The organism is Oceanobacillus rekensis (assembly GCF_002153375.1).
GTDB lineage: Bacteria > Bacillota > Bacilli > Bacillales > Amphibacillaceae > Oceanobacillus > Oceanobacillus rekensis.
On sequence record NZ_MTBQ01000006.1, the window covers coordinates 1 to 57,671 of the forward strand.

A 57,671-nucleotide genomic window follows, 5' to 3' on the forward strand; every position below is an offset into this window, starting at 1 on the left:
GATAAGTGCTGAAAGCATCTAAGCATGAAGCCCCCCTCAAGATGAGACTTCCCATCACTTCGAGTGAGTAAGATCCCTCAGAGACGATGAGGTTGATAGGTCCGAGGTGGAAGCGTGGTGACACGTGCAGCTGACGGATACTAATAGATCGAGGACTTAACTAAACTTCTTTATTGATGTGTTGATTTACTCTTATTTAGTTTTGAAGGTATAAACTAAAAAATACCTTGCATTTTCATATGGAAATGTATATAATAAAACTTGTCCTTATTTTTAAGGAAGGTCTGGTAGCAATAGCGAAGAGGTCACACCTGTTCCCATCTCGAACACAGAAGTTAAGCTCTTCAGCGTCGATGGTAGTTGGGGCTTTGCCCCTGCAAGAGTAGAACGCCGCCAGGCTACTTTTTTAATATAAATTTCTATTAAATACATATATTTATGAATATTATATTTGATTTTATGGCATTATAAGTTATAAAGTTAATTTACATTATTCCACAGTAGCTCAGTGGTAGAGCAATCGGCTGTTAACCGATCGGTCGTAGGTTCGAATCCTACCTGTGGAGCCATTTTTGTTTTCAGGAATAAATACGCTTCCATAGCTCAGCAGGTAGAGCACTTCCATGGTAAGGAAGGGGTCGTCCGTTCAAATCGGATTGGAAGCTCTTTGTGAAACGCTTGTCTCGTAAGGGGATGAGCGTTTCTTTGTGTATGTAATTTTATGGAAGTTTTATTTTGGTTCCGATTATTGCCCAATCCAAATTACTGAAATACTAGATGAAGAGTCAAAAATAGGGTTACTAAATTGGAGAAATAGGTACTTTCTGAAGGGTTCGATGGCTTTAGATGTGAATGACGATGACCTTAATGTTGAAGAAGTTGGGTTTATTAACTGCATGAATGAATTAAATCGATTAAAAAAATGGGGTGCATTTCTAAATGAAGTGCCCCCAAAATAGAACAAGATGGTTTAGCCTTTTATCACCTATAATATCCTGGATAATAAGGATGGTAATAAACATATGGAGGATATTGTGGATAAGGAGGGTAAGGTGGGTAATATGCTCCCTGTTGCGGATATAAAAGTGCACCAGCCAACAATCCTCCTGCAATTCCTCCAACAAATGGTACTAATGGGAATCGGTAATCCTCATGAAGATATCCTTGTTCATGGTTGCCTTCCATAGGGTATCCTGTATATGGATATAACTTATTGGAATATCCTTGCAATTGATTATTCTGATCTGTAGTCATAAACCAACCCTCACTTCAAAAGTTACTTCCTTTATTAACCTATGCAGTTGCCTACTAATGTTATTGGGCTAGTGTCATATGAAGGGAGAAATATAAAATTAAATTTCTTATTTGTTGCATAACTATTTCAGTAAATAATCTTTAATCTATATATTTTCTGAGGTTGGGAGCTATTTTGTATCTAGAAGATTTACCCTATCTTCAAATAATCATTCATTCTGTATAAGTATTGAAATGCATGTACACCAACGCTTATTCAAATACAATCGAAAATAACATTTCTATAGAAATAATAAAGAAGGATTCATTAATTCGATTCACCTCGGAAGCTTTTAGCGTAAAAATAACCACTGGTACTAATATGTGCTTAATAAAAAAACCGCTTCGCTATAAATAAGCAAAACGGTTTTCAAATTTGCAATTAGCCACCAATAATATGATAGCCTGAATCAACATGTAAAACTTCTCCTGTAACGCCTCGGGAAAGTTCACTTATAAAGAATAATGTTGCATCACCAACCTGATCCTGATCAACATTACGTCGAAGTGGTGCTTTTTCAGTAATTATATTTGCTTTATCGTTAAAGCCAGATACACCTTTGGCAGATAATGTACGGATAGGGCCTGCAGATATTGCGTTGACGCGGATGTCATATTTACCTACGTCCTCGGCTAAGTATCTTACACTTGCTTCAAGAGAGGCCTTGGCAACCCCCATCACATTATAGTTTGGAATAACACGTTCAGAACCCAAATAGGTTTGTGTAACAATGCTACCGCCATCAGTCATCACTTCTTTAGCTGCTTTTGTAACAGCAACAAGTGAGTATGCGCTAATTTCCTGCGCTATTAAGAAACCTTCTCGTGATGTGTCTGCATATTCACCCTTAAGTTCTTCGCGATTGGCAAAGGCAACAGAATGAACGAGACCGTGAATCGTTCCTATTTTCTCCTTTATTTCACCAAAAGCTTGCCCGATACTTTCATCACTTGCAACATCGCAGGATACAATTAGTTTTGCATCTATTTCATGTTTCTCTAATAATTTCACTAACTTCTGATATGATCTTTCCTGTCTATTTGTAAAAATTAAGTTTGCCCCTGCGTTGTGTAACGACTTTGTGATTCCCCATGCAATACTTCTTTCATTTGCTACACCCATTATTACTACATTTTTTCCTTGCAATAGACCAGACATAATAAACCTCCACAATTTAATTCTTTAGTTTATTATAACCTATTAGAACCAGGCAATGAAACGATAACTTCTAAATTAGTATTTTGGCAACAATTTGCCCTGGGGATACAATCCGGTTTTTTCAAAATATTAGAATAAACCTGTCTTTGTATGATGTTTTTATGGTTTTTTAAAATAAATTAATAAAAATATCATTTTCCTCTTTACAAAGTTAACGATACTCGATATAATAAAATTCGTCAGTCTGCGACAGATTGTTACAACTGATGATAATAAATGTATATATGTCATATATTGGCCCGTTGGTCAAGCGGTTAAGACACCGCCCTTTCACGGCGGTATCACGGGTTCGAATCCCGTACGGGTCACCAATATGGAGGATTAGCTCAGCTGGGAGAGCACCTGCCTTACAAGCAGGGGGTCGCAGGTTCGAGCCCTGCATCCTCCACCATTTTTAGCCGGCCTAGCTCAATTGGTAGAGCAACTGACTTGTAATCAGTAGGTTGGGGGTTCAAGTCCTCTGGCCGGCACCATCCTTTTTGTATAATTTAACTATTATAGTTAACAATATTTACGGAGGGGTAGCGAAGTGGCTAAACGCGGCGGACTGTAAATCCGCTCCCTCAGGGTTCGGCAGTTCGAATCTGCCCCCCTCCACCATGTTTGTATTGTTGGGCTATAGCCAAGCGGTAAGGCATCGGGTTTTGATCCCGTGTATCCTAGGTTCGAATCCTAGTAGCCCAGCCATTTTATTTATGAAGGATCTTTGAGAATTCTTGTTAAATAAAAGTATATTTATGAGCCATTAGCTCAGTTGGTAGAGCATTTGACTTTTAATCAAAGGGTCGAAGGTTCGAATCCTTCATGGCTCATCAGTTTAAATCTGTATAAGTAACAGCAATAAACAAGGTCGTTATGGTAGCATACATACAACCTTGTTTATTTGTATTTGATGAATGAATTTATCTCAAAAGGAAACATCGGTCTTTTGACGAGCTAACACAAAGTAGCTTCTAATGAAAAATATAAGGAATTCGTGTTATAATTTATTTAGTTTACAATCGTTGCGTATGAAAGAATATTATATAATTTCTATATTAAAGGATGATCCAGGATGAAATCTTCCAGAATTCCCGGTTTTTATAATATGACTGTTGAACAACGGCGGGACCTACTGAGAATGGCGCTAGAATTTTCTTCAGAAGAAATGAATGATCTATATATAAATGAGCCTTTACCTATTGAAACAGCGGATAAAATGATCGAGAATGTTATAGGTACATTCCAGCTTCCATTAGGTTTAGGATTGAATTTCCTTATAAACGGGAAAGACTATGTTATACCAATGGCGATTGAAGAAGCGTCAGTTATTGCTTCTGCCAGCCATATAGCTAAAATTGTTAGAGATGCTGGGGGATTTCAAACCGAAGCAACGGAAAGAATAATGATTGGACAAATCCAAGTGGTAGGCTGTCCGGATTATAAAAAAGCAAAGCAGGATTTATTAGACCAAAAAGAATCATTGATAAAAGCTGCAAATGCCGCTTATCCGAGCATTGTAAGCCGTGGAGGCGGGACAGAGGATTTAGATGTTCGTATTCTTAATGAAGAAAGTGACTCGAAATATGGGCAGATGCTTGTCCTCCATATATATGTTGATACACGTGATGCAATGGGTGCGAATATCATTAATACAATGGTTGAATCGATTGCACCAATTGTCGAAGAGTTAACAAAGGGTAACGTTTATTTAAGAATTTTGTCAAACTTTGCTGATAAATGCTTGGCTAGGGCGAGATGTGTGATTCCTCCTGAAATGCTTGCTACTGGAGATTATTCGGGAGGGGAAGTGCGCGATGGAGTAATCCATGCATATGAATTTGCGGCATCGGATCCATATCGTGCAGTTACACATAATAAAGGAATTATGAATGGGATTGATCCTGTTGTCATTGCAACAGGGAATGATTGGCGTGCGGTGGAGGCTGGTGCACATGCATATGCTTCCCGACATGGCAGTTATGGTTCCATGACCAAATGGTATAAAGACGAAACAGGAAATCTTATTGGGGAAATTGAATTACCAATGTCGGTGGGAACTGTTGGTGGAGCAACAAGGGTCCATCCATTGGCAAAGCTTTCCCTTTCTATGATGGATATAAAATCTGCCAAGGAACTTGCACAAGTAATTGTAGCAGTTGGATTGGCACAAAATCTCGGAGCTTTGAAGGCATTGGCGACAGATGGTATTCAAAAAGGGCATATGGCTCTACATTCTCGCTCTGTTGCAATTGCAGCAGGAGCTTCAGGGGAGATGATTGATATCATTGCAGAAAAACTAATCGAGCAAAAACAAATCCGTGTCGGAAAAGCTAAAGAATTGGTGGAGCAGTATAAAAAATGAGTGCAGAAAAAGTAACAACTTCAGAAAAAACAGCTATAGGTATAGCTCATAGTAAGCTAATTTTAATCGGAGAGCATGCAGTTGTACACGGGCAACCAGCGATTGCGATCCCCTTTCCATTAATTGGCGTTGAAACAGTTATTGAATATGTACCGGGTGCCATTAAAATGGACAGTACCTTTTATCATGGACCACTGCATTTGGCTCCTGAATCGTTACATGGAATTGTTCGTTGCATCAATAAGACACTTGATTACCTGGATATTCCTTGTGAAGACTTATTGATACGGATTAATTCCTCGATACCGCCTGGAAAAGGTTTGGGTTCCAGTGCGTCTGTCGCTATTTCTATCATCAGATCCTTGTTTGATTTTGCGGATAGAGTGTGTACCGAGTCCGAATTACTCATGCTTGCAAATGTCGCAGAAACGTATGCACATGGAGCACCAAGTGGGATTGATACATTGACGATAACTTCAAAAACACCGGTTTGGTATGAAAAGGAGCATCCGATTGATTATATTGATCTCGGTGAGGATTTTCATTTTATTGTTGCAGATTCGGGTAGAGTTGGGGACACAAGGACCTCGGTCGAATCGGTAGCACGTTTATTAAAGTCGGCACCAAAGCGAATACAAAGGAAAATTGATCGGATTGGTGAATTAACACATCATGCGAAGGATGCTTTGGAAAAGGCTAGTAAACAATTCTTAGGACAACTTCTGAATGAAGCACAGAAAGAATTGGAAGCTTTGGGGGTAAGTGATGCAGGCTTAAACAGGCTAATTTATTTTGCTCGTAAAGAAGGTGCCCTTGGAGCGAAATTGACTGGTGGTGGTAATGGTGGTTGTGTTATCGCTCTTGCCCAAAATGAAGTACATTCCAAACAACTTGCGGAAAAGTTAAGGAAATATGGGGCGACATCCGTATGGCCATTCGTTTTAAAAAAGCAAAATTAAAGAAATGGGAGATAGATGATGAAAGCTACAGCCAAAGCGCATACGAATATTGCTTTAATAAAATATTGGGGAAAGCGTAATGAAGCGCTGATTCTACCTACGAACAACAGTCTTTCCTTAACATTGGATGGTTTTTTTACAACAACAACTGTAGACTTTCAGGAAAACTTGACCCAAGACCAATTTATGCTTGATAACAAGCCAGTGAAAGGTGATTCACACCAACGCGTAACCAAATTTCTTGATTTAATTCGCGGGTTGGCAGGGAAAGAAAACCTATACGCAACTGTTCATTCTAAAAATGATGTTCCTACTGCAGCAGGCTTTGCTTCATCTGCTTCCGGCTTTGCGGCGCTGGCTGCAGCAGGAACAAAAGCGATTGGCTTGGAATTGGATAACCCGGAATTATCACGGCTCACTCGTCAAGGGTCTGGCTCAGCAAGCCGTTCTATTTACGGTGGATTTGCAGAGTGGGAAATGGGAAATAAAGAAGACGGTTCAGATTCATTTGCTGTTCCAATCGCACCTGCTGGACATTGGGATGTTCGAGTAGCTGCTGTTGTTCTTTCGTCAACAATGAAAAAGGTGTCGAGTCGTGAGGGAATGAAAAGAACAGTGGAAACATCTGCTTTTTATTCGGGGTGGATTGACAGCATACCTAAGGATTTAGTTGAAATAAAGGATGCTATCAAGACAAAGGACTTTGAAAAGACAGGCAGTATTGCGGAAGCCAACTGTTTAAAGATGCATGCAACAACATTGGCTGCAAATCCGCCCTTTACATATTGGCATGATGCAACAATGCGTGTGATGCAAACCGTTCAGCATATGAGAGAGAAAGGAATACCTGCATATTTTACAATTGATGCAGGGCCAAATGTTAAAGTTCTCTACTTACCCGAGGATGAAGAAACGGTGCAACAAACACTTCGGAATATTCCCGGTGTAACCGATGTGATTTTAAGTAAACCAGGTCAGGGAATAAGCTACCTATAGGGGTTGAATAATTTGCTAAGTAAATCAATGACCATAAAAGTTCCAGGTAAATTAATGATCGCCGGGGAGTTTGCTGTTCTTGAACCCCATCATCATTTAGCGGTTATGGCCGTAAACAGGTTCGTATATGCAACGATTGAGAGAACGACTGCAAACGGGCTTACTTTGCATGACTTAAATTTGCAGGATCTGGAGTGGGGATACGCGAATAATGAAATAACAATTCTTACAGATGATGATAGGGTTCGCTTTGTTCGTGATGCTATGACCATTAGTTATACCTACTTGAGAGAACAGAATATAACGATAAATCCATTCCATCTATCCATTCGTAGTGAGCTTGATGATGAAACAGGGATAAAGTATGGATTAGGATCGAGTGCTGCGGTTGTCACTTCGGTTGTGAAAGCTATTTTAAAAGAGTTTCTTATTGAAGAACCAATGCCTGAACTTGTGTTTAAACTTGCAGCAATTTCCCATGTAAAAACACAAGGAAATGGATCTGGTGCAGATGTGGCAGCATCATCCTATGGTGGGTTATTGCAATATACCTCTTTCCAGGCGGATTGGCTCAAGGGTGCTTATTACCATCGTAATTCCGTAACCGAATTAGTTGAACAGGATTGGGTTTATTATTCGTCAAGAACAATTATAATGCCAAGAAATGTTCACTTTTGTGTGGGGTGGACTGGTAAACCGGCATCAACTGCGAAACTTGTTGACGAAATATTACAGTTAAAAATTGATAAACCGGCAGCATTTGAATCTTTCCTAAAAAAAAGTGATGAAGCAGTAGCAGATTTTTTAACTGGTGTGAATGAGGGAAATATTGACCTTCTTCTAAAAGGCGTAAAAGAGAATAGGGAAGCATTGGCTACAGTTGGAAGGCATGCGAACATATCGATTGAAACACCGCTGTTAAGTAAACTATGTGACTTGGCTGAATCACTTGGTGGTGCTGGAAAGCCTTCAGGTGCTGGTGGAGGCGATTGTGGTATTGCGTTTATGCCAACCAAGGAAAAAGCAGATGAATTGATGGAGGCTTGGGAAAAGGCTGGAATCAAAGCTCTGAACCTCAGGCCATCGAATGCGGAATAGAAAACACTTTTTACTAAATGAAGCAATAAAAAAAGACATTATTTTCAAGTTTTCATAAGAAAATGGATGTCTTTTTTTTTTTTATTATGACACATATTTTTGGTACTCATTTATAAGATGATCCAGCTTAACACTTGAGGAAATGACTGCTTCAGATGTTAGGTCATGTGTGTAGGAAAGTTGAATCATCTCTTCACGGCACTCTTCAATTTTTTCGATTAAATTAATTTTAGTCACAAAACTTTCCTCCAATCTAGTATACTATAATAGAAAAGTACCCAATTTTGTTTAACTTTAAACATATATATATGAATATTTTGTGACAGGTAAAATAAATGCGTTAAGTACAAAATAAGATTGAAACCTTTTGTAGTACATATTCGTATAACAAGTACCGCATAGTAAGCGGAGGTAACCATATGGATCAATTTATAAAAGAAAAAATTAAAGAAGTAAAAAAAGGTGATCAGGCTGCATTTGGTGATGTAGTCTCATTTTATCAAAGTAAAATTTACCAGCATTGTTTTCGAATGCTTGGTAATGCACATGAGGCGGAGGATATGGCTCAAGAGGCTTTTATCCGCGCATATGTTAATATTCATTCCTTCGACGACCGCAGAAAGTTTTCCACTTGGCTATATCGTATTGCTACAAATTTAACGATAGACCGAATCAGAAAACGGAAACCTGATTATTTTCTGGATGCAGAAATAAAAGGAGCTGAAGGTTTAAATATGTATTCTCAATTGGCGAGCGAGGAACGTCTCCCTGGAGAAGAAGTGGAAGGTTTGGAATTACAACGTTATATTCATCATGAAATCTCACAACTTCCACCAAAGTATCGAAGCATTATTATGTTGCGTTATTTGGAGGAGTTTTCCCTTCAAGAAATAAGTGAAATCCTTGATATTCCATTAGGAACGGTGAAAACCCGAATACATCGAGGAAGGGAAGCATTAAGAAAACGGCTTCGTCATGTGTAAAGGAGTGTGTTCTACATGGATTGTAATAGAGAATCAATTGAATTAATGCATAAATATTTGGATGGGGATCTCACGAAACCGGAGGAATGTGGGTTGCGCACACATTTAGAAACATGTGCGGACTGCCAACATCACTTCCATGAATTAAAGCGTACCATTACATTGATTAAGAGTGCGGAACACTTTTCAGCACCAGAAGACTTTACGCAGAAGGTCATGAAGAATCTGCCGACTGAAAAGAAGCGTGTAACTTATAAGCGTTGGTTCAAAGTGCATCCGATACTAACAGCAGCAGCTCTATTCTTTATCTTGATGATGGGCGGGATATTCTCTTCTTGGAGTCAGGATACTCAATTAGTAGTGTCTAAGCAGGATGAGCTGATTATCGAAGGAGATACTGTAATCGTACCTGAGGGAGTAACGGTTCCAGGTGATGTTCTAGTCAAAAATGGCAACTTAATCATAAATGGTACGATTGATGGTAATGTAACATTGGTGAATGGTGAACTGATTGAAGAGAACCCATTAGAAGGTGAAAATCTGATGGCCTCTGCTGGGGGGGTAAATGGAGAATTTGAATCCGTTGATCGAGTATTTGAGTGGATGTGGTACAAGGTCAAAGATATATTTAAAAGTGTCTTTTCCTTCTAAGGGCATGTTCAAAAAGTCCGGTGAAAATAATACGAGCTTTCTCGGTCAATTTGAATACTCATTTTTGTGAAATATATTGTATGTAAGAAACACGGATAAGGTAATTAACTTATCTGTGTTTTTTATAGATTGGGCCGAGGTTATGGGAATATGTTTCAGGGAAAATATGTTATAATAATTACCGTGACTAATTATATATATTATAGGGAACTTCCAAAAGATAAGTAGGCTTTTAAAATTCGAACAACAATGAAGTGAATTTATACTGTTAAGGGATGTGTGTGCATGCTTGATGGGGGTTTTGATGTATTAGATCTGCTAAGAATAGGCGTAGATATAGCTCTCGTCTGGTATGTATTATATAAATTAATGATGTTGATCAGGGGAACAAAAGCAATCCAACTATTAAAAGGGATTGCGGTCGTTCTTTTCGTTTGGGCAATGAGTATTATACTAAATCTCCAAACGATGCAATGGCTGACAAGTGAAGCCATTTCCTGGGGGTTAATTGTAATTATTATTTTATTTCAGCCAGAACTTAGAAGAGCACTTGAACAACTTGGTAGGGGAAATATTTTTTCCCGGAGTGCCAAATCAGAAGAAGAACTTCTGCAAGAAGAGATTGAAGCAATTGTTCAGTCATGCAGTTATATGGCGAAAAGAAGAATTGGTGCATTAATATCAATTGAACGGGAAACGGGAATCGGAGAATATGCTGAAACAGGGATTTCTATAAATGGAAAATTGACACATCAGCTATTGACAAATATCTTTACACCGAACACACCACTCCATGATGGTGCTGTTATTATTAAGGAAGGTGAAATAACGGCAGCTGCATGTTATCTACCGTTATCGGAAAGTCCGTTTATATCGAAGGAACTAGGGACAAGGCATCGTGCTGCTATGGGTATCAGTGAAGCTACAGACGCATTAACGATTATTGTTTCCGAGGAAACGGGTGCCATTTCCTATACGAAGAATGGGGAGCTGCATAGGGACGTGGATCAGGACGATCTTCGTAATATAATGCGTACACATTTACCTTTAACTCCAAAATCCGCGGAAAAAAAGACATGGAAACGGAGGAATAAGAATGGATAACTGGTTTAAAAGCAAATGGTTTGTACGAATCATTTCATTAATCTTTGCAGTGTTCATTTATACCTTTGTAAATGTATCCGAGAATTCATCCCAATCCGATTCTACATTTTCCGGTACAGATCAATCACATATGTTAGACGAAGTTCCAGTTGAAATTAAAATCGACGATGAAAACTATGTTGTCAGTGGGGTACCTGAATACGTTACGGTTAACCTTCAAGGTTCATCTGGCAAGGTAATGCCGTTGATTTCACAGCGTAATTTTGATGTATTTGTAAATTTACATGGTCTGGAAGAAGGGGAGCACACGGTTGAATTACAGCATACTATATCGAAGGATATAGAGACTTTTATCGAACCGAAATCAATTCCAGTTACGATTGAGGAAAGGGCCAGTGAAGAATTCAGTGTCGTTGCGGACTTTATTAATAGTGATAAGATGGCTGAAGGATATGAATTGGTTAGTCATGAGGTGGAGCCTAAGTCAGTAACAATAACGAGTTCAAGGTCGGTAATTGAGCAAATTGGTGCAGTTAAAGTATATGTTAATTTAGAGGGATTGGAAGGATCGATTAACAATCGAGAAGTTCCAGTAAATGTCTATGATACACAGGGTAACGAGTTAAATGTTAGAATTGAACCTGAAAGTGTACAAGTATCTGCAGAACTAGATAATCCGAGTAAATCAGTACCTATAACAGTGGAGACTACCGGTGAAATGCCTGAAGGGTATTCCCTAAATTCAATTTCAGCTAATTTAGAAGAAGTTGAAGTATACGCAACAAGTGATATATTGGGAGATATTACAGAAGTCTCGACGGAAGCAATTGATTTATCTAAATTAACCGAATCAGGCACTGTTGAAGCAGAACTAACATTACCAGAGGGTGTAAATGCTCCAGATTTGGAAACAATTGAGGTAACGATTGATGTAGAAGAGGCGCAGGCTGAAGAAGCAGAAGACGAAGCAGAAGTAGCAGAAGACGAAGCAATTACAGAAGATACCCAAGTTGCAGAAGACGAACCAATTATAGAGGATACCCAAGTAATAGAAGACGAACCAATTATAGAAGAGGAACTGGAAGAAGGTCTTACCGTAACTTACAGGGAACCTGAAACTGCCATGACTGATATAATGGTGACAGGTAGTCAAGAACAGGTCAGTGAGTTGTCTGTGGATGATTTCCAAGCATCAATTAATCTATTTGGCTTGGAACCCGGGGAACATCGAGTACCGATTATAATTGAAGGACCAGAAAATGAGGGTATGACATTTACTGCTGATATAGAAGAAGTATTGGTTCAAATTAACGAAAGTGATTAGTTGAAAAAAGTTGAATGGCATGCAGTTAAAGGAGAGGTACAGATGGGAAAATATTTTGGAACAGATGGTGTTAGAGGGGTTGCTAATGAGGGATTGACACCTGAATTGGCATATAAGCTCGGACGCTGTGGTGGTTACGTACTCATAAAGGAACACGAAAAACCTAGAGTCCTTATTGGCCGTGATACACGGATCTCAGGTCATATGCTTGAAGGAGCCTTATTAGCGGGTCTGTTATCAATAGGTGCGGAAGTGATGCGTCTTGGAGTTATATCCACTCCTGGTGTAGCATATTTGACAAAAGCTACTAGTGCACAAGCGGGTGTAATGATTTCCGCTTCCCATAATCCAGTTGAAGATAATGGAATTAAATTCTTTGGGCCAGATGGCTTTAAACTAACAGATGCACAGGAAAATGAAATTGAGAGTTTAATGGAAGCAGAAGATAATTTGCCACGACCAACAGGTGGAGGTATTGGGATTGTCAATGATTACTTTGAAGGTGGCCAAAAATATCTATCCCATCTAAAAGATACCATTGATAATGACTTTGAAGGATTCCAAATTGCAATTGATTGTGCACATGGTGCGACATCGAGCCTTGCAACACATTTATTTGCTGATCTTGAAGCGGATGTCTTTTCCATTGGTTCTAAGCCGGATGGGCTAAATATTAATGCGGATGTGGGATCGACACATCCTGAGACATTACAAGCATTTGTTAAAGAAAAAGCTGCCGATCTCGGATTGGCATTTGATGGAGATGGAGATCGTCTTATTGCCGTTGATGAGAAAGGTAATATTGTTGACGGCGATCAAATTATGTTTATTTGCGCGAAACATTTAAATGAAAAAGGCTTACTCAAACAAAACACGGTTGTATCTACTGTAATGAGTAATATTGGTTTTTACAAGGCAATAGAAGAAAATGGGATGCGCAGTGATAAAACGTCCGTAGGTGACCGCTATGTGATGGAAGAAATGCGAAAAGGTGGTTACAACCTTGGCGGGGAGCAATCCGGCCATATTATCTTCCTTGATTACATTACAACTGGTGATGGCATGTTATCTGCCATACAACTTATTAATGTTATGAAGGAAACGGGGAAACCTTTATCAGAACTTGCTGGTGAGATGAAAATATTCCCACAAGTATTAATAAATGTAAAGGTAATAGATAAAAATGAGGTATTGAGCAATCCTGCTATTTTGGATGAAATTGCATTAGTAGAAAGTGAACTGGGTAATCAAGGACGCGTTTTAGTCAGACCATCAGGAACAGAACCACTTGTTCGAGTCATGGTTGAAGCACCAACTAAAGAAGAATGTGAGCGTTATGCAGACCGAGTAGTGAAAGTAATCCAAACGTTGCCTGGAATCTAAATATAGTAGAACATCAAAGAGCTGTTTTCCGTAAGGGGAGCAGCTCTTTGTATGTATATGAGTGTAAGTTATTTATTATTCTTTATATAGCAAAAATACTTTATTAGTAATGCTAGGTACACTAGCATCGGGGGTAAATGAAAGAAGTGCCTTAAGGGTAAGGAAGAGTTTATCACCAATATTTTTCAACCTTTAGAGAAGAAGCGCAAGGATGTGATTAAAATATCCTTGCGCTTCTTCTGTTCTGGAAGTCAAGAAAGCATAAATACTTTCTTACTGCATAAGTGCAACTAAGGTTATCGCTTAAAAGCTTGTGAACCTTACTTTTCTAACATATTTAAAAAATAATTGATTACTATGTTGCATCGTGATATAGTCACATCATGATATAACATGATGCATAGTAAATAGAATAGGGTGAGGACAATAAAACTAGAAAAAATATTGAAGTCTTACATACCAATGACAGAAACGGCTTTTTATATTCTTTTATCCTTATCAGCTCCACGTCATGGCTACGGAATTATCAAGCATGTAGAGGTTATTACAAAAAGTCGGATTCACTTAGGTTCTGGTACAGTTTACGGTACGCTCAATAAAATGCAACGGGATGGGATTATAACGGTTTTTGCTGATGAAAAGCGGAAAAAGATTTATGAAATTACGGACATGGGTAAGCAATTAATCAAAGCGGAGACAGCAAGACTAAAAGAACTTCATGAAAATGCGTTAAAGTATGAGGAGGAATTTTTATGATAAAAAAAGTCTTTCGGCCATTTTGGAGTCATGATATAGAAAAAATAGAGACATGGCTTTCTACAATGGCGAGGCAGGGGTATCATGTTGTGAAGATCAATAGGATGACAAACTATTTTTTCTTTGAAAAGGGTGCATCAAAGGCAGTAAATTATCATATTGGGTATGATAAAATGTTTGATACATTACCAGAAACCTTAATAAATGATGGCTGGGAACAGCTTTTTAAACAAGGTAATTGGTACGTCATTGCAAATCAAAAGCCATCTGATGAAATTAAAACAACTCTCGTTCGTGATGGGGTAATCAAGCACAATTGGATTGTGATGTTTGTTGTTGGTGGAGTCTCACTCTATATCACGTTTCCATTTTTGATATTTTTAGTGACCATTAGTATCCGTTTTATGTTACCAGGCAATGTGCATGTGGAATCGAGTCCTTTTTGGGTGTTTACTGTATTATTCTGGATGATAGGAATACTGGGGATTTATTCTACAGTAAAACGATATAAAGCCAACAAAAGAATGTCAGGAATGACGATGAAACAAAGGGATAAGACAATTCCCAGTCGAATGGAAGAAAAACATTTGAAAAAAGCTGGTGAAATCATTATAAAAAGAAAAGTAGCCTGGCAATATTCACCTGACAAACTTGAAAATTGGCTTAAGAAGATGGAAAACCAAGGCTACCATCTCTACCGAGTAAGCAAATGGGGGATTAAGTTTTATTTTGCCAAAGGTGAGCCGAGGAAGGTTAGCTATTGTTTGGATTACCAAAACAACCTAAATCAAAATTATTTTGATATGCATAAAGAAGCCGGGTGGAAACTTAATTATACCAACAATTCGTTTCTTTCAAAATGGTCAATTTGGTCACGTGTTTATGAGGACGGTGAGGTCGAACCACAGTTGTACAGTGATGATACACATATGATAAAGCATGCTAAACGTGTCATGATTACGTATTTATCTATGTTTGTTCCTGTTACGGTTTTGTATTTAATGGTAATCATATTAAATATTAATCTCTTACAAAGAAATGGCATGGATACGTTAAGGTGGAGCACCTTGATTTTATATGGAATTGTTATACTCGAGTTTGGAACATTTGCAGTAAAATCATTATTATATTATAGAAGAGTAAAAAATAAGGTGAATTACAGTTAGATTCATACGGCTTTAAAAATGTACCATAATACGCTTCAGTAAACGCTTGCATGGATGTTTACTGGAGCTGTGCAACACCATAATAAACATTATTTTAATTTGAGGCATATGATATTCAAGGCCATTTTTTAAAAAAAGATTGACCTGTTACCACTTTCACAGGTACAATAGACTGGCCTCTTTATTAATGTTTATTTTTTACTGAAAAGAGGAAGGTATAAAGAGTAATGATTTTTATTCAAGAATGGAAAGGAGATTCGGGGTTACAAATCAATTAAAGCGCCAGGACTATTTTTCGAACGGTAAAGAAAAATAGTTGACGAGGTGGAGGTTATCGAGAATTTCGGCGGATGCCTCCCGGCTGGATATCTCAGTCGTTGCTTTATCCCTAAAACAGTAAGGTGACTTATTGGACAAAAGGATAATGAAAGATGTTCATTCAAAAAAACACGAGAGAGGGGCAGTTAAGCGCCCCCTAAAAATTCTAGAAGGATCGTTTGTCTGCCCCTTATCTTATAGGAGGACATCGATATGTGTGGAATTGTCGGCTATATCGGAGAAAACGATACAAAGGAAATTTTATTAAATGGACTTGAAAAACTGGAATATAGAGGATATGACTCTGCAGGGATTGCTACCCTGAATGATGAAGGAGTCTGCTTGACGAAAGTAAAAGGTCGTATTGCAGCACTGCGTGAAAGTGTTGATAGCTCTGTTCAATCAACAATGGGAATTGGCCATACCCGCTGGGCGACACATGGTGTTCCAGGTATTATAAATGCACACCCACATCAAAGCGCGTCTGGAAGGTTCACACTTGTTCACAACGGTGTTATCGAAAATTTTAATAAACTAAAGAAAGAATATTTGAGCGATTTTGATTTTGTAAGTGATACAGATACAGAAGTCATCGTACAGCTTATTGAAAAACTTTATCAAAAACATCAAAATACAGTTACAGCATTCCGTGAAGCGATGCGTCTTTTGAAAGGTTCTTATGCGATAGGGATGATTGACGCTGAAGATCACGAGACACTTTATGTATCAAAAAATAAGAGCCCACTACTTGTAGGAATTGGTGATGGATTCAATTTGGTTGCAAGTGATGCAATGGCAACTTTAAAAGAAACGGACCAGTATGTAGAAATCCATGACAAGGAAATTGTACTTGTATGCCGTAATTTTGTTGAAGTTCAGACAATTGAAGGAGCTGTTGTAGATCGTAAACCATACACCGCTCAAATTGATGCAAGTGATACAGAAAAAGGTACGTATTCACATTTCATGCTCAAAGAAATTGACGAACAGCCAATTGTAATGCGTAAAATTATCAATGAATATCAAAATGAGGATAATGAACTGAAGCTTGATGCAGATATCCGTAATGCCATGAAAGCAGCGGACCGTATTTATATCATTGCTGCTGGAACAAGTTATCATGCCGGGCTTGTAGGTAAAGAGTTCCTTGAAAAATTAGCAAAAATCCCAGTAGAAGTCCATGTTGCAAGTGAATTTTCATATAATATGCCATTACTGTCTGAAAAACCACTGTTTATATTTATCTCACAAAGTGGAGAAACTGCTGACAGTAGGTCTGTATTGGTGAAAATTAAGGAAAAAGGATATCCAGCACTTACAATTACAAATGTGACAGGATCCACCCTTTCTCGTGAAGCAAATTATACCCTGCACTTATATGCAGGACCAGAAATTGCAGTAGCATCAACAAAAGCATATACTGCACAAATTGCTGTTTTGGCGATTCTTGCAGTAGATACTGCAAGTGCAAAAGGCTTCCATTTGGACTTTGATCCAATGCAAGAACTTGCGATTGTTGCTAATGCAATGGAAGTTCTAACAGACCAAAAAGAAGAATTGGAACAATTGGCAAGAGATTATTTTGCAACAACACGCAATGCCTTCTTTATTGGAAGAAGCAGCGATTATAATGTTTCCCTTGAAGCGGCATTGAAGCTAAAAGAGATTTCCTATATTCAGGCAGAAGGTTTTGCCGGAGGAGAATTGAAACATGGAACCATTGCCTTAATTGAAGAAGGAACGCCTGTCATTGCTCTTGCAACCCAGGAAAATGTGAACTACTCCATCCGTGGGAATGTTCAGGAAGTAGTTGCCCGTGGTGCAAATGCAATGATTATCAGTCTTAAAGGATTGGAAGAAGATGATGATGCGTTTGTATTGCCACATGTGCATGAATTACTGACACCACTTGTAAGTGTTATTCCAATGCAATTACTTGCATATTATGCTGCATTGCATCGTAATTGTGATGTTGATAAACCGAGAAATTTAGCTAAGTCCGTTACTGTGGAGTAGGGCTTTTGAATTGCAACAAAATCGAACTGTTTAAAACAAATTAATTTCACAGTCTTCCCCCTTTAGACATAATTGTCTTAAAGGGGTATTTTTATGTCAGAAAGGAAACTTAAAGTTGATAACTTGATTAAAGAAGGTCGTGGGACTGGAATTGGAGTAGAATACCAGTCGTGCTGAAAAGACAAGATGTTTTTCCACAAGGTAAAATAATGCCTATAAATATTACTAAATGCAAGCGCCCCCTGGGTTAAAGGTCTTTAATCTTTGGCTGTTCTCCTCATTTGAAATTAATAATTTTTTTCGGCCACTCGTAACATGCTCTTGGTTTATTCTTAGAATACTATATCTAAACTAGACTCTTTTAATAATAATCGTGATTCAAAATGACTTATGGATGTATTATTGTTAAAATAATAGAATAGATAATAATATAGAGATATCGTTCCTTGTTTCTTTTTGACTGTAGTCATAAGAAGAAGCTAGTAATCTATAAGAATGGAACCGATATAAGGAGGATGTATGGACTTTAAAGGGAACATAAACCGTAATCAAATGAAAAAGTTTCAAAAGCTCGGCAGTTGGTCTGGGGTTATTATTGGGATTCTGTTGCTTCTTTTCATTTTAGGTGCCGTCGCTTTCCAGTGGATCACAGAATATATTTGGATGGATTCAGTTGCTTTTGGTAACGTTTTCAAGACGGTTTTGGGCAGTAAACTTATGCTTGGTGCTGCTGGTTTTGTCATCTTTGGTTTAGTAACCTGGGTGACCGTATTTTGGGTGAGAAGATCGTATTTAAGCCATTTCGACCCGAATCAGCTTCCGGCATTTTTCTACCAGAAGAAAATGGCCATGAATGGAATTATAATCGCAATTGCTGTTTTCGCAGGACTTCTCGGCAGTGTGATTGTACAGGGCGTAGGCTGGGAACCACTTTTAAAAATCATAAACTATGAAACATTTGGGGAAAGCGATCCTATTTTCAACAGAGATATTTCTTTCTACATGTTTGTTTTACCGTTTTTAGAAATGATTATTAATATTTTACTAGGACTCGGTTTCTTCATGTTAGTAGTTGTGGTTGCTGCGTATTCCGTTTTTAATATATACCGGATGAACCGCTCGGCACAAATTCACTTAGGACTGACGATAGCAATTATCGGTGTGTTGTTAGCTGGCACTCATTTACTGTCACCATTTCAAACGCTGCTTTCCAATCAAGTAAATATTTTCCAGGAGAGTGTGGTGCACGGCCTAAGTTACACAGATCGCATCATTAATATTCCTGTTTCCTATATTTTAGCAGCAGTAGCTATTATCGGTGCCGTTTGGGTCATTCTTGCACTAAGAAAAGGAAAATTCAATTCGATGTTGATTCCGATTGTTGCTTATATTGCCGTCATAATTCTTGGGCAAGGAGCGTCCGTACTGGTGCAAAACTATCTCGTCGAGCCAAATGAATTTCAGCGTGAGCAGCCATATTTACAGCATAATCTGGATTACACAAGGCAAGCCTACGAGCTCGAAAATATTGATGTATCAGAACATCCGGGAAACCAGGCTTCACTGGATGAAGATATGATTGAGAATAATGAGTTAACAATTAATAATGTGCGAATTAATGATGCACGACCATTGCTTGATATATACAACCAATTGCAGACGTTCCGTACATATTATCAATTTAATGATATCGATGTTGATCGGTATGAAATTGACGGAGAGTATCAGCAAGTGTTTCTTGGTGCAAGGGAATTAAACACAGCTGACCTGCCTGAACAAGCCCAAACCTGGGTAAACCGGACATTGCGTTATACGCATGGATACGGGATTGCGATGAGTCAAGTTAATGAGATTACTTCCCAAGGACAGCCAGAATATATTGTAAAGAATCTCCCGCCCGAAGGAGAAGTTGACGTTGATCGTCCACAAGTTTATTTTGGTGAAATGAATTATCCAAATGTCATCGTAAATTCGGATGTCGATGAATTTGACTATCCGTCAGGTGATGAAAATATGACTAATCGCTACGAAGCAGATAAGGGGATTTCGCTTAGTGGTTGGAATCGTTTATTATTTTCTATTAATGAAGGGTCATTCCGTATGCTCGTATCAGATCAGCTCTCCAATGACAGTCAGTTGCTCGATACCCGGAATATTGTAGATCGCATCAACCGAATTGCACCATTTTTCGAATATGATGATGATCCATATATTATTGTACGTGATGATGGTACATTAGCCTGGATTATTGACGCTTATCTAGTAGAACAAGGCTATCCATATGCGGAAAATTACCAAGACAATAGAAACTATATTAAAAACGCAGCAAAAGTGATGGTTGATGCGTACACCGGGGAAGTTAATTTCTTTGTTAGCGAACCGGATGATCCGCTACTGCAAACATATCAAAATATATTCCCTGATTTGTTTACAACAGAAATTCCGGAAGATGTGGAAAGCCACTTTCGCTATCCAGAAGGATTGTTTAAGATTCAAGCCAACAAATATGGTACATACCATATGACCAATCTGGAAATTTTCTATAATCGGGAAGACCGCTGGGAATTCCCAACAGAGCATTATTTTAATGAAGATATTGAAATGGAACCTTATTATGTAACGATGAAACTTCCAGAATATGAGGAAGAAGAATTCATTTTAATGATGCCATATACACCTAGAAATCGGCAGAATATGATTGGTTGGATTGGTGTACGTAATGACGGGGAACATTATGGCGAAAAATTTGTCTACCGTTTTCCAAAACAGGAAAATGTCTATGGTCCGCAGCAAATTGAAAATCGGATTAATCAGGACAGCGTTATTTCTCAAGAGTTAAATCTCTGGTCACAAGGTGGTTCTCAAGTCATTCGTGGAAACCTATTGTCCATCCCGATTAACGATACAATGCTGTATGTGGAACCAATCTATATTGAGTCTTCCAATGAAACATCATTGCCGGAAGTAAAACAAGTTGTCGTTGCTTATCAAGATTATATCGTCATGGAAGCAACATTTGATGAAGCATTAGATCGTATACTTGAATTAGCTGGTGGCGAAATCGATGAGAGTGATTTACAGCCTGAAGGAGGACCATCAACGGAAGATATCGATGGAGACCCTGAAGTGCCGGCAGAATCTGAAGAAGAGGAAACACCTGCACAAGTACCATCTGGAGATTCAAGTCAATTATTACAGGAATTCTCTGAGCTGTTTGGTGACTATCAGAATGCCCTTTCAAATGGAAGCTGGGAAGAAGCAGCCGAAATTATGTCGGAAATCGAGGCACGACTGGAACAAGTAAATCCATAAGTTTTTAAGTAAGAGATGAGCACTGTATATCGCAGATGCTCATCTTTTTAATCAACAGATATAGTTTTTATCGCAAAGTTTGCAGAATATTACTATTAATAATATAATTCTAACTGAAACAACTATTTAATTCGGAGGGGATTTCTTGGTAAAAGTGAACTTGGATTTAGCAAAGGAATTAATCGCTGGAGCGGAGAAAGAAGCAGAAAAGATTGGCGTCTCTATGGTGATCAGTGTTTTAGACGAGGGCGGGAATTTAATCGCCGTTCACCGGATGGACGATGCCTGGCTTGCCAGTATTGACATTGCACAAAACAAAGCATGGACTTCCGTAGCTTTGAAAATGCCAACATCCAATCTGGAAGAGGCAACCGTACCGAATGCTGAATTGTATGGACTGAATACAACGAATCAGGGACGGATTGTTTTATTCGGTGGGGGTATCCCACTGGAAAGTGAAGGAAAAGTAGTGGGAGCTGTCGGTGTAAGTGGTAGTGCGGTTGCTCATGATGTTCAGGTAGCTCAAGCGGCGGTGGACGTATTTAATAAAAAATAAAGTACTTTTGGATAAAAGAATCAGAGAGGAGAAATCTCTGGTTCTTTTTTGCTGTCTCGTGGGCGTTTGCCTTCTACCCCCTCCCCCCTCCTTCATTATGGCATGGCGTTCCTAAAGAAATGGTGGAAGCCGGCTTATCCTTTGGTTCTACCAATTTGCAGTTATTAAAAAAGGTGCAGTTACCCCAGGCATTGCCTACCATCATGGTTGGTGTTAACCAAACAACTATGATGGCACTTGCGATGGTTGTTGTTGCCTCCATGGTCGGTGTGGAAGGTCTTGGCCTGGAAGTATTGACAGCTTTAAATCAAATTGATGTTGCAAAGGGATTTGAAGCGGATATCAGTATTGTCATCAATATCTGTTGGAAGAATTTCTTCTGTTCCCCTTGGAAATATAATTACCTCCGCTATAACTTAAAGCTATAGCAAATGATAGAATTTACGTGTTACTCCATACTGACTTTTCTATGCTATACTTAATTCAAATCAAATATGAAAACGCTAGTTACATAATTAATCCTTTTCATGTTTATGGGAAGAGTTTTTTTAATATGAAAGAAAGAAGGAGATCATTGATGTCAGAGAAAATAGTTAAAGCACCATTTAGGGCCGATCATGTAGGTAGTTTTCTGAGAACGGAACCAATTAAAGAAGCAAGAAAGGCTTATGCGAATGCGGAAATTAAAAAAGATGGCTTAAAGGCTATAGAGGATAAAGAGATAGAGAAACTTGTACAAAAACAAATTCAAGTGGGGCTTAAATCAATAACTGATGGTGAGTTTAGACGCTCTTGGTGGCACCTAGATTTCTTATCAGGTTTACATGGGATCGAATTGTTTGAAACGGAATATGTAAGTAACTTCAAAGGTGCTAAAACGAGAAATAATGCTATTAAAGTAGTCGATAAAGTAGATTTTGATAATCACAATATGGTAGAACATTTTAAGTTCTTAAAAGAGGCAGTAGACAAATATGGTAATGGAAGTCAAGTTGCTAAGTTCGCCATTCCAAGCCCGAATATGTTATTCACTAGAATACAGGGTGATGAGTATTATAACGGGAACAAAGAGCAGTTCTATAATGACACAGTAACAGCGTATCAAAAAGCCATTCAAGCTTTCTATGATGCAGGCTGTCGCTATTTACAATTAGATGATACTTCTTGGATTGATTTTGTTTCGGAAGAACGCATAAAAGCAGTCGTTGAAAGACTTAATATGGACGTACAAGACATCATCGAAGCTAGAGTAAGTTGTCTAAATGATGCTATTTCTAAGAAACCTGATGATATGGTTATCACGATGCATATTTGTCGTGGAAACTTTAAGTCTACCTATATTACAAGTGGTGGATACGATACGATATCTGATGCGATATTTGCTAACTTAAATGTAGATGGACTCTTCCTAGAATATGATGATAAACGTTCAGGTGATTTTGGACCGTTAAAAAGCTTTAAACGTGATGATCAAACAGTCGTACTAGGATTGATTACATCTAAATTCCCAGAACTAGAAGAATCAGAAAATATCAAAGACAGAATAAGAGAAGCAAGTAACTATATTCCTTTAGATAACTTAGCATTAAGTCCTCAATGTGGATTCTCGAGCACGGAGGAAGGGAACATATTAACAGAAGAAGAACAATGGAATAAAATAAGTCACATGATTAAAATTGCTGAGAGTGTATGGGCAAATAACTAAAGGTGATTTGAATCAATGATAGAATTGTAGAAACTCTCTCCCCTAATACTAGATGGGGTGGGGGTTTTTAATCGTTGCCGTGAATTTTCAACCGGATAATTTTATAATCAATAATTTATTTTGTAGGGTCGGACTCCAATAATAATCTCTATGTGATCGCTTAAAGTCAATTCAGCATTCGATAAATTGTATTCAGATATTTCCTATAGTAGATTATAAGTAAGTCAAAATAAATCATAAAAGACAGGAGTGAATCTAAATGGACAAATATTTAATTACAGAGGCACAGCAATTTGATGAAAAGCGGTTTACAAAGATAAATATCATCCACAACAAACGAAGTGTTGCCTTTCTTCTAAACTTCTTACCAGACCAGCATATGAAATCACATAATCATCCCGACCGTGAATTATATTTACATGTGATCCAGGGAAGCGGTCAATTTTTAATTAATGGCGAAGAATTGGAAGTCGGAAAAGGAGACGTCATTTATTGTGGGGAAGAGGAACAAATTGGTTTCACTAATACTGGTGAGGAAAATGTTTCCATTTTTGCTACGATGACAAAACTCAGTGACTAATGTCCTCGAGATAAATGAATAGGAAATAAGTATTTGATTAAATTATTGAAAAAAACACCGAATACAAAGGACTGAATTATTGTTCACATACTGTGGTCAATAATTCAGTCCTTTTCGTTGCAGCAGATTAAAGGTTTAAGGATATTTCCCTTGAAATAAATAAATAATTGACATCGGTTAAATAAAATGTGATAATGTACTTAATTAAATATATATTAATTAAATATAACTGAATTTATACAAAGAACTTTATGCCATTGATAAGTTGATAATGTTTATTTAATACGAACAGGTATGACAATAAATTTAATTGAAGGAGAGAATTTAAATGAAAACAGCAGGCATTCACCACATTACTGCAATTGTCGGACACCCACAGGAAAACGTGGATTTCTATGCAAGTGTTTTAGGATTACGCTTAGTTAAAAAGACGATCAACTTTGATGATCCTGGTACGTATCATCTTTACTTCGGTAATGATGGAGGTAAACCAGGGACAATCATTACCTTCTTCCCATGGGCTAACGCATATCAGGGAAAGATTGGTGGTGGCCAAGTAGGTGTTACCACATATATCATTCCAACAGGGTCCATGAATTTCTGGGAAAATAGATTAGTGAAATTTAATATTGAATTCAATAAAACAAAGCGATTTGGAGAAACTTATTTGGAGTTCGGGGATCCCCACGGATTGCAATTGGAACTTGTCGAACGGGAAGAAGGAGAAAAAAATAACTGGACACTAGGTGATGTTACTCCTGAAGTAGCGATTAAAGGATTCGGTGGAGCGATATTATTATCAACCAATCCAGAAAAAACTGGGGAAACATTGCAAGATGTAATGGGTCTGGAAAAAGTCGGTGAAGAAGCTGATTTGACCCGTTTCAAGTCCTTTGGTGATATTGGGAATACGATTGATGTCAAACGAACTCCGATTGGAAGCGGACAAATGGGGGTAGGTACCGTTCACCATATAGCGTGGCGTGCAAAAGATGACGAAGACCAATTAAATTGGCAAAAAGAAGTGAGTGATCATGGCTATAGAGTAACGCCCGTCAAAGACAGAAACTACTTTAATGCTATTTACTTTAAAGAACATGGTGAAATTCTGTTTGAAATCGCAACGGATCCCCCAGGTTTCGCACATGATGAGTCTTATGAAACAATGGGGGAAGGATTGAAGTTGCCATCCCAATATGAACAATACCGTGAACAACTAAATGATGCATTGATACCAATTGAAATAAAAAATTTTGATAAATAAGGAGGAAAAACATGCTTTCCTTTAACCCTAAGAGCATTACAGAACGGGAAAATTATAAACTGCTAATCGGTAGTATTGTTCCAAGGCCAATAGCATTTGTAACAAGTGTTGCAGAAGATGGAACGGTAAACGGTGCACCATTCAGCTATTTCAATATCGTTTCATCCAATCCGCCGATGTTATCGGTCTCTACGCAGCGTAAAGCTGGAATTCAGAAGGATACTGCACGAAACATTATCGGAAATAAAGAATTTGTTGTCCATATCGTTGATAAGGAAAATGTGGAGAAGATTAATATCACCGCAGCATCTTTACCATCGGATGAAAGTGAAATTAAAAAAGCTGGCTTAACCCTTGCAGATAGCGAGAAAGTTTCCGTACCTGGCATAAAAGAAGCCAAAGTTCGATTTGAATGCATCTTGGAGCAATCGATTGAACTAGGTGAAAACAATACAGTTGGAACTGACCTCTTAATTGGAAAGGTTGTTAGGTTCCATATCGATGAAGCTATCTATGAAGCCGGCAGAATAGATCATGATAAGCTTGGTGCGGTTAGCAGATTAGCAGGTTCCAATTATGCTGGCATTGGGGATGTATTTTCTATTGAGAGGCCAAAATAGAATCTAGAAAAGTTCTGGTGGAAAACATCCGGTTTCAATTAAAAATTTAGAGCAAGTTAAGGAATAACCTTACGCAAACATGAAAAGTGGGAGGAATAAACAACATGAACGAATTAAAAGGTATGCATCACGTAACAGCTATTACAAGTAGTGCTGAAAAGAACTATGCATTTTTCACAAATATTTTGGGTATGCGTTTAGTGAAGAAGACGGTTAACCAAGATGATATTCAAACATATCACTTATTCTTCGCAGATGATAAAGGATCTGCAGGTACAGATATGACATTCTTTGACTTTCCTGGAATACCAAAAGGTGTGCATGGCACCAATGAAATTTCAAAAACATCTTTCCGTGTGCCAAGTGATAAGGCTTTAGACTATTGGGTGAAACGTTTTGATAGGCTTGAAGTTAAACATACAGGAATAAAAGAGCAATTTGGTAAAAAAACTCTTTCCTTTGTTGATTTTGATGACCAACAATACCAATTGATTTCTGATGAAAACAATACAGGTGTTGCTGCTGGTACACCGTGGCAAAAGGGACCAATCCCATTAGAATATGCAATTACAGGATTGGGGCCAATTCTTGTGCGTGTAAATAACTATGATTACTTTAAGGAAGTGTTGGAAAAGGTTTTCTTATTCAAAGAAATTGAGAAAGAAGGAGATCATCATTTGTTTGAAATGGGTGAAGGAGGAAATGGTGCACAAGTAATTGTGGAATATAATGCTATTCTTCCCCAAGCACGACAAGGATATGGAACGGTTCACCATGCAGCATTCCGCGTAGAAGACCGTACAGAATTGGATGAGTGGACGAAACGACTGCAGGCATATCGTTTGCCGAATTCAGGTTTCGTGGAACGTTTTTATTTTGGCTCGTTATACACGAATGTTTTTCCACAAATATTATTTGAAATAGCTACAGATGGTCCTGGATTTATGGAAGATGAAGATTATGAAACACTTGGTGAAAAACTAGCGCTGCCTCCAGCCTTTGAAGCGAAGCGGGGAGAAGTTGAAAAATTAGTGCGTCCGATTGATACAGTAAGAAGCACCAAAGAGTTTGTTAAGGAATATGAGAACTAGAATATCAGTCTAAAACTGAGATAAAGCTATAGAAAAGAGGAATAAATAATGAAACATATCTTTCAAAAAGGAAATGATCCATCAAAACCGACGTTACTATTATTGCATGGTACAGGTGGAACAGAGCAAGATCTTATGCCTCTAGCAGATAAAATTGATCCAGATGCAAATGTTTTAAGTGTAAGAGGGAATGTTCTGGAGAGTGGAATGCCACGATTTTTTAGAAGATTAGCTGAAGGTGTATTTGATGAAGAAGATTTGGTTTTCCGTACAAAAGAATTAAATGAATTTTTGGATGAAGCGGCTGAAAAGTATGAGTTTGACCGTAACAATATTCTGGCTGTAGGCTATTCAAATGGTGCAAATATTGCAGCAAGCCTTCTCTTCCATTACCAGGACGCTTTAAAGGGAGCTATTCTACACCACCCGATGGTTCCAAGAAGAGGGATTGATTTACCGGATTTATCAGGTAAACATGTATTTATTGCTGCAGGTACGAATGATCCGATCTGTCCTGCGCAAGAGTCAGAGGAATTGACAGCTTTATTGAAAGCTGCAGGTGCAAATGTGGAACTTCATTGGGAAAATAATGGCCATCAGTTAACATATGGAGAAGTAGAAGCAGCAGGAAACTGGTATAAACTTATTTAATATGAAATTATAATCACTTGGTGACTGGCTAATAAAGACAAGTTCTTTAAGAATAAAATCAGTGAAATAATTTAACGGTATTATAAGCACTTTAGGCATAGAGGAAAAGGAAATAATGATTGAGCAAATAAAGAAATTGGAACTGTTTGCCAAGGAATATTCATTATGAAGCTGTATGGAAGGGTTACCTTTCATACAGCTTTCTTTATGCTAAAAAAGGGACCCGAGTGTCTCTTTAAAAAGAAGTGTAGGTAGTGGACAAGTAGGGTATACAAGTAGAGGATAATCCTTTAACTGTAGATACTCGTTTTAATGAAATCTATATTCAATTTAATGATCCAGATGGATTGCCAATTGAGATGGTAGAACGCTGTGGCAATAGAAAATAGTTGGAGTACTGATAAAAAACAAAAAATAAACATACAATTAGGATTTGGTGGTGTATCTTTATATTTAGTACAGCCAAATCAAACGGTGGACGTATTAGAGAATATATTAGGTATGCTCCCGGGTCGATAGGGAATATGATTGATGTTAAGTTGTCCCCATCTGTTCGAGGTCTGGGAGGAGCTGGCACGGTTCATCATATCGCATGGAGGGCGAAGGATGAAGAGGAACTTCGAGAATGGCATAAGCTCGTGGAATCGAAAGGGTTTAAACCAATGGAACTTAAAGACCGCAATTATTTCAAAGCACTCTACTTTAAAGAAGTAGGTGGCATTCTTTTCGAAATAGCTACAGAACCACCAGAGTTTGCGGTTGACGAAGCACGAGAAGAACTTGGAACTAAGCTTATGTTGCCAAGTTGGTTTGAATCAAAAAGAGAAGAATTTGAGGAATCGTTGACTCCAATAGAAATTAAATAGAGAAAAGGGGGGAGGAAATGCAAGAAGTTACAGTTTCTGTAGTATATAAAGGGAAAAACTATCTAACAAATGTCATTGCCAATAAAGGTGCTACAGGCAATGAAATATTAAGTGTGGCAACAGAGCAAGTTAGAAAACAATGGAAAACGCCTCAAAAAATATAAGGACTAAGACGATTAGATTTATTCAGGTAACAAGTTACTTATTGCGTCATAACAATGGCCTGTTTTTAAGATATATTTATCAATATCAATCCATTCTCCTTCAGATTATACTATCAGAAAGCAACCTTACATATTTATTTAATTGCTGTATTAAAGGTAATAACCTTCCAGTCATTCCATGGGTATTTTCCGATGCTCAATTAATATCTTCGGTTTCGGCGGCAACCTGTGATTGAATCTTCTCACTGATATTGGTAATGCTTGTAACAATCTTTCATAGAGCGTTAATATCATCTAATATTCCCTCGATTTTTACTACAGTTTCAGAATTATTCCGAATATAATTTTTGAATCCTACAGCGACTACGCCAAAACCCTTTCCTTGTTCACGTGCACGAACTCCTTCAATTGAAAATATTAATGAACAAATTAACCTGAATCATTTGACAGTATAGTAAGTCTAGTGTTTAATTTTAATTAATTAAAATTAAATGAATTAATAATTTACTGATTGATAATAACTTGGTGAAAAGTCAAGAGGGGTTGATAGAAATTGAAAATAACCCGGACTTATCAGTAAAAGAGTTAAACATTATCTGGCAAAGTATTAGGGTCAAAGTAGGGAGTAGATGATGGGATGATTATACGTAATGCAATAGAGAGCGAATTAGAATATATAAAAAAATTAAGGTTAAATGCTTATATGGAACATGAACGAAAAATTCCTAAAGATCATTGGGAAATTCTCAAACTACAAATTACATCGGATGCAGATTTAGAGCCACATATTGACCAAATTGTAGCAGAAATTGATGGGGAAATAATTGGGAGTGTTGTTTTGTTTCCTCCAAAAACAGAGGTATACAAAGGATTATTGGATGATGAGTTAGATTATCCAGAAATACGAAAGCTGGCTGTATCTCCAAAATACCGGGGAAGAGGTGTTGCTAGAGCTTTGATTTCTGAATGTATTCAACGAACAAAGGACAGAAGCTTTCGAGAAATAGGGTTACATACAGCTGATTTTATGGAAAATGCAGTCCAATTATATGAGGGTCTCGGATTTGAGCGACTGCCTCATTACGACTTTGAACCAGCAGATGATGGAATTATTGTTAAAGCATTTAAAATTCCTATTAAATGATTATCTAGGCCTAGGCAAATGTGGAACTTCATTTGGGGAAATTTAGACAAGTTAACATATGGAGTAGTAGAAGCAGCAAGAAATTGATATAAATCTATTTAACTATTAATATAGAAAGCGCTATTAGCCGAACTCTCGGTTAATGGCGCTATCTTTTTATATAGGGTCGTTTCACAGAGAAAATAATGGATAAAAGGAACCGAAGAAAATCGAAGCATAATGCAGTATAGAAGAGTAAGTGTAAAATGGTTGCGTTTACCTGAAGTTTTATATTTATAATCTGCTATGGTATGATTCGTTTAGTTGAAAATAGAACTTAACTTTTGTGAGACTCAAAAGTTACAATAGATAAAGTCTTTTGAAAAGGAGCTAAAACTAAGTTGAATGTACAAGAGTTAAAACAAGAATGGTTTGGAAATATCAAGGGTGATGTGCTAGCAGGAATCGTCGTCGCGTTGGCCCTTATACCGGAGGCAATCGCTTTCTCGATTATTGCTGGGGTAGATCCGATGGTCGGTCTTTATGCATCCTTCTGTATTGCGTTAGTCATTGCTTTTGTGGGCGGGCGTCCAGGTATGATTTCTGCTGCAACAGGTGCAATGGCCTTGGTTATGGTTAATTTGATTGCAGAACATGGTTTACAGTATTTATTGGCTGCAACGATATTAACAGGTGTTCTTCAAATATTGTTTGGCGTATTTAAACTGGCAAAAGTAATGAAGTTTGTCCCCAGGTCTGTAATGGTTGGGTTCGTAAACGCACTTGCCATCATGATTTTTACAGCCCAATTGCCACATTTTGAAGGCGAATCATGGATCATGTTTGCATTGGTTGGGTTGACTTTAGCCATTATTTATCTTTTACCGCGTATGACGAAAGCAATTCCATCAACACTTGTAGCAATTGTAGTTGTTACGGCAATTGTTATTTATGGAAATATTAATATTGGAACGGTTGGAGATATGGGGACTATTTCACAACAATTACCTATATTTTTGCTTCCGGACATTCCTTTATCCTTGGAAACACTAATGATTATTCTTCCTTATTCATTATCGCTGGCAGTAGTTGGTTTAACAGAGTCATTATTGACAGCTAATATTGTTGACGATATGACAGATACAGAGAGTAATAAGAATAAAGAAAGTCGCGGACAAGGAATTGCTAATATTACTGCAGGATTCTTTGGTGGTATGGCTGGTTGTGCAATGATTGGGCAATCGGTTATTAATGTAAAATCAGGCGGCAGGGGTCGCTTATCAACGCTTGTTGCCGGGGTGTTCCTCATGTTCTTAATTGTTGTTTTAGGTGGATTGGTTATTCAAATTCCACTCGCGGCATTGGCTGGTGTCATGTTTATGGTATCTATCAGTACATTTGACTGGTCATCGGTTAAAAACTTAGCAAAAATACCGAGGACAGATGCTATTGTTATGGTGACTACTGTTGTTATTGTGCTTGCAACAAGTAATTTAGCAATCGGTGTAATAGCGGGTGTTTTATTAAGTGCGATTTTCTTTGCAGCCAAAATATCTAAAGTAAAAGTAACAGAGGAGCTTGTAATACGAGAACAGAAGAAAGTCTATCACGTAGATGGACAATTATTCTTTGCATCTGTAAGTGATTTTCCAGGCAAATTTAACTTTGAGGATTCTGTAAAGGAAGTAGAGATTGATTTAACGAATGCACATTTATGGGATGATTCCGCTATCGGTGCATTGGATAAAATCGAGATGAAGTTCGCGCAAAATGATATTAAAGTTAGTTACAGCGGTATAAATTCAGCGAGTAAGGAACTGAAGAACCGAATGAACAGTATTTCAAATGCAACTGGTCATTAATTAAATTTGCGATGAATAGACTTAATGGAGGGTGAGGCATTTGTTTAAACGAATTTTACTGGCGGTAGATGGATCAGAAAATTCCATTCGATCTACAGAACATGCTATTGCATTGGCTGAAAAATTTGATGGAACAATCGATGTCCTTTATGTGGTTGATAGCAATAAAGCAAAAGAAGATGTTTTGCATGCTACGAATAAATTTGAAATTGAATTAAAGCGTAAGGAAAAACTAAAACCAATCAGGGAATTATTAAAAAAATCCGGGATAGGCTTCACTACCCATGTCCTTCATGGCGATCCTGGTCCTGAGATTGTTGCGTTTGCAAATGAAAAAGGGTTTGACTGTGTCGTAATCGGAAGCCGCGGATTGAATAACTTACAATCCTTCCTTTTGGGCAGTGTCAGTCATAAAGTTGTAAAACGGGCAGATTGTCCGGTTCTTATAGTTAAATAAGAACTAAAGCTTAAATCTAGGTAAAGAGGAAGGCCTTACTAAAACCGGCACGTCCTGGGACTGCGCTTACTCGTCCCATCAAAAACATTTGTGCCAACGTCTGCTGCATGACCTGCATCCTGCAGGCCCACGTATGGACATTTTCTTTAGCCGATGTGGATTTGATTTAGATTACAGAGGTGAGGGAAGTCCAATACGCTTAAGCGCTGGAGCTAGATGTGGCTGATTATGTCCGGGAATTAATAGCAGCCAAATTTGACCCTTTCATAAATAAGAACAAATGAAAACTTGAGTCCAATTCGATTGGGCTCAAGTTTTTTTGCGTTGGCAGTAAGTTACGAGCTAAGTGAGACAATAATCATGTAATGAATAGCTGAAAAGCTTTATAATAGAAAGATGAGGTCTGAAACGTGTAAAGGAAGTTGTCGTATGGCTATTTATCCAATGTTAAAGTCTTTAATTATCGGCCTTATTGGAGCAATAATATTTGTTGAAATTGGACTTCCGATGCCTTGGATGCTTGGCCCGCTATTTGCTGTGCTATTAGTTCAGTTGTTTACTCCAATTTCACTTAGATGGCATCCCGTTTTCCGGAATTGGCCTAGTCATTGCAGGTTATGTGATCGGGTATGCCTTTACGATTGATGCCTTGCAGGGAATGAAGCAGTATTTTCCGATTATGCTGCTCATTAATATTGTCTTTTTTATATTATTTTTATTGATTAGCTCCTTGATGGCGTACCGGACAAAGATGGATTGTGGTACTGCAATGACTTGTTGTGTCCCCGGGGGTCTACAGCAGATCATTATATTTGCAGAAGAACAAAAAAATATCGATTTATCGGCCGTGACTTTTTATCATGTTCTTCGCATTTTAATGATTGTTACGATTGTTCCATTTATCGTAACAAGTTAACAGACCGAACAAGTCCAGAATTCGGCAGAAGGTGTTTACTCTATATACCTACTAGGTCTTCTAATGCTTTGTTATTTTGTTGGGTTCCTATCTAAAAAGGTGCATATCCCAACAGCATATTTGCTTGGACCAGTTTTTTTAATTATGCTTTTTAATTTAGGAAATGTTGAGGTTCCGGTTATGCCATCTTCACTGCTGCATGTGGCACAACTGGTTATTGGTATTTACATTGGGCTTCTCTTGAAAAAAGAAAATATAAAGCTTACCAAAAAGCATATTTTTTACGCTTTTTTCTCAAGTGGGATATTAATCCTATTCGCGTTAGGCATTAGTATGTTCCTTCAAAGGTATTCATCATTAGACTTCACGAATGGCTTTTTAAGTGTTGTTCCTGGGGGTCTGGATCAAATGGGGATTATTGCTGCTTCCGTAGAGGCGGATGTGACAATTGTAACTGCATTTCAATTGTTCCGCATTTTATTTTTGTCGGTATTTACGATTCCATTTGTAAAATTTGCCGTGAGCAAAAATACGAAACGTAATAAGTAGAATAATTACTAAAGTTATGACTGGAAGATTGGGGAGGATAATTATGATACATATCGGTTTAACTGGGTGGGGAGATCATTATTCCCTGTATTCGAACCCGATAAAACCAAAAGATAAACTAACCGAATACAGCAGTCATTTTCCAGTTGTGGAAGTTGATGCATCCTTTTATGCCATACAGTCTGTACAAAATGCTGAAAAATGGGTAAAGCAGACGCCAAAGAATTTCCGATTTGTAGTAAAGGCCTACCAGGGAATGACAGGACACCAGCGCGGGGATATTCCGTTTGAATCCAAATCAGAAATGTTTGAGGCTTTTAAAGAATCCTTAAAACCTTACCAGGATGCAAATAAGCTTGCGATGGTTCTGTTTCAATTTCCACCATGGTTTGATTGTAGGACAGACAATGTCACCTACTTAAGGTATTGTAAAAAAATGATGGGTGATATACCAGCAGCACTAGAATTTAGGCATCAGTCCTGGTTCAGCAGCAAGTTTCGTAAGGACACACTTATCTTTATGAAACAAGAGGGCTGGATTCATTCTGTTGCCGATGAACCGCAAGCGGGCAAGGGATCCATCCCGCTAGTACCAGTAGCAACGAATGCAAATATGACCTTGGTTCGGATGCATGGGAGAAATATTCACGGGTGGAATAAATCAGGAAATGCCAATTGGCGGGAAGTACGTTACTTATATAAATATAATAAGAAGGAACTTACCGATTGGAAAGAAACGATTACGGAACTGAGCCGATCTAGTAAGGATGTTATCATTCTATTTAATAACAACTCTGGCGGGGATGCTGCTTGTAATGCAAAAGAATTTCAAAAGATACTCGATATTCAGTATGAAGGCCTTTCCCCAAGGCAATTAAATTTATTTTAACTGAAAAACGATCTCTAAAAAGCATGCAAAGGGAATTCATCAGGTTAATGAGTGACTGAACGCTCTCTAAAAAGCATACAAAGGGAATTCATCAGGTTAATGAGTGACTGAATGCTCTCTAAAAAGCATGCAAAGGGAATTCATCAGGTTAATGAGTGACTGAATGCTCTCTAAAAAGTATGCAAAGGGAATTCATCAGGTTAATGAGTGACTGAACGCTCTCTAAAAAGCATGCAAAGGGAATTCATCAAGTTAATGAGTGACTGAATGCTCTCTAAAAAGCATGCAAAGGGAATTCATCAGGTTAATGAGTGACTGAACGCTCTCTAAAAAGTATGCAAAGGGAATTCATCAGGTTAATGAGTGACTGAACGCTCTCTAAAAAGTATAAAAAGGTAGCTCAACAGGGTTATGAGTGCCCGAACGCTCTCCAAAATGCGTAAAAAAAATCGCTAATTGGTTTTGTGAGTGACCATACCTAGGGATAAAAGGATACCAAATATCTAAGCGATTTGATCAACTACTTATACTCAATCACCAGTGCCTATTCTAATGTCAGAATAATTTCCTATAAATATTCTTTGCATATGCTACAAACTTAGAATTGGTATGCAATTTTCTTTCCTTTGCCAATGCATCAAATTGCTTTCTATTTTGAATGTCAATCTTTACTTTACCATCTGTTGCACTTGTTAATAGATCATACTGTGAAATGAATTCTTTTTTATTATCGATATCTTCTGTAATGTACCCGGCTTTTTTCAGTATCCTGTAAGCTTGTTTTACTTCGGGTGCCATACCAGAAAACTCATCTCTTAAATTGATTGGTTTCCCCTTGCCTGGGAGATTATCAAAATCACCATTCTCAATGGATTCCTTAATTTTTTCTTCCACAAAAATATACATTTCCACCCTCCGATTCGCCAGCTATCCTTATATTATGAGTAATTACAAATAGAAAATCAATAGATGAGGTTACTTGCAGGATGATGTATTCTTTGTATTGAGCATAGGGTATAATGGTAATGAAAAGATTTCTCGATATTATAAAGAAAAATAGTGTGAAAAATAGAGGAAGATTATATGAATGAATATAAGTTTGATAAATTACTACATATCCGTACAAGTGAAGAAAAGAAAGTGGCCTATCCAGATTCCATTCAGTATAATCCATATGAACCAACGCCATACCATGCATTAGAAACGCTATTCAAGCATTATGAGTTGGTTACGGAGGACCAAGTGGTTGATTTTGGATGTGGAAAAGGAAGGTTGAACTTTTATATTCATTATTTCCTCGGATCATCTGTAAAGGGAATTGAAATGGATGAGAATTTCTATCAGGAATCAATTGTTAACGAAAGGAATTATTTTCATCATATGAAGCGAGATGGTAACAGCCTCGAATTTATCTGCTGTCTGGCAGAGGAATATAGGGTAGAGCCAAATGACAATCGTTTTTATTTTTTTAACCCATTTTCCGTAACTATTTTTAGAAAAGTAATCGATCGGATTTTACGCTCTGTGAAAGAGGTAAAACGTGAAGTAGAGCTGATTTTATATTATCCACATGAAGATTATATTTATTATCTTGGAAATAATACTTCCTTTGAGTTAAAGCAGGAAATTGTGCTGCCAGGATTATATGAAAAGAATCCAGATGAGCGTTTTTTAATTTATCGTTTATATTAAGATAGTTAATTAGAAATGCACCTTATAAACAGTTTGCATATAGGGTGCATTTCTAGAAACTACTTTGAATTTCTTTTAGACATGAGCTTTAGTTCTTGAGAAAGTGCTTTGACTAGAGAAAACATCATTAATATGACAACCAATGAAAAAGGAAGTGCTGCAGCTATATCGTATTTTGTAGCGCGGTTAGCCCACCTACATAGAGTAAAATGAGAGCTACTGCCGATTGTGCGAGACCCATGATCGTTTTAACCGTGTTAGGTGGTGTTAAGGATCCTTTAGTGGTTTGCATCCCTAATACAAATGTTGCTGAATCTGCAGACGTAATGAAGAATGTCAAAAGCAACAAAATTGCTAGGATGGATAAAACAAATGAGAAAGGCATTTGATCAAACATATTAAATGTTACTAACTCCGTCGAATATTGTGTTAAGTCAACACCGCTATTTTGAATATTACCAGCTGTTGTACCAAATGTTGCGAACCAGATAGCGATAATAAAGGTTGGTACTACCATTACCCCAATCATAAATTCTCGAATCGTTCTTCCACGTGATACACGGGCGATGAACATGCCGACAAACGGTGCCCAGGAGATCCACCATGCCCAGTAGAATATTGTCCAAGAATCAACCCAATTGCGAGTGTCCCCCTCAAGTGGTGCAGAACGGAAACTCCATTGCACAATCTGTTGAATGTACAAACCAAATGTTTCGGTAAACATATTAAGGATTAGCAATGTGGGTCCAATAAACAATACAGCAAAAAATAACAAAACGGCTAGGACCATATTCGTGTTCGATAAATATTTAATTCCTTTACTCAAGCCTGACCAGGATGAAGCGAGAAATAAAACCGTAACAATGGCAACAATGATAAATTGCGTCCAGAAACTAACACTAATCCCAAAAAGATGATTAAGCCCACCGTTAATTTGCATGGCGCCTAATCCGAGGGAAGTTGCTACCCCAAATATTGTTGCAAATGTCGCAAGAACGTCAATCGTTATTCCAAAAGCACCGTCCATTCTATCACCGAATAGTGGCTTCAAAGTTGAAGAAATCAATCCACGTTCCCCTTTACGGAATTGGAAGAATGCAAGTGAAAGAGCGATAATACCATACATTGCCCAACCGTGGAACCCCCAATGGAAATAGGTTAATGAAAGTCCTTCCTTAAATGCCTGATTGGAACCCGCTTCAGATAACGGAGCATCTAAAAAACCGTGAAAAAGCGGTTCTGCAGCACCATAGAAGACAAGTCCTATACCAAGCCCCGCAGAGAATAACATCGCAATCCAAGTAGGCGTCGAAAAGTCAGGTCTATCATTATCTTTCCCTAAACGAATTTTACCGTAAGGGCTTATGATGATAAAGATGGAAAGAATGATAAGGGCAACCATCATCCACATATAGTACCATCCAAAGTTTGTAGAGATAAAAGCATTTAAATTGGTTGTTATTTGCTCAAAACGGGTTGGTATGATAGCCCCGAGTAAAACAAATATAATAACTAAAGCGATTGTAATATAAAAAACCATGGAAACCTTTTTCATATGAATCCCCCTAAAGTATTTAATTGTATCTGTTAGGAAACGATTTGGTTGAAATTGCGAATGAAGCTTTTCTGGATTTATACTATTAGTGGTTATGGTTTGACGTTTCAAGAAGAAATATACTCAAAGTTGAATAGATGGGACAGGGGAGTACTAACCATAGGGGATGGTTAGTACTAATTGCAAATTATTTTTAAAATCTTTAGGGGGAGGTATCCTAAATTCCCGTTTTAAAATAAATCACTTTAAAGTTTGGCCATCGCCTCAATAATTGGAATTATTTTATAAAGCTGGTCGTTCACGGGGGTTGGAATATGATATTTTCTTCCAAGTTCACATACCTTCCCGGCGAAGTATTCCACTTCGGTTTTACGATTAGCTTCCACGTCTTGTAGCATGGAGGTTTGTCCATCTGGTGACAGATTCATTAAAATAGGTCGATAATGATGTACATCTTCTACCGTTAAATGGACACCGATACTCTTGGATATTTCTACTACTTCATACATTGCTTGTTCCATCCACTGATGAAGTTCAGGAATTTCCTGGAAATATTTATAGGGAGCTCGTAATACTGCTGATGTCTGGTTAATGCCTATATTAAACATAAACTTGGCCCAAATCGTATGCCAGATATCATCGGGTATTTCATAAGGAATTCCTGCTTTTTCAAACAAATTCTGTACAGCAAGGACATCATCGGAAATCGTTTTATCTTTTTCTCCAAAGCAGACTTTTCCAATGCTTGAGAAGCCGATTTTATTCTTTATTCTTACTGCATCGATTCCTACACACATACTATAGAGAATATGTTTATTGTTGGTAGAATCAAAAATATCCTCCTCACTTGATATTCCATTCAGTAAAGAAAGAATAATTGTATCAGGACCAATATGGTACCTCATATTTGAGAGCGCTTGCTCAAGTTCTGCATTTTTCACTGCGAAAATAACTAGATCAGCAGGTTTGGTATTTGTTTCAGGAGTCAAGTAATTAAAATGGAATACCTCACCATCTACCTCGAGACCGTTTGCCTGGTACCTGTTGATTCGCTCTTCATTAGCAACCACTGTCAATGAATCTCCCAATATTCTCTGTAATTTGCTTCCATAAGCGGCTCCAATTGCCCCTAAACCAATTAATGACACATTCTCAATTTTCCCCATATAAACCCTCACCTCTATTTTTGTATTAGGATGTTTTCTAAAAGATTGGACTACAGTGCAGTTACTTGTCCCACGAAAGAGCCTTGTTTTAGGCTTATTATATAAGAGCTAATACAATAATTCAAAATAGTATAATATTACTTATGCCTTAAGATGTAATAGATGTCAATAAGTCAGCGGATGGAATATCGTTGTTCTGCAAAAAGTGCTTTAATGCTTCACTTTTCATTTCAGCTTCCTTGTAACCCTGAACATACAAGTTTTCCAGCCTTTCTCTATTACGTTCAATTCTAGTAGCAGCCAATGGGACTTCAGGTTGGATAATGAATACCTCATTGCACTTTTCCATATTCAGTAATTTTTGCATCGTCTGATTATACATCAAGTGGCGGTTTTGTAATAATTTTTGAAGTTGTGGTTTATTATGGAATATTCGTTTAAACAACCAATTTAATTTAGTACCTTTTTTAATATAGCCTTTATTTCGGGTTAGAATGACGACATGCTTCTTCATTCCTTTATCTATTAAAGGTTTGATTGGAATTGGATCTGATACGCCACCATCCATCAAGTCTAAATCCTGATAGGAAACACTTGAGGCAAGTAATGGTAACGAACAGGAAGCACGAATTATTTTAAATAAATCCTCTTTTGTATCATATGTATCATGATAGATAGGATAGCCGGTATCGATATCTGTAGTTCCTATAATAAAATTTGTGGTTGATTGTGAGAATGCTTCGAAGTCGAGTGGTGCTATTTCATTTGGTAGTTGGTTAAAAATATAATCCATGGAATATAATTCCCTATCCTGTATCATTCTTTTAAATGATATTGACTTTGGATTCCCCCCTATTTCAGCAAGCATTTGATAATTTCTTTCCCGTTGCTTAGTGATATAAGAGCTCCCTATAAGAGCTCCTGCAGAGGCAGTGGCTACTACTGGAAATTCAATTCCCTTATCTAGAAACAAATCAAGCACGCCAGCAGTATAGGCAACTCTCATTCCACCGCCTTCTAATAAAAGACCTGTGTTTCCTTCCAATTCATACACTTCCCTTACGATATATAGTAAAAGTATATCAGTTGTATTTCTATTCATGGAAGAATTCGTCTTTTACCTGTCTTTTTTACGTATTTTTAACATTTTCTTAAAGCTTAAATTCCTCCGCTAACAATTTAATTCCCCTCATACGATTGGCTGAACCTGGGATGTTCGGAATAATGGTAACCTCATCAGCCTGATAGAATTCAACTAATTTAAGTATTTCTTCCCTCACATGTGGCGGATTGCCAATGATTGCCCTTTTGCGGATATGGGTAATCTTTTGTTTTTCAAATGTCGTATACTTCCTTCTTTTTGCGGTATCAACTGATGGGAAATAAGGGGGATTCTTAGCTGTCTCCAGAGAGGCCATCCATAATTCGAATGCCTTAGCAAACTCTTCTGCTTCCTCTTTTGTTTTCCCGATAATAACAAAGACACTAATAGCAACAGTTGGTTTATCATGAAAGAGGGACGGCTTAAAATTCTTCCGATAGGTAGCGATTATCTCAGCACCGACATCAAATGGTTTTATAAAATGGGCATAGGTATATGCGGTGCCATTTTCTGATGCGATCTTTGTGCTTTTACCGCCGGCACCAAGCATCCATATTTCTGGACGCGTCTTAATCACAGGAGTTGCTATGAGCTCCTTAAAGCGATGTTCTTCAGTGTCATCGGCCAAGTATTTTTGAACATCCTTCACTTGTTGCTCATAGGTTAGCCGTTCCTCTTTTTCCTCATTTAAGACGTTATTAACAATTCTTCCACCAGTACTGTTGCCAATACCAAAGTCAATACGGTTCGGATGAAGTGCTTCCAGCATGCGAAAATTTTCTGCGATTTTATATGGACTATAATGTGGGAGCATCACACCACCTGAGCCAATTCTAATTGTTTTAGTGGCAGCAGCCAAGTGCATCATCAACATTTCAGGAGCACTACTGGCAATGGATATGGCATGGTGCTGCTCAGGGACCCAATATCGGTGGTAGCCAAGTTTTTCTGCATGTTTGGCCAACTCGGTAGTATGCTTTAATGCTTCGCTTGCATTTGATCCTTCATCTATCAGTGCGTAATCAAGAATATTTACTAAGACCATTGACATCACTCCCATCCTATTTATTGTAGTCGTTATATGTAATAATCTTAGCAATTAATGTTGGTACCAAACAACAAAAAGGAATGCCTACTTCGGTATGCAGGAATTCCTTTTCATTCCACCGTTATAACCCTGTTCCGGCGCTAAGCCCATCCACTTCCACTGAAGCAGGTTTTCGCATTTTTTGAAAAACAACAAGTTCATAAGCATCAATAGATGTGTACTCGCCAATAATCTCCTGCTGTTCTGTTCTGTTGGATGTATGATTAGTTACGGCTATATTCCATTTTCCTGATGAAGGGAGATGGAGATCAAATTTATGATTGGATGGATTAATATAGATTGAAAAATCATTCTTATCACCTAATAGGGTAAATCCAAAAACGGGTTGTGGTGTTTCCATCACATGGAATCTTCGTCGGATTTCCTGCTTGGATGTCATTCGAAATACATCATACTTTTTTCGTAAAGCGATGAGTGCTTTAACGAAAGAGATGTTTTCTTTTTCTTGTTCTCTTTTATTCCAATCAAGTTGGTTAATGGAATCCCCGGAAATATAGCTATTTTCGTCACCTTGCTTACTTCGGAACCATTCCTGTCCAGCGTGGATAAATGGTACACCTTGGCTCAATAGAACGATTCCAGTAGCTAATTGGTGCATTTTCTTTCGAGTCTGTTCATCTGCCTGGCTATTTGTCAGTTGCAACCGATCCCATAATGTGTGGTTATCATGACATTCAACGAAATTTACCGTCTGATTTACATCTGATACAAAGGGATCACCATATTCTTCTAATGAAGATCCTGACATTAGGTGAGGTATTCTCTCCAGAAAGCGGCCTCCTCCGTTAATATAACCAGTATCCTGTTGGTTAAATAGGTTTCCTTTCAATGAATCTCGGAATTGGTCATTGAAAAAGCGAATTCCCTCTAATTTTTTGGAATTAAAACTTGTGGCTTTCTTATCAGACGGGAGTGCTGTTGGTAATTCCCATCCTTCTCCAAGCAACATGATTGGAATATCTTCTGCATTGCAACGATTCTGAATTAGTTTCATAGTCTCAGTATCAATAGCACCCATAAGGTCAAAACGGAAGCCATCCACATGGTATTCATGAAGCATAAAATCAATCGTATCAAGGATAAATTTTTGAGCCATCATTCTTTCTGTTGCGACGTCATTTCCAACTCCTGTTCCATTACTCAATATGCCATTTGGCTGATAGCGAAAGTAATAACCAGGAACGAGTTTCTCAAAAGGTGATTCATCCATAATAAATACATGATTAAACACAACATCAAGAATCACCGAAATTCCTTCCTGATGAAAAGCTTGAATCATTGCTTTGAGTTCATTAATCCTTGCGAGCGGCCTATCGGGTAATACCGAATAACTTCCCTCTGGTACTTGGAAATATAAAGGGTCATATCCCCAATTATACTGTTTATCGGGATGTCGTTCATCTACACGTGCATAGTCATTAACCGGTAATAGTTGGACATGTGTACAGCCAAGTTCTTTTATATACGAAAGGCCGGTCGAAAATCCGTTTGAAGTGGTCGTTCCTGTTTCAGACAAACCTAAGAATTTACCACGATTCATTACACCGCTTTCTTGGTGGATAGTGGCATCTCTTACATGAAGTTCATAGATCACGGCATCCTGCAAATTTCTTACGGCGGGACGATTCTGTTCATTATCCATTTGATCTAATATTGAAAAGTTGACGATAATTCCTTTTTCACTATTCGCAAGCATTGCCTTTGAATATGGGTCATTTACTCGTTGTGTCACCCCATTCATCGTAACTTCATATTCATATGGAAATCCGTGCCAGTCTCCATTAATTTCAGTTGTCCATACGCCTTTTTTATTTCTGTTCAGTCCATATCTTTTATCTTCCAATACTAATGTTAACGCAGTTGCTGTGGGAGACCAAACAGAGAATGTCGTAGCATCATCTTTGCAGATGGCTCCGAGCTCCGTTTCAGTTACAGAAAAATGTGTATCAAACCATTTTGTACGTACAATTGCACGGGGATATACAGGTAATTTCATCTCTCCCCATAGAAGTGTAAGTTCTTCACCAATGGGAAGTTCTTCTTTGTTAGCAAGTTGAACTGTCGAATCATCTATTCTTTCTAGGAATGATATTGAAAACTCTTGATGCTCCTTTTCCCAAAATAGAACAGGTTCTTCCTGATGGAAATCCGGTAATTTATTTATAGGATCAATGATGACTGTCAGTAAATGAACGTCATCCATCCAAACTATATTCTTTTTCACAATGACAATTCCTCCTCCACTGGCGGTTAACTCCTACAGTATATGTTATACCCTTATTTTCGGGAATTTACAAAATTGTTTTTCTAAATAATTCTTAACTAAATTTACAAAAAATAAACATAACAATAGGATAAATCAGGGTTGTTCTATAAAATTCGGCAAATTTCGACCTTTTGCATAGGTAATTGTCGAAGGAATTTTCTGAAAACTGGGTTGAATTCTAATACTTTTATATCTATAATAAACTATATTCTTTAATACGTTATTGATTGTCTATCAGCGTAACTCGTTTGGTAGGAAGGGGCTGCAATTTATTGAAATATAATATTTCTGAAGAAGATATATATTTATTCCACCAAGGTACGAATTATCACAGTTACAAGATTTTAGGCTGCCATATCGTGGAATGGCAAGGTGAAAAGGGACATAGATTTGCTGTTTGGGCACCACATGCACAGGAAGTACATATTGTTGGGAGCTTTAATGACTGGAATGCTCAAGTACATCCATTAGAGAAGATAACTAAGGAAGGGATATGGGCTGGGTTTTTCACGGATATTCCGGATGGTTCTATTTATAAATATGAAATTAAAACGTCGGGAGATCAAGTGTTGTTAAAAGCTGATCCATATGCAATTCAATCAGAGCTCAGGCCAAGAACTGCATCCATGGTTCCGGCAGGTGAAGCCAATTATGAATGGAGAGACGAGAAATGGCAGAGAGAGAAGAGTACCTTCGATCCATATACATCTCCTATTTCCATATATGAAGTCCATCTTGGTTCATGGAAAACTAAGGAATCAGGTGATTTTTATTCTTATGTAGAGCTTGCAGAGGAATTGGTTCCATATGTGAAGTCTCTTGGGTATACCCATATCGAACTAATGCCTTTAGCTGAGCATCCATTTGATCTTTCCTGGGGTTATCAGATAACGGGCTATTATTCTGTCACCACACGTTATGGTTCTCGTGATGAATTTAAGTATTTTGTGGATGAATGTCATCAAAATAATATAGGGATTATCATGGACTGGGTTCCAGGTCATTTCTGTAAGGATGATTTTGCACTTCAGAAATTTGATGGGGAAGCTTTGTATGAATATAAAGACCCTCTAAAAGCAGAGAAAAGGACCTGGGGGACATTGGCATTTGATTTCGGTCGGCCAGAGGTTCAGAGTTTCTTAGTTTCCAATGCATTATTTTGGTTGCAAGAATATCATATTGACGGTATTCGCGTGGATGCAGTCGCGAGTATGATGTATTTAAATTTTGATAGACCTGACGGTGAACAGAAACTATTTAATTCCCTAGGCGGAGAAGAGAATCTGGAAGCATTTGCATTTATTAGGAAATTAAATGAAGTCGTCTTTTCATATGAACCAAATACGCTAATGATGGCTGAAGATAGCTCGGATTTGCCGCTTGTTACAGCTCCAACATATTCTGGTGGACTTGGATTCAATTTTAAGTGGAACATGGGTTGGATGAATGACATGCTTAAATATATGGAGGAAGATTCTGTAAATCGTAAGTGGCATCATAATTTGCTTACCTTTTCGTTTATGTATATTAACTCTGAGAACTTTCTATTACCACTATCCCATGATGAGGTTGTACATGGTAAAAAGTCTTTATTAGATAAGATGCCAGGAGATCAATGGCAGCAGTTTGCCAATCTCAGGCTTTTATATGGTTATATGTTTACACACCCAGGAAAGAAGCTCTTATTTATGGGTGGGGAACTTGGACAATACGCAGAGTGGAAGGACAAAGAACAATTGGACTGGCATTTGCTGGAATATCCACTCCACCAAGGTATTTACAACTATACAGCGAAACTCAATCAATTTTACGTTAATAACGCTGAGCTTTTCGAATTAGATCATGATCCAAATGGGTTTGAATGGATTGATCCCCACAACATTGATCAAAGTGTTATTGCTTTTAGAAGAAGGCGTAAAGAACAAGATAAGGAATTGATTATCGTTTGTAATTTCACTCCCAATACCCATTTTAATTACAAAGTTGGGGTTCCATTTGCGGGAACATATAAAGAAATATTTAATTCTGACCTGGAAGAGTTTGGAGGTTCTGGACAAATGAATGGTTCCGAACATTTTAGTTTTCCAGAGAAGTGGCATGGGCTAAAACAGCATATAAAAATAAAAGTACCGCCGTTAGCTATCACGGTATTCAAACTTAATCAACTGGATAGGAGGGTTCATAAATGAAAGAATGCGTTGGTATGTTATTGGCAGGAGGAGAAGGTAAGCGTTTGGGTGCTTTAACTCATAAAGGTGCTAAACCGGCAGTGCCATTTGGTGGTAAATATCGGATTATAGACTATACATTAAGCAATTGTACGAATTCCGGCATTCAAACACTTGGAGTATTAACACAATATTCTCCCCTAGAACTGAATAGGCATATTGGAAATGGAAAGCCGTGGGATATGGATAAAAAGAGTGGAGGGGTAACTGTTCTGTCCCCATATACAGGTAAGACAGGTGGTGACTGGTATTCCGGCACTGCAGACGCTATCTATCAAAACATTCATTTTGTTGACCAATTTAATCCGGAATATGTGCTCGTTATTTCAGGTGATCATATTTATCAGATGGACTATCAGAAAATGTTGAACCAGCATAAGGAATCGGAAGCAGATGCAACAATCTCTGTTATTGAAGTCCCATGGGAAGACGCTTCTAGATTCGGTATATTGAATGTTTCCGAAAATGACCGTATTTATGAATTTGAGGAAAAACCTAAAATGCCACAAAGTAACCTAGCGTCCATGGGTATTTATATTTTCACATGGGAGAAACTCAAAGCTTATCTTTTGGAAGATGCGTGTAATAAGATGTCCAGTCATGATTTTGGGAAAGATATCATCCCGATGATGCTTCAGGATAATCATAAAATGTTTGCCTACCGTTTTAATGGCTACTGGAAAGATGTAGGAACTGTTAAAAGTTACTGGGAAGCAAATATGGATTTAATACAGGAGAAATCTGGAATCACTTCAAATGATAAGAATTGGAAAACGTATACGAAAGATTCAAATCTCCCACCACATTATATAAGTCAACATGCTTCTGTAAACAACTCTTTAATAAATTCAGGATGTTTTATATCTGGGCAGATCAATAATTCCGTGATATTTAGAAATGTGAGAGTGGAACAGGAAAGTGTCGTTAACCAATCCATTATTCATCCGCAAGTAAGCATTGGTTCAAACTGTATGTTGGAGAGGGTAATTGTAATGGAAAATACGGTAATACCAGATGGAACCATTCTTCAGATAGGCGAAGATGAGGATCCACTTGTTATTAATAATGAAATTTTAGGTGGAATGCTTACACCAACAGGGAGTGGGAAGTAATGGAAAAGATGATGGGACTTATCAATTTGGATCATGAACACCATGTGTTTAATGAGCTTGCATATTTCAGGAATAATGCTTCATTGCCATTTGCGGGACGATATCGATTGATCGATTTCGCCCTGTCAAATATGGTTAATTCAAATATACAAGAAGTTGCCGTTTTTGTGAGACATAAATATCGTTCATTATTGGATCATATTGGAACGGGTGAAAATTGGGAGCTGGATCGGAGAAATGGTGGTATGTTTATTCTTCCACCAGATTGGAATGACCCTTCTGACAGGTCGAAGGGGGACCTCCGATTTTTCCATAATAATCGTGATTACTTCCATCGCAGTAAATCACAATATGTTTTGGTAAGTGGCAGTCAATTTATCTCAAACGCAGACTATAAGGAAGCATTTGAATATCATCTGGAAAGGAATGCAGATGTTACGTTGATTAGTGCAGACGTAGAAGATGTTCAACCAGAGCACTATCCATATTTTCGGGTAGAAGCGGATGATTCGGGATGGGTGAATAACATAACGAATGATCAAAAAAATTCAGAGCTATTTACTGGTGTCTATATTATCAATAAAGATCTCTTAATGGATTTGGTTGATGAGTGTATTGCCTATAATAAAGACAATTTTTTTGTGTATGGGATAAAGGAAAAACTTTCTGATTTAAAAATACAAAAGTATGATCATAAAGGTTATAGTGCCTTTGTTAATACAATTGAGAGCTTTTACAAGCAAAATATGAAACTTCTAGAGGAAGAAAACTATCGGGATTTATTTTTCAATAAAAACTTAGTTCGTACAAAAAACTCCAGTAATCCACCAGTGAAATATTGTGAGCATGCAGTGGTTAACCATTCGTTAGTTGCAAATGGTTGTGTCATTGATGGGAATGTGGAAGGAAGTATCCTTTTTCGTGGGGTTAATATTAAGCCGGGAGCAACGGTTAAAAATTCCATTATCATGCAGCGATGTACGATTGAAGAGGGAGTATATTTGGAAAATGTGATCCTGGATAAGGATGTACATGTATCAAAGGATCAAAAAATAATTGGTTCAAAAGAAAAACCGTATGTTGTCGCAAAAAGGCAAGTCATTTAGGTTTAATTATTTTAGGAAGGAGAGACAGGATGAATAATATATTATTTGTCGCCTCTGAATGTGCACCATTTATCAAAACAGGGGGACTTGCAGATGTCGTTGGCTCGCTCCCACAGGCGCTAAAGCAATATGAAAAGCAAGATGTGCGTGTGATTTTGCCATTATACGATGAAATGGATGAAGAGTGGAAGAATCAACTGGAGTATCTCTGTTCCTTTGATGTACAACTTGGCTGGCGCACCCAAGAAGCGCATCTATTTACATTGACATATAATCAAATTATTTATTATTTCATCTCCAATGATTATTACTTTACGAGAAAAGGCATTTACGGTTACTACGATGATGGAGAGAGGTTTGTTTTCTTTAGTCATGCTGTTATTGAAGCGCTAAAACATATCAACTATAAGCCGCAAATTCTTCATGGGCATGACTGGCAGACAGGAATTGCGATTGCCCTGGCAAATATCCTGCAGCCGATTGAAAATATGAAGACAGTCTTTACGATTCATAATATTAAATATCAAGGTGTGATGCCGCTTGATATCTATGAGGATTTCTTCCAGATTGGCAGGGAACATATAAGTGGGATGGAATGGGATGGAATGCTTAATTGCCTGAAGAGTGCATTATTCCATGCGGATAAAATAACAACCGTCAGTCCAAGCTATGCAGAAGAGATAAAGGACCCATATTATAGTGAAGGGCTGCATCCCGTGTTGCATGAAAGATCAGGTGATGTGATCGGAGTTATAAATGGGATTGATACCCGAGAATATAATCCTTCCACAGATCCATCTCTTTTTGTGAATTATCGTTCTGCACGGTCAAAGAAAAGAGAAAATAGGATCCATTTACAGCGGCAAATTGGACTTCCATTTAAAGAGGATAGTCCATTGTATATCATCGTTACAAGACTTGTAGAACAGAAGGGCCTGCATCTTGTTCAGCATATTTTAGAGGAATTTTTAGAGCAAGATATTCAATTTATCGTATTAGGGACTGGTGAGGCAGAGTTTGAAGGTTACTTTGCGGACATTGCCTACCGATATCCAGAGAAAGCTTCTGCACTATTAACTTTCGATGAAGATTTAGCGCGGCAATTGTATGCAAGTGCAGATTTCTTCCTGATGCCATCCAAATTTGAACCTTGTGGATTATCACAGCTTATCTCACTGCAATATAAAACAGTTCCTATTGTTCGGGAAACAGGTGGTTTGAAAGATACAATTTCTCCTTACAATGAGTTAACCGGTGAAGGGAATGGGTTCAGTTTTACAAATTACAATGCTCATGATCTTTTAAATGTATTACATTATTCTTTAGAGGTATATCATAATACTCCAGCCTGGAACTATTTATTGAAGAATGTAGGTAAAAGCCAGTTCAGCTGGAAGGAGTCTGCACATCAATATGTAACAATTTATGAAAGCCAATCACCGGAATTAGTTTATGGGTAAAGGAGAGGTTTTTTCTTGACGCAGTTCACGGCCAACAAATTGAAAAAGACAATAGTAAAGAAGTTGATTGCCGACAAGGGAATAGAAATTAAGGATGCAACGTCCAAAGATATCTATTATGTTCTTTCTTCCATCGTGAATGTGGAGGTGGAACAACAGTGGTTCCATACAAGAAAGAAATACAATGACGAAAAATCTAAAGAAGTCTATTACCTGTCCATGGAGTTTTTAATTGGGAGACTACTGGAAAGTAACTTGTTAAACTGTGGAATGCTAGATGAAACGAAAGAGGCATTAGGACAGATTGGTTTTGATTATGAGGAGGTCTTCGCCGAGGAGCATGATGCTGCCCTTGGTAATGGGGGGCTTGGTCGGCTAGCAGCGTGTTTTCTCGATTCATTGGCATCGTTAAACTACCCGGGTCATGGTTTTGGTATCCGATATCGATATGGGCTGTTTGAACAGCGAATCATACATGGTAATCAGGTGGAATTGCCTGACTATTGGCTGACAGATCCATACCCATGGGAAAATCGAAAAGAGGAAGAAGCGGTAGTTATTCAATTCCATGGTGATGTACATATGCTGAAGCGTAATGATGGCACACTTGAATTTGAATACAAAAATACAGATAAAGTAATGGCTGTCCCATATGACATTCCAGTTGTAGGTTATGAAAATGAGACGGTTAATACATTACGATTATGGAGTGCAGAGTCCATTTTTCATAACAACGATATATTGGAGGAAAACAAGCAGTTTTATCGTGATCTTGATCACCAGCATTCTATTGAGCAGATTTCAGGATTCCTATATCCAGATGACTCCAGCTATGAGGGGAAGGAACTTCGCTTAAAGCAACAATACTTTCTTGTATCTGCAAGTATTCAAAACATTCTCAAGCATTTTAAGTTAAAACATCAAATGTCTTTAAGCAGGTTAGCTGAAAAAGTGGTCATACAGATTAACGATACACACCCAAGCTTGGCAATCCCTGAAATGATGCGAATATTAATGGATGAGGAAGGTTTTAGTTGGGAAAAGGCTTGGAAAGTGACGACAAATGTCTTTGCCTATACAAACCATACGACATTATCGGAGGCCCTGGAGACATGGCCAACGGAAATGATGCAGAACCTTCTGCCGAGAATATATATGATAATCAATGAAATTAATGAACGGTTTTGTAAAGGAATATGGTTTGACCACGAAGATTTGAGAGAGCAAATACCGGAACTTGCCATTATTGCACATGATCGTGTCCATATGGCGAGGCTCGCAATTGTCGGTAGTTTTAGTGTAAATGGCGTTGCAAGAATCCATACGGAAATTTTAAAGAAAAAGGAAATGAAGACCTTCTACACCCTATTTCCTGAAAAATTCAATAATAAGACAAATGGGATTACACATCGACGTTGGTTATTGAAGACTAATCCTAAAATGGCAGATTTAATTACAGATGTAATTGGACCACAGTGGATTAAACGACCAAAACAACTCATCAGCCTATTAAAATACTCCAATGACAGTGCTTTATTGGAAAAGTTTGATCAAGTCAAACATGACAATAAAAAAGTACTGGCTAATTATATTCATCAGCACTTAGGGATTACTGTCGATGAAAGATCAATATTCGACGTCCAAATCAAAAGGCTTCATGAATATAAGCGACAGCTTCTAAATATATTCCATATTATTTATCTTTATAATGAGTTAAAAGAAAATCCGAATCAAGATATGACACCACGAACGTTTATATTTGGAGCTAAGGCTGCACCAAGTTATCATATGGCAAAAGAAGTAATTAAATTAATTAATACGGTGGCTTCTATTGTGAATTACGATCCAGATGTTAAGGACAGACTGAAAGTTATATTTATGGAGAATTATAATGTAAGTCTTGCAGAAAAGATTATTCCAGCGGTAGATATTAGTGAACAGATTTCTACGGCAAGTAAAGAAGCATCCGGAACAGGTAATATGAAAATGATGATGAACGGTGCGTTAACCCTTGGTACGATGGATGGTGCCAATATTGAAATACATGATTTGGTTGGTGACCAGAATATGTTTATCTTCGGGTTGAGTGCAGATGAAGTATTGGAATATTATCAGAACGGTGGTTATCATGCAAGAGGAATTTATAATACGGATGATCGGGTGAAACGAATTTTGGATCAACTAAATCAGGGTGAATTTGGTGTCCATAATATAGAGTTCAAAGATATCTATTATAATATCCTGTATCATAATGATCCCTATTTCGTACTTAAAGATTTTGAATCCTATTTGGAAGCCCATGAGCTAGCAGAACGCGCCTATCGTGACCGGTTGACATGGTTGAATATGAGTGTAACGAATATTGCTTATTCAGGGAAGTTTTCCAGTGATCGGACGATTCAAGAGTATGCAACAGATATATGGAAGATTAAGCAGTTATAAGAAAAAAGGTGTCCACTATATGGGCACCTTTTTCATCTCAAGTCCTTTTAAGTTGCAAATATATTTAATCTTTCAATCCTCGAGATGGCTTCGATGATACGTTCCTCATCGACAAGTAATCCGACTCGTACATAGCCTTCACCATTGACTCCAAATCCATTTCCAGCAGCGACAGCGACATCGGCATTTGCCAACAGAAAATCAGAGAACTCTTCGCTTTTAAAGCCTTCTGGAACAGGAAGCCATGCAAAGAATGACCCTTTTGGTGCGGTTACTTTCCAGCCGATCCGGTTGCATTCTGCTATTAACGTATTGCGTCTGTCTTCATATAGGGAAACTAATTCATCCACACATGCTTGACTTTCCGTTAATGCGGTTGCGGATGCAGATTGTACCGCAGGGAATAGGCTCACAAATAAATGATCCTGCAGCAGATTGATTGCTTCAATCATCTTTGCATTACCCACTGCAAAGCCAACACGCCAACCTGCCATATTATAGGTTTTTGATAGGGTATACAATTCAATTCCAGCTTCTTTGGCCCCCTCTGCCTGCATAAAACTAACAGGTTTCTGACCATCAAAACCGATGGCGCCATACGCAAAGTCATGAACAATTCCGATTTTCTTATCCAATCCTAATTGAACCGTCTTCTCAAAAAAGTCGAGTGTTGCTGTGGCACCAGTTGGGTTATTCGGATAGTTCAAATACATTAGCTTTGCCTTTTCTTTCTGTTTATCGGTTAGTTCCTTAAAGTCAGGAAGAAATCCATTTTTGCTATGTAAAGGCATGGTGTCATAAGTAATGTTTGCCATACCGACACCAGATAAATAATCAGGATAACCAGGGTCGGGAAGCAAAAGCAGATCACCTTCGTTCATTAAAGCCATTGGTAATTCAACCAAGCCGATTTTGGCCCCAAATAACACAGCGATCTCTGAAGCGGGGTCGAGATCTACATTGTATTCCCGTTTATAAAAATCTGCTGCAGCTTGTTTGAATTCATCGGTTCCTCTAAACGGTGAATATTTATGTGTATCCGGGTTTTCAACCGCTTTTTGTAATGCTTGGACAATATGTTTAGGAGTAGGTTGATCAGGGTTCCCTTGACCAAAATTAATTACATCTCTTCCTTCAGAAACTGCTACAGCGACTTTTTTTACCAAGGTAGCAAAGAATTGTGAAGGTAGACTTTTTAACCGATTAGACATCTCCATATAGAACACCTCACTTACAATTAGTTATTAATATACTAAATATTATATCCTTTTATAACTTATGTCTATAGTAGAGGTTGTTCAAAAAGTCCGGTGAAAATGACGCTTCGAACTTCTCGGTCCTTTTTATCCTCCTTTTTGAACACACACTAGTAAAACCTGTTTATCAATCCAATTCCAATCTGAATTATTTGTTTAATTTTTACGAAAATTGTCAAAAAAAATTGCTGCGATATATTGCATTTTGTTTAAAAAGATAGTATGATAACTTCATCGAAACATTTCACAATTATCATCAAATGTTCGGAAAATTTAATTATATCTAGTTTACAACTAAGGGGGAACATCATATGAAGGACAAGCTATCTTTTTCTTCTTATCTAGCAATTGGGTTTATGTTATTTGCATTATTCTTTGGAGCGGGCAACTTAATTTTCCCGGCTCAATTAGGTCAGTACGCAGGAACTAACTTATGGCCAGCAGCAGTTGGATTTTTAATTACGGGTGTAGGACTTCCATTACTAGGAATATTGGCAATGGGCTTCTCTGGCAGCCGAAACTTGCAGGATTTGGCAAGCAGGGTGCATCCGGTTTATGGAATCTTTTTCACTGCATTGCTTTATTTAACTATTGGGCCATTCTTCGCTGCTCCAAGGACTGGAACAGTAGCCTTTGAAGTAGGAATAGCTCCATTTGTGAGTGAAGGATCACAACAAACTGTATTGCTTATTTTTACAATTATCTTTTTTGCCATTGCACTTATATTCTCGTTATATCCAGCAAAAATTGTTGATAACGTAGGTAAATTATTGGCACCTTTTCTTGTAGTATTGCTTGCAATTCTCTTGCTTATTGCTTTATTTAATCCAATGAGTGCAATTCCGTCACCACAAGAAGCCTATCAAAGTGGAGCATTTATGGGTGGATTTCTAGAAGGTTATAATACGATGGATGCATTGGCTTCTCTAGTATTCGGTATTATTGTTATAAATGTTATCCGGTCAATGGGGGTTACTTCTAATGGAGAAATCCTTAGGGCAACAGCCAAGTCAGGAATTATTGCAATTTTACTTCTTGGAATAATTTATGTTGGTATTGCTTACCTAGGAGCAACAAGTACGGGTGTTCTTGGTTTGTTTGATACAGGCGGTCCAGTACTCAGTGGTGCAGCATCCTACTACTTTGGAACGTTTGGAGCCATCATGATGGCTATTGTGATAATCTTGGCTTGTTTAACAACAGCAATCGGGTTAATTACAGCAAATGCTGAATATTTCCATACACTGCTTCCGAAAATCAGCTATAAAGTGTTAGTTGTGTTTTTCTCTACATTAACTTTTGTAATTGCAAACTTTGGATTGGCTAATATTATTACTTTTTCGATACCGGTATTAATGTTCCTCTACCCATTAGCAATCGTACTCATGTTGCTTACATTCATTTCTCCATTGTTTAACCATAAGAGATTTGTTTATGTAGCAACAACTGGAGTTACATTCTTGATTAGTATTTTTGATGGTTTGAAAGCATTATGTGATTCACTTGGTATAGATTACTTTAGTTGGATGGTTCCAGTAATATCCTTCTATGAACGAGTTCTTCCATTCTATAATGAAGGTCTTGGCTGGCTGTTACCGGCATTGATTGTAATCTTAATTACAGGATTAGCCTCAAAATTCCAGAAAGTAAGTACTGCCCAGGAAGTATAAAAAGTATAAGAACGAAAAAAACCTGTTCCTCATACAGAGGGGAACAGGTTTTTTTGTATTGGTTTCAGAACTTCGTAATGTTATGCAGCCAGTTTTCTTTCATGATGGATGAGAGAGTTGATAAATCACCCTTTTTCATCAGTTCGATAATTTCCCAGTGTTCGTCAACCGACTTTTCAGTTAGAACAATGGAGTTATGGTAAAATTGCCTTCTTACATGTGCCTGCAAAGATTCTATTATACTATTTATGTATTGATTATTTGCTGTGGCAACTATTATTTTATGAAATTGTTCATCAATTTTTAAAGCAGAATAATAATTTTCTGATTGGATGGCATCGGCAAACCGTTCATTTGTTTGCTTTAGTTGTTTCAAAGTCTCTTCATTTAATTTAGTAATGGCTAATTCTGCTGATAATGATTGTAATGCTGCTAGTGGAGGGAGGAGATCTTTAATAGCTTCTTTCTCTACTTCTGTTACTTGTGTAGCTTTACCTGGGTACATTTTTACAAACCCTTGAGATTCTAGTAATTGCAAGGATTCACGAATAGGTGTTCTGCTGACGCCTAAAGCACTAGCAAGCTCAGTATCATTTAATTTCTCCCCTGGAAGTAGCGTTCCATCAATAATCCACTCCTGAATCTGGTTATAGGCGTTTTCCTTTGCTGATAAGCGAATTGGTTTTGAATGATCAACTGGTATTGGCAAACTATTCCACACCTTCCCTAAAAAATTATAAAACTATTTATTAAAAGTATACATGAAATTGCTTACAATTGGAATATGCAATATATTGCAGTGGGGATTACTTTGGATATATCATAAAAATCTGGAGAGTTTGAGATGTTATTATGAAACGTGTCGGTTAATGGAAAAGGCTCTTTGGTTAATGTATTTGAGAAAACTGCGAACTAGGATAAGCAACTTCGGCGATTGCTCTGGAAAATACACTTCGCGCATCCTAAGGTGGCTGGTGAGCCTCCCGCAGCGAACCCGGACGGCAGCAACAACACCTATCTTTGGAAAACAGCCAGCAGTTACTTGATAGTTTATAGACTTTGCGGCAAAAATAACAATGTTTTTCGATTTGGCGAGTAGTGCGGAGTCCCAATTTATTTGGGGATGAGTAACTGCAGTTCAATCTTCAAAAAAGTCATGAAAAAAAGATATACCGATGAGAAATCCGGAATATCTTTTAATTACACTATCTACATTGTAATATCCTTTATAAAGTCTGCCCAATCTTCAATCCTTGGAATGTTTTGTAAGTGACGATTATAAGCTTGATCTTTCACATATAATTTGGTTGAGTCAGCAAGAAGCGTTTGAAGAACAGCGGGTTTATCATCCACATAGTAATCGAGTTTCAGCTTCTGTATGGTATATATCTTTTCTTCGTCCTTCATACCGTAGAAAAAGTGACTATCCTGTACAGGGAATCCTTGTTTTTTTAACCATTCTTTTGATCTTTCTCCATGTTCTTTTGGACGGGCTGTAATGTAGTAAATCTTATGGCCCTCTTTTTCAAGTGCTTGTAATGTTTCAACAGCATTAGGAAATGGGGGACAGGTTGTATAATAGATTTCCTCCAGGGAGCTGTTCCACATTTCATACCCTTGCTCATCTGACATCCCAAAGACTTCATGTATCTCGACCCGATTGATGTTGTTAAAAACATCCATTCCAATTGTTTTCTTTAATTTTTTATTATAAATATGAAATGCATGTTCTCTTAGATTAATTAGTGTATCATCAATATCAAATCCAAATTTCATAAATTATCCCTCAAGTATCGTATTAATTATGATAGATTGGATACCCGACAAATTTGAAGTCTGGTCCAATCCGGCTTATATCTGTATTTTCTAAATCAATAGCATCTTTCATCAGGTTAATACCTGTCCCTTCGAAAAAGGTAGGAGCGTCTTTCCCGCCGATTAACTTTGGTGCAAAGTACAGGACGACTTTGTTAATCAATTTATTTTCGAGGAACGAAGCATTAATATTGCCACCACCTTCAATTAACAAGGAGGAAATACCTTTTTCACCTAACTGTTTGACCACATCAACTGGATCTGTATGTAGGGTACCACTTGTTTCCAGCACATTTATGTTCTGGGCTTCCAGCGCTTCTTTTTTTTCTTTATCATAATCTTTGCTAGTGAAGATGATTGTTTCTGCTTGGTTATCCGTAATCACTTGTGAATCTAAAGGTATTCTTAACTTTGAGTCCATAATGATGCGGATCGGATTCCGGCCATTCGGAATTCTCGTCGTTAATGCTGGGTCATCTTTTAATACCGTATTCAATCCAACTAGAATGGCCATATTCTCATTTCTTAGTTGATGGACATCATGTCTTGCTTTCTCTGATGTAATCCACTTGCTGTTCGATGAATGTGATGCAACTTTCCCATCCAATGTTACTCCGGATTTTAACGTTATAAATGGTTTCTTTTCTAAAATAAACGTATTAAAGACTTCATTCATCTTAATGGATTCATTTTCTAATACACCTGTAATAACTTCTATGCCGGCATCTTTAAGGATTTTCACACCATTTCCGGCCACGATAGGATTCGGATCAAGTGTGGCAATGACTACCTTTTTAATCCCTGCCTTAACAATTGCTTCAGCGCATGGTCCAGTTCTGCCATGATGGGAGCATGGTTCAAGTGTGACATAAATGGTTGCTCCCTTTGTCTGTTCACCTGCCATCTGCAATGCATGTATTTCTGCATGTGCTTGTCCTGCTTTTAGGTGTGCACCAACACCAACAATTCGATTGTCATTTACAATGACAGATCCAACGAGTGGGTTTGGATCTGTTTGACCTTTCATAGCTTGGGCGTTTTTTAATGCGAGGTCCATATAGAATTCATCGTTAGTCATTGGAGCAAGTCCTTTCTTCACTAAGATGCCCTGATTTTGCGACCTTTGTTTGCAAGTATTTTTGATTGTATTCGGAAACATCCCCCCATAATGGTGTTCTACCGGAGACGAGCATCCCTGAGTTTACCAATGCTTCCAGTTTTTTTGGATTATTCGTAATCAGTGTCACTGGTTTGGTGCGCAAAGACTTCAAGACTTTGATTGCATCATCATAATTTCTTGAATCATTGACAAAACCAAGACTTTCATTTGCTTCTACGGTATCGTAACCATTTTCTTGAAGTACATATGCCATTGCCTTACTGAAAAGTCCGATCCCTCTACCTTCGTGATTTGCCAAGTAAAAGAGTGCGCCAGTACCATGTTCTTTAATCTTCTTCATGGACTCCTTTAATTGGAA

At 37.8% G+C, this 57,671-nt stretch carries 48 protein-coding genes, 8 tRNA genes, 2 rRNA genes and 2 pseudogenes (1 of these 60 running past the window's edge); 46 read left to right on the forward strand and 14 right to left on the reverse strand.

Going from position 1 to position 57,671, the window contains the following annotated elements; translation table 11 throughout:
* From BV906_RS14260 to BV906_RS14280, 5 genes are all read left to right on the forward strand, one after another.
* Positions 1 to 164 (forward strand): 23S ribosomal RNA (locus BV906_RS14260); the annotation flags it as partial.
* A 119-nt stretch (positions 165 to 283) separates the two neighbouring features.
* Positions 284 to 399, forward strand: a 5S ribosomal RNA gene (gene rrf, locus BV906_RS14265).
* A 95-nt stretch (positions 400 to 494) separates the two neighbouring features.
* Positions 495 to 569: transfer RNA gene (locus tag BV906_RS14270), tRNA-Asn, on the forward strand.
* 23 nt (positions 570 to 592) lie between these two features.
* Positions 593 to 665: transfer RNA gene (locus BV906_RS14275), tRNA-Thr, on the forward strand.
* 42 nt (positions 666 to 707) lie between these two features.
* Entirely contained in the window at positions 708 to 959 is a 252-nt protein-coding gene (locus BV906_RS14280; protein WP_087974322.1) for a hypothetical protein, read from the forward strand.
* A 22-nt stretch (positions 960 to 981) separates the two neighbouring features.
* On the opposite strand, the gene BV906_RS14285 is transcribed toward BV906_RS14280, so the two are convergent.
* Both BV906_RS14285 and fabI read right to left on the reverse strand, forming a co-directional pair.
* Complete coding sequence (locus BV906_RS14285; RefSeq protein ID WP_425435199.1) at positions 982 to 1,254, reverse strand: hypothetical protein; 273 nt, start codon at positions 1,252 to 1,254, stop codon at positions 982 to 984.
* A gap of 421 nt (positions 1,255 to 1,675) precedes the next feature.
* Positions 1,676 to 2,452: an enoyl-ACP reductase FabI gene (gene fabI, locus BV906_RS14290; RefSeq protein WP_087974323.1), complete on the reverse strand. Its 777-nt coding sequence runs from the start codon at positions 2,450 to 2,452 to the stop codon at positions 1,676 to 1,678.
* Positions 2,453 to 2,748: 296 nt separating this feature from the next.
* Between fabI and BV906_RS14295 the strand changes: the two genes are divergently transcribed.
* The 10 genes from BV906_RS14295 to BV906_RS14340 all read left to right on the forward strand — a co-directional run bounded on the left by BV906_RS14295 (position 2,749) and on the right by BV906_RS14340 (position 7,909).
* Positions 2,749 to 2,823, forward strand: a tRNA-Glu gene (locus tag BV906_RS14295).
* A gap of 4 nt (positions 2,824 to 2,827) precedes the next feature.
* A tRNA-Val gene (locus BV906_RS14300) sits at positions 2,828 to 2,903 on the forward strand.
* Positions 2,904 to 2,909: 6 nt separating this feature from the next.
* Positions 2,910 to 2,985, forward strand: a tRNA-Thr gene (locus BV906_RS14305).
* Between the two features lie 42 nt (positions 2,986 to 3,027).
* A tRNA-Tyr gene (locus BV906_RS14310) sits at positions 3,028 to 3,112 on the forward strand.
* Between the two features lie 12 nt (positions 3,113 to 3,124).
* Positions 3,125 to 3,199: transfer RNA gene (locus BV906_RS14315), tRNA-Gln, on the forward strand.
* Between the two features lie 52 nt (positions 3,200 to 3,251).
* Positions 3,252 to 3,324, forward strand: a tRNA-Lys gene (locus BV906_RS14320).
* A gap of 242 nt (positions 3,325 to 3,566) precedes the next feature.
* On the forward strand, positions 3,567 to 4,856 hold the full coding sequence (locus BV906_RS14325; protein WP_087974324.1) for a hydroxymethylglutaryl-CoA reductase, degradative: 1,290 nt from the start codon (positions 3,567 to 3,569) through the stop codon (positions 4,854 to 4,856).
* On the forward strand, positions 4,853 to 5,815 hold the full coding sequence (gene mvk / locus BV906_RS14330) for a mevalonate kinase (protein ID WP_087974325.1): 963 nt from the start codon (positions 4,853 to 4,855) through the stop codon (positions 5,813 to 5,815). Before BV906_RS14325 ends, mvk begins: the two co-directional genes overlap by 4 nt.
* 18 nt (positions 5,816 to 5,833) lie before the next feature.
* Entirely contained in the window at positions 5,834 to 6,811 is a 978-nt protein-coding gene (gene mvaD / locus BV906_RS14335; protein WP_087974326.1) for a diphosphomevalonate decarboxylase, read from the forward strand.
* A gap of 12 nt (positions 6,812 to 6,823) precedes the next feature.
* Positions 6,824 to 7,909 (forward strand): phosphomevalonate kinase, encoded by a 1,086-nt coding sequence (locus BV906_RS14340; RefSeq protein WP_087974327.1) that lies wholly within the window; start codon positions 6,824 to 6,826, stop codon positions 7,907 to 7,909.
* Positions 7,910 to 7,993: 84 nt separating this feature from the next.
* On the opposite strand, the gene BV906_RS14345 is transcribed toward BV906_RS14340, so the two are convergent.
* Positions 7,994 to 8,146 carry an aspartyl-phosphate phosphatase Spo0E family protein gene (locus tag BV906_RS14345; protein WP_245844157.1) on the reverse strand — a complete coding sequence of 51 codons (153 nt, stop codon included), beginning with the start codon at positions 8,144 to 8,146 and terminating at the stop codon, positions 7,994 to 7,996.
* Between the two features lie 182 nt (positions 8,147 to 8,328).
* Here BV906_RS14345 and sigW point away from each other — a divergent pair, with 182 nt between their 5' ends.
* From sigW to BV906_RS14465, 24 genes and pseudogenes are all read left to right on the forward strand, one after another.
* Positions 8,329 to 8,892: an RNA polymerase sigma factor SigW gene (gene sigW, locus BV906_RS14350; protein WP_087974328.1), complete on the forward strand. Its 564-nt coding sequence runs from the start codon at positions 8,329 to 8,331 to the stop codon at positions 8,890 to 8,892.
* A gap of 15 nt (positions 8,893 to 8,907) precedes the next feature.
* Positions 8,908 to 9,543: an anti-sigma-W factor RsiW gene (gene rsiW / locus BV906_RS14355; protein WP_087974329.1), complete on the forward strand. Its 636-nt coding sequence runs from the start codon at positions 8,908 to 8,910 to the stop codon at positions 9,541 to 9,543.
* 285 nt (positions 9,544 to 9,828) lie between these two features.
* Entirely contained in the window at positions 9,829 to 10,647 is an 819-nt protein-coding gene (cdaA, locus tag BV906_RS14360; protein WP_087974330.1) for a diadenylate cyclase CdaA, read from the forward strand.
* Positions 10,640 to 11,971, forward strand: coding sequence for a CdaR family protein (locus tag BV906_RS14365; protein ID WP_087974331.1), 1,332 nt, complete (start codon positions 10,640 to 10,642; stop codon positions 11,969 to 11,971). The genes cdaA and BV906_RS14365 overlap by 8 nt, the downstream gene beginning before the upstream one ends.
* Before the next feature lie 42 nt (positions 11,972 to 12,013).
* Positions 12,014 to 13,354 (forward strand): phosphoglucosamine mutase, encoded by a 1,341-nt coding sequence (gene glmM, locus BV906_RS14370; protein WP_087974332.1) that lies wholly within the window; start codon positions 12,014 to 12,016, stop codon positions 13,352 to 13,354.
* Positions 13,355 to 13,816: 462 nt separating this feature from the next.
* Positions 13,817 to 14,110 carry a PadR family transcriptional regulator gene (locus tag BV906_RS14375; protein ID WP_425435200.1) on the forward strand — a complete coding sequence of 98 codons (294 nt, stop codon included), beginning with the start codon at positions 13,817 to 13,819 and terminating at the stop codon, positions 14,108 to 14,110.
* On the forward strand, positions 14,107 to 15,276 hold the full coding sequence (locus BV906_RS14380; protein WP_087974333.1) for a DUF2812 domain-containing protein: 1,170 nt from the start codon (positions 14,107 to 14,109) through the stop codon (positions 15,274 to 15,276). Before BV906_RS14375 ends, BV906_RS14380 begins: the two co-directional genes overlap by 4 nt.
* 531 nt (positions 15,277 to 15,807) lie before the next feature.
* The gene (gene glmS, locus BV906_RS14385) at positions 15,808 to 17,610 is read left to right on the forward strand and encodes a glutamine--fructose-6-phosphate transaminase (isomerizing) (RefSeq protein ID WP_087974334.1); all 1,803 of its coding nucleotides are present in this window, start codon (positions 15,808 to 15,810) and stop codon (positions 17,608 to 17,610) included.
* A 519-nt stretch (positions 17,611 to 18,129) separates the two neighbouring features.
* Positions 18,130 to 20,922: a UPF0182 family membrane protein gene (locus BV906_RS14390; protein ID WP_087974335.1), complete on the forward strand. Its 2,793-nt coding sequence runs from the start codon at positions 18,130 to 18,132 to the stop codon at positions 20,920 to 20,922.
* 145 nt (positions 20,923 to 21,067) lie between these two features.
* Entirely contained in the window at positions 21,068 to 21,478 is a 411-nt protein-coding gene (locus tag BV906_RS14395) for a GlcG/HbpS family heme-binding protein (RefSeq protein WP_087974336.1), read from the forward strand.
* A 119-nt stretch (positions 21,479 to 21,597) separates the two neighbouring features.
* Positions 21,598 to 21,906: an ABC transporter permease subunit gene (locus BV906_RS14400; RefSeq protein WP_087974337.1), complete on the forward strand. Its 309-nt coding sequence runs from the start codon at positions 21,598 to 21,600 to the stop codon at positions 21,904 to 21,906.
* 149 nt (positions 21,907 to 22,055) lie between these two features.
* Entirely contained in the window at positions 22,056 to 23,183 is a 1,128-nt protein-coding gene (locus tag BV906_RS14405) for a 5-methyltetrahydropteroyltriglutamate--homocysteine S-methyltransferase (protein ID WP_087974338.1), read from the forward strand.
* Positions 23,184 to 23,442: 259 nt separating this feature from the next.
* On the forward strand, positions 23,443 to 23,763 hold the full coding sequence (locus tag BV906_RS14410; RefSeq protein ID WP_087974339.1) for a cupin domain-containing protein: 321 nt from the start codon (positions 23,443 to 23,445) through the stop codon (positions 23,761 to 23,763).
* Positions 23,764 to 24,091: 328 nt separating this feature from the next.
* A complete protein-coding gene (locus BV906_RS14415; RefSeq protein ID WP_087974340.1) occupies positions 24,092 to 25,027 on the forward strand; it encodes a ring-cleaving dioxygenase in 936 nt (311 codons plus the stop codon).
* 11 nt (positions 25,028 to 25,038) lie between these two features.
* On the forward strand, positions 25,039 to 25,647 hold the full coding sequence (locus tag BV906_RS14420) for a flavin reductase family protein (RefSeq protein WP_087974341.1): 609 nt from the start codon (positions 25,039 to 25,041) through the stop codon (positions 25,645 to 25,647).
* Between the two features lie 104 nt (positions 25,648 to 25,751).
* Positions 25,752 to 26,738, forward strand: a complete 987-nt coding sequence (locus BV906_RS14425) for a ring-cleaving dioxygenase (RefSeq protein ID WP_087974342.1) — start codon at positions 25,752 to 25,754, stop codon at positions 26,736 to 26,738.
* A 48-nt stretch (positions 26,739 to 26,786) separates the two neighbouring features.
* On the forward strand, positions 26,787 to 27,389 hold the full coding sequence (locus BV906_RS14430) for an alpha/beta hydrolase (protein ID WP_087974343.1): 603 nt from the start codon (positions 26,787 to 26,789) through the stop codon (positions 27,387 to 27,389).
* A 524-nt stretch (positions 27,390 to 27,913) separates the two neighbouring features.
* On the forward strand, positions 27,914 to 28,255 hold the full coding sequence (locus tag BV906_RS14435) for a VOC family protein (protein ID WP_087974344.1): 342 nt from the start codon (positions 27,914 to 27,916) through the stop codon (positions 28,253 to 28,255).
* Between the two features lie 17 nt (positions 28,256 to 28,272).
* The gene (locus BV906_RS14440; protein WP_087974345.1) at positions 28,273 to 28,419 is read left to right on the forward strand and encodes a BA3454 family stress response protein; all 147 of its coding nucleotides are present in this window, start codon (positions 28,273 to 28,275) and stop codon (positions 28,417 to 28,419) included.
* Between the two features lie 637 nt (positions 28,420 to 29,056).
* Positions 29,057 to 29,563, forward strand: a complete 507-nt coding sequence (locus tag BV906_RS14445; RefSeq protein ID WP_087974346.1) for a GNAT family N-acetyltransferase — start codon at positions 29,057 to 29,059, stop codon at positions 29,561 to 29,563.
* Positions 29,564 to 29,943: 380 nt separating this feature from the next.
* The gene (locus tag BV906_RS14450; RefSeq protein WP_087974347.1) at positions 29,944 to 31,404 is read left to right on the forward strand and encodes a SulP family inorganic anion transporter; all 1,461 of its coding nucleotides are present in this window, start codon (positions 29,944 to 29,946) and stop codon (positions 31,402 to 31,404) included.
* Between the two features lie 31 nt (positions 31,405 to 31,435).
* The gene (locus BV906_RS14455) at positions 31,436 to 31,861 is read left to right on the forward strand and encodes a universal stress protein (protein ID WP_342744396.1); all 426 of its coding nucleotides are present in this window, start codon (positions 31,436 to 31,438) and stop codon (positions 31,859 to 31,861) included.
* A 619-nt stretch (positions 31,862 to 32,480) separates the two neighbouring features.
* Positions 32,481 to 33,326 (forward strand): annotated as a pseudogene (locus tag BV906_RS14460) (AbrB family transcriptional regulator).
* A 43-nt stretch (positions 33,327 to 33,369) separates the two neighbouring features.
* A complete protein-coding gene (locus BV906_RS14465; RefSeq protein ID WP_087974349.1) occupies positions 33,370 to 34,215 on the forward strand; it encodes a DUF72 domain-containing protein in 846 nt (281 codons plus the stop codon).
* 555 nt (positions 34,216 to 34,770) lie between these two features.
* Here the strand turns inward: BV906_RS14465 and BV906_RS14470 are convergent.
* Positions 34,771 to 35,121, reverse strand: coding sequence for a DnaJ family domain-containing protein (locus BV906_RS14470; protein ID WP_087974350.1), 351 nt, complete (start codon positions 35,119 to 35,121; stop codon positions 34,771 to 34,773).
* Between the two features lie 177 nt (positions 35,122 to 35,298).
* Between BV906_RS14470 and BV906_RS14475 the strand changes: the two genes are divergently transcribed.
* The gene (locus BV906_RS14475; protein ID WP_087974351.1) at positions 35,299 to 35,907 is read left to right on the forward strand and encodes a class I SAM-dependent methyltransferase; all 609 of its coding nucleotides are present in this window, start codon (positions 35,299 to 35,301) and stop codon (positions 35,905 to 35,907) included.
* A gap of 59 nt (positions 35,908 to 35,966) precedes the next feature.
* Here BV906_RS14475 and BV906_RS14480 read toward each other — a convergent pair.
* From BV906_RS14480 to pulA, 5 genes and pseudogenes are all read right to left on the reverse strand, one after another.
* Positions 35,967 to 37,462 (reverse strand): annotated as a pseudogene (locus tag BV906_RS14480) (BCCT family transporter).
* Positions 37,463 to 37,707: 245 nt separating this feature from the next.
* Entirely contained in the window at positions 37,708 to 38,628 is a 921-nt protein-coding gene (locus BV906_RS14485) for a ketopantoate reductase family protein (protein WP_087974352.1), read from the reverse strand.
* A gap of 148 nt (positions 38,629 to 38,776) precedes the next feature.
* Positions 38,777 to 39,730 carry a patatin-like phospholipase family protein gene (locus BV906_RS14490; RefSeq protein WP_245844159.1) on the reverse strand — a complete coding sequence of 318 codons (954 nt, stop codon included), beginning with the start codon at positions 39,728 to 39,730 and terminating at the stop codon, positions 38,777 to 38,779.
* Between the two features lie 49 nt (positions 39,731 to 39,779).
* The gene (locus tag BV906_RS14495) at positions 39,780 to 40,775 is read right to left on the reverse strand and encodes an LLM class flavin-dependent oxidoreductase (protein WP_087974354.1); all 996 of its coding nucleotides are present in this window, start codon (positions 40,773 to 40,775) and stop codon (positions 39,780 to 39,782) included.
* Between the two features lie 124 nt (positions 40,776 to 40,899).
* Complete coding sequence (pulA, locus tag BV906_RS14500) at positions 40,900 to 43,062, reverse strand: type I pullulanase (protein WP_087974355.1); 2,163 nt, start codon at positions 43,060 to 43,062, stop codon at positions 40,900 to 40,902.
* A gap of 314 nt (positions 43,063 to 43,376) precedes the next feature.
* On the opposite strand from pulA, the gene glgB reads away from it, so the two are divergent.
* From glgB to BV906_RS14525, 5 genes are read left to right on the forward strand one after another with little or no spacing between them, the layout of a single operon-like run.
* Positions 43,377 to 45,293, forward strand: coding sequence for a 1,4-alpha-glucan branching protein GlgB (gene glgB / locus BV906_RS14505; protein ID WP_087974356.1), 1,917 nt, complete (start codon positions 43,377 to 43,379; stop codon positions 45,291 to 45,293).
* Positions 45,290 to 46,444, forward strand: coding sequence for a glucose-1-phosphate adenylyltransferase (locus BV906_RS14510; protein ID WP_087974357.1), 1,155 nt, complete (start codon positions 45,290 to 45,292; stop codon positions 46,442 to 46,444). Before glgB ends, BV906_RS14510 begins: the two co-directional genes overlap by 4 nt.
* Complete coding sequence (glgD, locus tag BV906_RS14515) at positions 46,444 to 47,550, forward strand: glucose-1-phosphate adenylyltransferase subunit GlgD (RefSeq protein WP_087974358.1); 1,107 nt, start codon at positions 46,444 to 46,446, stop codon at positions 47,548 to 47,550. Before BV906_RS14510 ends, glgD begins: the two co-directional genes overlap by 1 nt.
* A 29-nt stretch (positions 47,551 to 47,579) precedes the next feature.
* Positions 47,580 to 49,010 (forward strand): glycogen synthase GlgA, encoded by a 1,431-nt coding sequence (gene glgA, locus BV906_RS14520; RefSeq protein ID WP_087974359.1) that lies wholly within the window; start codon positions 47,580 to 47,582, stop codon positions 49,008 to 49,010.
* A 15-nt stretch (positions 49,011 to 49,025) separates the two neighbouring features.
* Entirely contained in the window at positions 49,026 to 51,452 is a 2,427-nt protein-coding gene (locus BV906_RS14525; protein WP_087974360.1) for a glycogen/starch/alpha-glucan phosphorylase, read from the forward strand.
* A gap of 47 nt (positions 51,453 to 51,499) precedes the next feature.
* Here the strand turns inward: BV906_RS14525 and BV906_RS14530 are convergent, their stop codons facing one another.
* Positions 51,500 to 52,669 carry a pyridoxal phosphate-dependent aminotransferase gene (locus tag BV906_RS14530; protein WP_087974361.1) on the reverse strand — a complete coding sequence of 390 codons (1,170 nt, stop codon included), beginning with the start codon at positions 52,667 to 52,669 and terminating at the stop codon, positions 51,500 to 51,502.
* 350 nt (positions 52,670 to 53,019) lie between these two features.
* Here BV906_RS14530 and brnQ point away from each other — a divergent pair, with 350 nt between their 5' ends.
* Complete coding sequence (gene brnQ / locus BV906_RS14535) at positions 53,020 to 54,378, forward strand: branched-chain amino acid transport system II carrier protein (RefSeq protein ID WP_087974362.1); 1,359 nt, start codon at positions 53,020 to 53,022, stop codon at positions 54,376 to 54,378.
* A 64-nt stretch (positions 54,379 to 54,442) separates the two neighbouring features.
* Here brnQ and BV906_RS14540 read toward each other — a convergent pair whose 3' ends face one another.
* From BV906_RS14540 to BV906_RS14555, 4 genes are all read right to left on the reverse strand, one after another.
* Positions 54,443 to 55,087, reverse strand: coding sequence for a GntR family transcriptional regulator (locus BV906_RS14540; protein WP_087974363.1), 645 nt, complete (start codon positions 55,085 to 55,087; stop codon positions 54,443 to 54,445).
* Positions 55,088 to 55,587: 500 nt separating this feature from the next.
* The gene (locus tag BV906_RS14545; protein ID WP_087974364.1) at positions 55,588 to 56,154 is read right to left on the reverse strand and encodes a 5' nucleotidase, NT5C type; all 567 of its coding nucleotides are present in this window, start codon (positions 56,152 to 56,154) and stop codon (positions 55,588 to 55,590) included.
* A 22-nt stretch (positions 56,155 to 56,176) separates the two neighbouring features.
* Positions 56,177 to 57,271 (reverse strand): bifunctional diaminohydroxyphosphoribosylaminopyrimidine deaminase/5-amino-6-(5-phosphoribosylamino)uracil reductase RibD, encoded by a 1,095-nt coding sequence (ribD, locus tag BV906_RS14550; RefSeq protein WP_087974365.1) that lies wholly within the window; start codon positions 57,269 to 57,271, stop codon positions 56,177 to 56,179.
* Positions 57,264 to 57,671: the 3' portion of a GTP cyclohydrolase II gene (locus BV906_RS14555; protein ID WP_087974366.1), read on the reverse strand. The gene runs 348 nt beyond the window's last position; only the last 408 of its 756 coding nucleotides appear in the window; its start codon lies off the right edge, out of view; it ends in the stop codon at positions 57,264 to 57,266. The genes ribD and BV906_RS14555 overlap by 8 nt, the downstream gene beginning before the upstream one ends.

Excerpts from the sequence above, each read along its gene's own strand:
- glgD (WP_087974358.1), top strand. The coding sequence starts at position 46,444 with ATGGAAAAGATGATGGGACTTATCAATTTGGATCATGAACACCATGTG.
- BV906_RS14430 (WP_087974343.1), top strand. The coding sequence starts at position 26,787 with ATGAAACATATCTTTCAAAAAGGAAATGATCCATCAAAACCGACGTTA.
- sigW (WP_087974328.1), top strand. The coding sequence starts at position 8,329 with ATGGATCAATTTATAAAAGAAAAAATTAAAGAAGTAAAAAAAGGTGAT.
- BV906_RS14285 (WP_425435199.1), bottom strand. The coding sequence starts at position 1,254 with ATGACTACAGATCAGAATAATCAATTGCAAGGATATTCCAATAAGTTA.
- BV906_RS14435 (WP_087974344.1), top strand. The coding sequence starts at position 27,914 with ATGATTGATGTTAAGTTGTCCCCATCTGTTCGAGGTCTGGGAGGAGCT.
- BV906_RS14530 (WP_087974361.1), bottom strand. The coding sequence starts at position 52,669 with ATGGAGATGTCTAATCGGTTAAAAAGTCTACCTTCACAATTCTTTGCT.
- BV906_RS14475 (WP_087974351.1), top strand. The coding sequence starts at position 35,299 with ATGAATGAATATAAGTTTGATAAATTACTACATATCCGTACAAGTGAA.
- rsiW (WP_087974329.1), top strand. The coding sequence starts at position 8,908 with ATGGATTGTAATAGAGAATCAATTGAATTAATGCATAAATATTTGGAT.
- BV906_RS14415 (WP_087974340.1), top strand. The coding sequence starts at position 24,092 with ATGAAAACAGCAGGCATTCACCACATTACTGCAATTGTCGGACACCCA.
- fabI (WP_087974323.1), bottom strand. The coding sequence starts at position 2,452 with ATGTCTGGTCTATTGCAAGGAAAAAATGTAGTAATAATGGGTGTAGCA.
- BV906_RS14325 (WP_087974324.1), top strand. The coding sequence starts at position 3,567 with ATGAAATCTTCCAGAATTCCCGGTTTTTATAATATGACTGTTGAACAA.
- BV906_RS14485 (WP_087974352.1), bottom strand. The coding sequence starts at position 38,628 with ATGGGGAAAATTGAGAATGTGTCATTAATTGGTTTAGGGGCAATTGGA.
- BV906_RS14510 (WP_087974357.1), top strand. The coding sequence starts at position 45,290 with ATGAAAGAATGCGTTGGTATGTTATTGGCAGGAGGAGAAGGTAAGCGT.
- mvk (WP_087974325.1), top strand. The coding sequence starts at position 4,853 with ATGAGTGCAGAAAAAGTAACAACTTCAGAAAAAACAGCTATAGGTATA.
- BV906_RS14425 (WP_087974342.1), top strand. The coding sequence starts at position 25,752 with ATGAACGAATTAAAAGGTATGCATCACGTAACAGCTATTACAAGTAGT.
- BV906_RS14445 (WP_087974346.1), top strand. The coding sequence starts at position 29,057 with ATGATTATACGTAATGCAATAGAGAGCGAATTAGAATATATAAAAAAA.
- BV906_RS14390 (WP_087974335.1), top strand. The coding sequence starts at position 18,130 with ATGGACTTTAAAGGGAACATAAACCGTAATCAAATGAAAAAGTTTCAA.
- BV906_RS14410 (WP_087974339.1), top strand. The coding sequence starts at position 23,443 with ATGGACAAATATTTAATTACAGAGGCACAGCAATTTGATGAAAAGCGG.
- glmM (WP_087974332.1), top strand. The coding sequence starts at position 12,014 with ATGGGAAAATATTTTGGAACAGATGGTGTTAGAGGGGTTGCTAATGAG.
- BV906_RS14405 (WP_087974338.1), top strand. The coding sequence starts at position 22,056 with ATGTCAGAGAAAATAGTTAAAGCACCATTTAGGGCCGATCATGTAGGT.
- cdaA (WP_087974330.1), top strand. The coding sequence starts at position 9,829 with ATGCTTGATGGGGGTTTTGATGTATTAGATCTGCTAAGAATAGGCGTA.
- brnQ (WP_087974362.1), top strand. The coding sequence starts at position 53,020 with ATGAAGGACAAGCTATCTTTTTCTTCTTATCTAGCAATTGGGTTTATG.
- BV906_RS14490 (WP_245844159.1), bottom strand. The coding sequence starts at position 39,730 with ATGAATAGAAATACAACTGATATACTTTTACTATATATCGTAAGGGAA.
- glmS (WP_087974334.1), top strand. The coding sequence starts at position 15,808 with ATGTGTGGAATTGTCGGCTATATCGGAGAAAACGATACAAAGGAAATT.
- BV906_RS14440 (WP_087974345.1), top strand. The coding sequence starts at position 28,273 with ATGCAAGAAGTTACAGTTTCTGTAGTATATAAAGGGAAAAACTATCTA.
- BV906_RS14420 (WP_087974341.1), top strand. The coding sequence starts at position 25,039 with ATGCTTTCCTTTAACCCTAAGAGCATTACAGAACGGGAAAATTATAAA.
- BV906_RS14365 (WP_087974331.1), top strand. The coding sequence starts at position 10,640 with ATGGATAACTGGTTTAAAAGCAAATGGTTTGTACGAATCATTTCATTA.
- ribD (WP_087974365.1), bottom strand. The coding sequence starts at position 57,271 with ATGACTAACGATGAATTCTATATGGACCTCGCATTAAAAAACGCCCAA.
- BV906_RS14400 (WP_087974337.1), top strand. The coding sequence starts at position 21,598 with ATGGTGGAAGCCGGCTTATCCTTTGGTTCTACCAATTTGCAGTTATTA.
- BV906_RS14545 (WP_087974364.1), bottom strand. The coding sequence starts at position 56,154 with ATGAAATTTGGATTTGATATTGATGATACACTAATTAATCTAAGAGAA.
- BV906_RS14380 (WP_087974333.1), top strand. The coding sequence starts at position 14,107 with ATGATAAAAAAAGTCTTTCGGCCATTTTGGAGTCATGATATAGAAAAA.
- mvaD (WP_087974326.1), top strand. The coding sequence starts at position 5,834 with ATGAAAGCTACAGCCAAAGCGCATACGAATATTGCTTTAATAAAATAT.
- BV906_RS14470 (WP_087974350.1), bottom strand. The coding sequence starts at position 35,121 with ATGTATATTTTTGTGGAAGAAAAAATTAAGGAATCCATTGAGAATGGT.
- BV906_RS14495 (WP_087974354.1), bottom strand. The coding sequence starts at position 40,775 with ATGGTCTTAGTAAATATTCTTGATTACGCACTGATAGATGAAGGATCA.
- BV906_RS14465 (WP_087974349.1), top strand. The coding sequence starts at position 33,370 with ATGATACATATCGGTTTAACTGGGTGGGGAGATCATTATTCCCTGTAT.
- glgA (WP_087974359.1), top strand. The coding sequence starts at position 47,580 with ATGAATAATATATTATTTGTCGCCTCTGAATGTGCACCATTTATCAAA.
- BV906_RS14375 (WP_425435200.1), top strand. The coding sequence starts at position 13,817 with ATGACAGAAACGGCTTTTTATATTCTTTTATCCTTATCAGCTCCACGT.